This window comes from Candidatus Seongchinamella marina (assembly GCF_026262685.1).
Lineage (GTDB): Bacteria > Pseudomonadota > Gammaproteobacteria > Pseudomonadales > Halieaceae > Halioglobus > Halioglobus marinus.
Genome location: NZ_SHNP01000006.1, coordinates 57,672 through 115,342 on the forward strand (window position 1 = coordinate 57,672; position 57,671 = coordinate 115,342).

The window sequence follows — 57,671 nt, forward strand, 5'->3', positions numbered from 1 at the left end:
TACTGCTGATTAGCAAGACCGACTTGGTAGAGCAGTCCGAACTGGATCGACTGGTTGCGATACTCAAGACACTCAGCACACAAGCTCGGATCATTCCCATTGCCAACGGCAAGGTCAACGCTGACGACGTCCTCAACACGCGTCTGTTTGATTTCGAGCGAGCCCAAGAATCGCCTGGATGGCTGAAAGAGATACGCGGATAACACGTGCCTGAACTAAAAGAGCATGGCATTGGCAGTTTCAGCTACGTCGCGCGTCGGCCCTTTCATCCCCAAAAATTCAATACGTTTCTGCATAGTGAAAAAGACTACGGCAAAAAAACCATTACTCCGTGAACAGCAAATTCTTAAGGCGCCGGCGTCGGAATATATGAATGCTGCCCAACTGGCGTTTTTTAAAAATCGTCTACTGCAACTCCATCGCGTTTGACCTGTTGAAATAAATCAACCACCTCATCATCTTGATCGACGCCTCAGATTGAATCGAAGTACAGCAAGACCGCGAGTTAATAATGTCAGGAGAGAAACGGTGCCGCTTGCATGTTTTGAGCCATTTTTGGCAATGTTGACACGTTAACCCCACAGTACCACTTTTGACATAAGGTTTATCGGCGCTATTTTGTACACTTAATCTCACAAAATCCTTTGAAATCTTCTTACACTTTTGTCATCGTCATTGTCATTGTCATTAAAAGAGGTGCGCAGCTATTACCATTAATCGACTGCTATTTTTCATCGCGATCATCATTCTTGCTTCGTGCAAGATAGACATTGAATCCCCCGCCGAAGGGCGTGTATCTAGCGTCTCCACAGCCGTCGAATGTGCTGCCGGCCGTGAGTGTACGGTCGATGTCATGGACCTTTATTTCGATGAAACGTTTATTGCTGAGCCTGCCGATGGCTGGCATTTTGCCGGATGGAAGTATGGAAATAGTTATATTTGTGCAGGCAGTACTGCACCCTGCCGCTTCAACACCACTAACTGGGCAGGTACAGAAGCCCAATTAGAAGTTCTAGCCGACCCGGATGCCTATGTATATCTTGAACCAGAGTTCGTCGTTAAACGCACTACCAAAGGTATTAACCTCGCCGACGAAAAATCCCAGGCTTTCACTGGCATCAACTTTAACTTCGACTTCTATCGCAATAATGCCTACAGCTGCGGACTCAGCGGCAACTACACGTTCATGGTCGTAAACCCAGCGAACGGCGACGAAACCACCGAAGCGCCACTGTGGGTCTTTCTGCATGGCGGTGGCGCCGGTTTTTACGATGAGAACGGGGATTACCAAGCCGTCGGCGATCAAACCGAAGACACCTGGAACCGCGAGGAAACTTTCGATGACCTTTTGGTCAAACAACTTCAAGAACGCACCGTTGAGAACGGACAGCCCAAAGACATCACCCTCACAAGGCGGATTCAGGAGGGTTATCGCGTGGTCATGGTATCGATGTGCGACCACGACCAGTACTCCGGTCTTGGCACGCCTTACCCCAACAATCCCAACCCCGGTGCCGAGGTGAACGGTATGCAGGCGACTATGTCGGCGGTTGAATATACCGTAGCGAATTACCCGACCACCGAGGTATTTGCCCACGGTACCAGTGCCGGATCGGTTGGTGCTTACAATCTGGCTATGAGCTTCGCAGCGCAAGACATACATCTCACCGGTGTGGTGGCGGATTCTATTTTGAGCCCAAGGGCTTTCGACTTATTCGACGTTTACCCGGGACAGGCTCCGCGCCAACCGGGCTGGACCTACGAGGGCGTTGGAGAAAAACAAGGGTTTTACGGTGATACCAACCGCAGTGATATTATCGCCCCCGAGGGCCGAATCAATGCGGGCTTCGATGAGGTGCCCCTGCTATTCGTCGGCGGCACACAAGACCCCTTCTGTTTTTGGGACCTCCCACCCATATCCGAAGCTGCCACCGCGGGTCAGAACAATTGCGAATGGGCCGCACAGGGACTCATTGATACCATCGCCGCTCAACCTGCCAGTCCACATCAGGTCGCCAACATGGTGGGAGAAGGCCACATTCCAACAAATACGGTTTCGTCAGCAAACAATATCGTAGATACATTTATCAGTGACATCCTGGCAGACAACCCGGGAGCGCCGTTCAGAGTGATTCCCGGCGACAAGATGATGTTGATGGGGCACAGCTTCTTCCGTCCGCTGGCCGACCAGATCCCCTATCACACAGTACGCGCCGGCGTTGACGGCCACAGCCAGAACGTGGAAATGTCTGGTGGTGCGAGTGGTGCGCCGCTTGCGCTATGGAACGATGCGGGGCATCGCGTCAATATACAGGCGGTGCTTAACTCAGGGGGTGTCGACGTTTTCGGCATGACCTGTTGCGACTTTGAGCTAACCTCCGAGGGTGCCCCTGTTCTGAACCCCGAAGGAGAACCCATCCTGATCCTCGAGGGCTATGAACTGTGGTTCGACTACGCGCTGGCCCAAAACCCGGACACCGAGTTCTTCATCGGTATGCCCTGGGTCGACTACCCCACTGACTATGCTGACGCTGCTAGTTACGCAAATACTTGGAACCTCTTCTACAACACTATTATTCTTCCTACAGTGGACACACTGCGTGCACAGTATCCGGGGGTCACAATTTATTCCATCCCTTACGGTGCGGCGGCGCTGAAGCTACGCACCCTGTTTGAAGCGGGCAACTTGCCAGATGTAACTAACCTGCAGGGCCCGAGCGAGAGCTCCCTGTTCACAGACAACAAGGGTCATGGTGGCCAGATCCTTAAAGATCTGGGAGAGCTTATCTGGATTGACGCCATCTATGGTGTGGATCTGGACAAGTACGCCTATGATTCTGGCTACGAGACCGACCTGAAGGCTATCGCCAAGTCGATCATGGATGCGCACGATCCCAACTATAATGGCCCCAATAGATAATTCGCTCAGGTTGTTCAGTTAAAGGGGTACTTCTCCCATTCAACGTCAGCGCCAATTCAGTTGATGTGCCTTAATTCGGAAATTCCGTTCCAGAAACCGGTCAGGATTATTCCATTGACCGAATACGTTCATTCCTCTCCTACAGCTTACTTATCGGCAACTGTCCTACTGGGGCCAGGGAAAAAAATGTTTGTTGTTTCCTGATAGGCCCTGTACCCCGGCCGTTTTTGAACCGAATAGTACTCTGCTGGCACTGCCCCGGTAAAATATACCAGCGTGGTGTACATCATTCTTGAAGCCATTAACAAGCTGGCGCCTAGCAACACCCAAACAACCAGTGATTCCTGATCATACAGTGCAAGCCAGGAAGGAATGGCAGCGATAATCAGACCATTCCATACCATCCACTCAGCAAAGTAATTGGGGTGGCGGCTAAATTTCCACAGGCCCACGTTACAAACCATATTCTTCTGACCTGCCTTCTTCATCGTCTTCAGAAAGCCCAGTTTTTGCATATCAGCAACAGACTCCACAGCATAAGCGCCCGCCCAGATCAGCATACCAATAACTTCAAGCGCTGAAATACTCCCACTCGGGTTGGTCGCAATCAGGAGAGCAGGTACCGCCAGAAATGATGCATTCGCCAAGCCCTGATAGATCGCATCTATCTGCATGGCTAATGCAGTGTTGGTTTTACCTGCCGTTTTCCAGCGAATTTTCTGATATTCATAGCGCGGGAACTCTTTTTTCAGTAATCCCATTCTCCACATATTCAGAGCGCCTAGCGCCATGCGACTGCCTACGAGAATATAGACCATACTAACCAGAGCGACACGAACAGGGTCTCCACTACTATATAGCCAGGTTAAAACGCCGATAATTACCAAGCCAGATGGCCAGCCTATATCCACATAAGACATTCGTCCTGTGCGCCAAATGGGAAGGCATACCACCAGGACGAACAGCAGCAATTGTAGTGAACCATTAATCAAACTGATGGAAGTGAAGCTGTTGCTTAACAGCAATAACAGCCATCCAGCAGTGAAAAGAATGAGGGGCGCGAAGTATTTCATGGTTTTCCAGATAGTTTTAACAGTTACTGATAACTTAACTTAATTCTACTCACTCAGTGGGCATCATGAATGCGAAATTTTGACAAATAGAGGCCAATGCAGGTTGTGATGTCATACGACCTGCTAGCCAGCACCTAATTCTCTAACGCCAGCCTTAGGCATCGTCTTTCATTACAAGTGTCGCTTGGCCGATTTAACCTGGCACAAGCACCGATCTATTATTCTGGCAACATCGCCTGAGTCATTCTTCTACTGTCTCGAAGAGCGATACAATTTAAAAACTTAATTGCAATTTGCAAAATATTCCTATTTTGATCCGCATTATGCAATTTTTGCCTATAATTCGTATGGCTTTACGTGGTGCAGCACATCTCCGCGCCAATCCCTGCCCCAAACGTGAAGGATTCGAGACGATAACAGCATAATTTTGTGACGCCGCTCACAGATCGTATGATTTTTACCGTAGCCGGCTCAACTTGCTCCAATTATGGTACGCGCATTGCAATTCACCCTGCGACGCCGCAGCAGAGAGCTAAACCCCCGCTGCACGATTCAACATGGAACACAGAATTCGAAAATCATTTAACGGAGCAAGTAAGCTATGAATATTTTTCAACAATCAGGTCTCGCAATCGTATTAGGTATGCTGTCCATCAGCGCTTTTGGACAAACCGCGCAAGGGTCCCTGGGCGCGACAAGCAGTGGTGCCATGAAAGTTGAGGTGGAAGTTAAGGACCAGATCCAGGTTACAGCGATCGATTCCATTGACCTCACCTATAATGCGGCCGACACAGGCGGCCTGACCGGCTCTACTGAGTTTTGTGTCTACGTGAACGGCTCAGGCGAGTACACAATGAAGGTGGGCACCGCTGGTGGCGGAGCTTACAAGCTGGCTGGCGCCGCTTCAGGTAATACTGACGAGATTATCTACACAGTGAAGGTTGCAGGAGCAGCTTCAGGCAATGGAGCTGCCGGTTCTTTAGCAGCTGTAACCTGGGACACATCATCAACTACCTACAAAGGCTATAATACGCGTGATTGCAGCAGCAATGATAACGCAAAAATTGAAATTAGTATTACCGACCAAGAGTTACGCGAGGCAACGACTGACGACTACGCGCAGACAGTCGCTGTCGTTGTTACTCCCTCGTAGCAATCTGACTCGTTCATCTTTACTATCGAAGGGCAGCGCGGCCAACACCTGGTCTCGTTGCCCTTTTTTTATGTGAAAAACAGGAAAAGCGTGTGCCCGGACCCGGTGTAAATTACAAAGTATGTCACCGAATTTTGGCAGAAGATTGCCTGCGATCTGCCGGCGCTATGGCCGCAGCAGCGCTTGCTTATATGGTCATTCTTTTCGTCTTGACAGACTCCACCTACGTATCTGCAGGGGGCGGTGGCGGTGGCGGAGGTGGCGCTAAAATTGTGACCATCGAGATGCTTGCCGATGTCGATTTTGGCGACTGGGAAGACGCCGGCTCAATCACAAGCGACAGCAGTAGCTACTGCATTACCGCAAGAGATGGTAACAACACAAAGGACTTCAAAATTTCCATGTCTAATGCTGGATCATCAAGCAGCACTTTCGACCTATATGATCTGGGCGGGTCTGGCGAGTCGATAGCCATAGGGTTTGAGGCTTTTTTAGTTAAAAACGGAGTCACGTCCCAGGTGACCCTCTCCCCTGGTGCCTTAAACAGCCAAAAAGGTAAGGAACCTTGTGACAATATAACACTGCGCACAAATATTGCCGAGAGCGCACTGACGGCGGCAACTCCAGGTGACTACAGGGGAACGTTTACTCTATTCGCTCAAATTCATAACTCTTCAAGCCACAACGACGAGGAGAGTTTTGATGTTGAAGTCAGTGTGGTGGCAGCAACACAAGTGCAAATAAGCGGGTTGAATACTATTGTTTTCGAAACCGATCCTACCAGCTCTGGCGAGCTTACCGCGGATGAGACCTTCTGCATACACTCTACAGTTGGAGATTACAGTATTTCTACACAATCTAGTGTAACGAGTAATGGCGGCTTCGCCTTGCAGTCGGTAGTTGGGTCAGAAAAACTGCCGATAGACGTTTTCTTCGCCGATAACGTAACGGGCGCAAGTCTCCAGAACGCAGAGACCGGCAGTGTAACTGGCTCAGGTGATAGCGTCTCACCCAACTGCTCCGGAGTAGACAATTCGATGGTACGCATTGTGATAGCAGACACCGATATCCGTGCGTCTACAAGTGGTGACTATGCAGCGACTTTAACTTTAACGGTGACTCCACAATGATCAATATTTCATTATTCTCACCATCGGCAGGTAGACGATCCGCGCGCTACACCTTGCTATTGAGCTTGGCACTAGCAGGCTCCACTCTCTCCGCTACCTCCACTATCACCTTTGGGGCTGACGGCGCCCTTGGCAGTAGCAGCAGCGGCACTGCTACTATAAATCTACGCATAATCAGAACTGTCGAAGTGAGATTAGTGGAGGAACAAGCCGTGGAGATTACAGCCGTCGAAACCACCGCCACCCCTCCCGCCGGCTTTTTTAGTGGCAGTGCGGAATTAGGTGCGAGTGACGGCAGCAGCGGCAGCCAAGCAACAGGCACTGACAGCAACCTTATCGCGGAGAAACAATTTTTCGTTGATGACACTGAGACCCAAGAATGGTTTGCCGAGCAAATGGCTGACGACGGTGAAGCGAACTTTTCGGTTTGTGTTCCCGAAGGAAGTGGCGGATTGAGCTTTCTCGACTCCGCTGGCGGCACAACGGACTTTATCTCGATGGGCGATTCCGGTGGTGGATATGCGATGAGCATCAGCTCTGGAGCCTCTTCACCAGGTGGCGACAGCTGCAGCGGTGGTGGTACGCCTACCAGCTTACAAGTTACGATGATCACAGCAACTGCCGCTGGCGGTACCGACTTGGATGAGCCGCATGTCACCTCCAAAAAGCCCAGCGGGCAATATGCTAAGGTTAACCTTGTTATCATTCCGAATTAACGGAGCTTTGGAAGCTCATGCATTAATTAAAAGGATATCAACGTATGAATATCACTATTTTCCAAGGCAAACGCTTATGGCTCGGAACCCTGGTGCTCGCGCTTTCACCGATTACTCAAGCCGGACTGTTACTGGATCAATCCATTGTTATATTCGATGAGGCACAAGTCCGGGCGGATGTGCGGGTCATCAACGATAGCAATGAGAATAAACTATTTGCCTCAGTAGAACCGTTCCTGGTCACCAGCCCTGGAGAAGAGGACGAAGAGCTTGTGCCATTATCGTCTTTGGATGACCCTGAGTTCATCGTCACCCCCAACAAACTCATTATTGAGCCTGGCTCCAATGGGATTGTCCGAATGCTGAATATGGCTGAACCCGCTCAAACTGACGTCATTTACAGGGTAAATTTCACACCGATCGAAAAACCCCTAGAGTTGCAGAGAGCTGACGATGACGATGCTACCAGGACCGGGGTTCAGATCGTGCTGGCTTATCAGGCTTTGGTTATTATTCCGCCTCCGGAACCCAATGCAATACCTGAAGTCACTCGGTCTGGGAAATCGGTTATTTTCGCTAACTCAGGGAACAGCAACTACAAACTTACTAATGGTCTTCAATGCAACCCTCAGGATCCATCAGATTGCCGCGAGCTGATAGGGGCCAGAGTCTATGCAGGCAATAAACGCGAGGTACAGCTGCCATTCGACGGCCCACTGCAGTTCAATATGCAGAGTGTTGCCGGCAGACAGGTGCTCGCGGTGCCTTAGGCACTCGCCGAGCTATGCGCACCGGCAACGAAACTCTGCCTGTAATTAGGCAGAGGCTTAAAACCACACCAGCTGGTAACCCCATTGAACATTCGATCAATTACCAAGCATTGCTTGATGGCTGTTCTAGCTCTCGCATTTGGGTTGTCCGGCACCAGTAAGGCCCAAGAATGGATACCTGAAGGCTTTGAAGATCTTAGCGCACCTCAACAAACCGTGGTGGACGTATTTTATGGGGGCGTATACCTGGCATCGCCACAGGCTAAATTTAACGCCGACACGATCACAATACTTGACCCAGATTTGATTGTGGCGCGGATGAACGATCTGCTGGACCCTAAGGAATTCAAAACGCTACTTGAATTTCCACTAAACACTAATGCCTCACTGATCTGCCGCTCCAAATTTTCTACTGACTGTGGTCAACTTTCAACCAAGTCGGTGGGCGTAATTTTTACTGTTGCACAACTGCGCGTTGATCTTTTCGTCGGTCCTGACTTGCTCTCGCTGGTAACACTCGAGCAGTTAAAGTTCGTACCGCCCTCGGACGCCGGCTTTTCTATGTTCGACGACCTCTCGGTATATGCCAGCGGCAGCAGCGAAACAGACCTCACCTATAACATGTCCAACAACACTATGTTCGCGTATGCAGAGAACCGACTGCAAATAAACAGTAATGTAACCTCTGGCGGAGATGTTGCTATCGACACGCTGGCATTCAAACGAGAGCGCAATGGCTTTGATTATCAGGCGGGAATCTTTCGGGAGAACGCTGGCAGCTTTCAGTTTATGCAAAATCAACAGTTCCTGGGAGCAACCTTCGGTAGCTCCCTGGTTACGCGTAAAGATCTGGATTTGGCGCTAGGCACGACCTTTACCATTTTTTTAGAGTCCAGAAGTCTTGTGCAGATATATAAAGACAATCGACTGCTGGGCTCCAACTACTACGAAACGGGCAATCAGCAGATCGACACATCTACTTTGCCCCCGGGCGCCTATGATGTTGAGCTACGCATCATCGATTCATCGGGCAGAACCCGCACGGAGCGACGCTTTTACTCAAAAAATGGAAAAATTCCGCCAGAGGGCGAATCGCTGTTCTTTGTCCAGGCGGGACAATATGTGGAGACCCTGGAGGACAAGATTTTACCCGAAACTATCAATGATGGTTTTTTACGAGCAGGCATCGAAAAGCGACTAACGGCTTCTAGCGCAGCCAAAATCGGGTTCTCAACCAATAACCGATCTACGATGTTGGAAGCGGGTTTATTTCATCAAGGGTTAAAGTACGAGATATCCGCCGGCTTGGGTTATGACGACTATAATCGCTCAGCCTTTAATATTCAGTATCAATATCGATATTCGCGCGGTGCATTAGGACTTAGCGCACGAGAAATTTCCGGCGGCGACATTCCTGTCGATGAAATTTCGCAACTGGGAGAGGACACCACTCAATTGGGCCTCAACGGTAGTATAGGTACTGATTTTGGTGACATTGATCTGTTCGTAGACTACACCGAAGGCGAGGGAACGAATGGCAGCGAGAGCTTTGGTATCAAATGGAGGCCCAGAAGTTTTTTCGGGCTCCCGGATATGACCAGCAGTGTTGAGCTTTCTGAGAATGATGGCAGTAGGCTTTTTCTAGTACGACTCAACTACAATAGCTCACGGGGCGCATGGAGCAATAGAGGGTCAGTTCAATACAGCGGTCTTAAAAAGCAAGACGAGTCCTACTCAAATAGTATAACGGGCAGCGCGTCGTCTACCTGGGAAAAGGAAGATCCAGCAGGCAATAACTATTCCGTTGATGTCAGAGCAGATCATCAAGAAAACGACTCTGTTGAAGCAGGTTTGCAAGCGGAAACAGCTAGAGGCATGGCCAGCTTTACAACCAAGCACAACATCGATAATAACACTTGGGAATACAGTGGGTCTCTGCGCACCTCCTTCGCCGCAACCACAGACAGCATTGGATTCGGCGGCAAAAGCGGCGGTGCTTCAGGCTTTCTGGTTAATGTGCAGGGCCCTGCAGACAGTGACAGTCAGGTAGAGGTAAAAGTTGGTCGCCAAACTATAGGCAGCATTCCCGCTAACACATCGGTGTTCATACCTGCCGGCCCATATCGAACTCACACGCTGGAATTCTTGAGCGCTGGAAATTCGATCGAAAATATTGAGTATCGAGCGCGACCCTATACGCTTTACCCGGGCAATGTCATAGCCGTAAGGCCTAAAATCAAGGAAATTGTAATCGCCGTAGGAAAAATATACCTGAGCTCGGGCGAGCCATTGCAAGACGCACTTATTCAAGGCGTTGAAGGGTTGGCCATCACCAATGCATACGGATTTTTTCAAGCAGAAATGACGCCTGATGTGCGAGAACTCACCTTTATTAAAAGCGATACATCCTGTCTTGTGCGGCTACCAGCCTATGAGCTAAATAGAGGCGTGGCCAGACTAGGCAAGCTGATTTGCAATTCATCAAAGACACAATGACCGCCAAATTATTGCGACAATTATATTCAGCGTTAGATGGTTTTTTACGCTTGGCACATGATGGCGCCCTAACCAATCCGCAAAACGAGTAGCAACGGGGATCAGACTATGATGACACGTCTACTGATTTATACCATTGCCTTTTGGACTGGCTTTTCTGTCATGGTGGTAGAAATGCTGAGTGGTAAGTTATTAGCACCCTATTTCGGCAACGGTATTTATGTGTGGGGGGCCATCATCACAGTATTTATGATGGCGCTTTCACTAGGCTACCTGCTTGGCGGTCGCTGGTCATTGCATCATCCGAATATCCGCAAACTTGCAGCAATACTCTGCGTAGCAGCCGTATTGAATCTACCAATTGTGTTTTTTAGTGAGTCTGTCATGAATTGGCTATTCGATAACGTAACAGACCCTCGCTACGGTTCGCTGCTAGCATCGACACTACTCTTCTTTATGCCCACTGCTGTAGCAGGCATGGCGTCACCATACGCTTTACGATTGCTAACACATCAACATCAGATGAGCGGAAATACCGCAGGCGTACTGTATTTTGTGTCTACACTGGGAAGCGCCCTGGGAACCATACTAGCCTCTTTTCATCTGGTGCTTTGGTTCGAGCTGGATCAGCTTTTTCTTGGCCTGACCGCGATATCGCTGACGCTTGGTTTGCCAGTTGCGCTCAAAGGAGACCCCAATGACGCCAAATGACATCATCAAAACTCTTGCACTCGCACTGCTTTTTTTGTGCACGACTGCACAGGGTAATGCGCAAGAGTCTGACCAGGACGATGACCTAGCGACACTCTTGCATCACGAGAGGTCTCTCTATAGCAATATTTATGTCTTTGAAATCGGTATCGTACGCTGTATGCATTTCAATAAGCATTATCGAACGGACAACAGTCAGTCTTGTTTCTTTATGGACAGACCCGAACTCCTGTTTTACAACTATTCTCGCGTAGTGTTGTCGACGCTTTTACTCAAGCCTGACATCCAGAATATTCTTATCGTAGGACTAGGAGGCGGCACGCTTCCAACGGCCTTCTCGCAAGCGCAGACCGGTGCACAAATTGATGTGGTGGAAATTGATCCAGCAGTCACACGTGTAGCGCGCACCTATTTTCCCTTCGATACTAATGAGCAACTACGCACGCATGAGGCGGACGGCAGAGTGTTCGTAAAACGGGCAATAAAACGTGGTGAGACTTATGACCTGGTAGTGCTGGATGCTTTCAATAGTGAATATATACCCGAGCATATGCTCACTCGGGAATATCTTGAGGAGGTAAAGTCGGTTATCAGTCCTGGCGGCGTTTTAGTTGCCAATACTTTTTCTCACAGCGCTCTTTATGACAGTGAGTCGGTCACCTATAAAACCGTATTCGGTGATTTTATTAATGTGAGAGTGGGTAATCGGCTTATACTCTGGCGGGATGGGGGATTGCCCACTCGGAATGAGGTTCTTGAAAATGCCCCCCTCTTCAAAGCAGCTTTCAAGCGTTTCGGCTTCCGCGCTTCCTGGCTGGTAGATCGCCTGTCTTGGGAGGAAGACTGGAAAACCGACGCACCCCTACTGACAGATCAATATTCTCCTTCTAATCTACTACACTAAAACTATGCGCGTAGTACACGCCTACTAAAAACGACCGCCGGGCCGGTCAGAACATCAATTGAAGAATGATAAATGATGCGCAGGGCAGCATTATCATCAACCTCCGTTGCGCCAGGGCCCGCTTTTAAAAATTGTAACCGAGGCTAACACCGTAGGTACGCGGCTCTAATAGAAACTGGTTAGTAGCCAGGCCAACGTTCTGATCACCCAGGTATTGGCCAGTAATATGGTCGTCATCGAGAAGATTGCGTCCCCACAGTTCAGCAAACCAATTCCGTTGCGCACTATAGAGCGTCAGAGTGGCGTTCCAGACATCCCACTTCTCGACCGTATCGTTTCCTGTGTTAAAAATACGCGTATAGAACTCGTCCTGCCAATAATAGTTGGTTGCAGCAACCAGCTCCATGCCACTCTCAAGGTAGAAGCCATAAGACACGCCCAGATTGACTGAGAAGTTGGGTGCATTAGGCATCTCATTGCCATCGAGACTCTTCACCAGGCCGGAGCAGGGAAATACTCCCTCGGGGCAACCTGCGCCAACATACACATTCGAGTTTGGGCTAGAAATAATGTTCTCAGTAGTTCCCAGCGTGTTTATATCTGCTGTATCTAAACTGGATCCGCCGTCCATTGCGCTGTCTAACCAAGCCAGGTTCGAACTAAAGCGCCAATTGTCGGTAGGCACCCAGACAAACTCTGCCTCAATACCTTGTATCGTCGCATCGTAATTAAGATTCAGTGCGGTTTGGTTATTAATCGTCGATATCTGTAATCCCTCATAGTCATAATAGAAAAAAGAAATATTAGACTGCAACGTTTGGTCAAAGAAGCGAGACTTTAAGCCAATCTCAAAGGCGTTAATGTACTCAGGATCAAATTCGGCGAGCGAAGCGTCCTCCGCCAGTACAGGCGAAGACGCTGAAATGGGGTTAAAGCCACCCGATTTATAGCTGCGCGAGAGTGTCAGATACGTCATAACGTCATCGGCCACGTCCCAGGTTATATTGAACTTTCCTGTGGGCTCTTCCCACTCTCCACCGAAATCTTCATATCCACCGTTCGGCGCAGCAGGGTCGTCAAGAAACCCCAGGTAAATACTGCGCTGCTTTGAACTTTTTTCCTCCTCCGAATATCTCAACCCCAAGGTCAAAAGCAGGCTATCGCTCGCCTGCCAGTACACCTCGCCAAACATCGCCCATGTTTCAAGCGTGTAATCACTTGTGTCATTATCAAATAAACGCTGCTCCGCAGGGATACCTGTTGCTTGTCCGTAAACCTCTAGCGCAGCGCTGTAGACGTAATAGTGAACATCCGACTGATAATCTAGGTAAAACCCTCCCACTAAAAAATTCCAGTCGCCGCTAAAGTCAGTAGCCAAACGTAGTTCAGCGCTGTACTGCTCTGGCTCAGTGGTGGAGCGGTCAGTTGAGTATGCGCGGTCAACAGTAACGATACCGTCCGGACCAAGATTCACATCGACTTCAAGCGGCCATTGCTCGGAGGCAACCGTAAAGTCATAGTCGTTGCGCGCACTAAGGTCTGATGCGTGATAACCCAGCACCGTAGTCAAGGTATAGTCAGCAAAATCGAGGTTTGACTCAAAAGATATCATCAGATCCTCGACTTCATACTGAGGCGTAAAATCAAGAAACTGCTCGCGGGGATCTCTACTTTTGGGCGAGTTGGCAAAGTCATCTGCAGGGAAGCTAACGCCCAATACTCTGCCGCTTATCTGGGTTAAAAAGCCGGTCACGGTGGCGCCGCTATTAGTGACCTCGTCGGCTAGACCCGTGGGTAAGCAGCCCAAAATCGCTTCCGAGTCTCTGAGACACCGCTGATTACTACCGCGCATGCGGTCTGAGTCTTCCTTGAAATAGTTAACAACCAATGTGGCATCGGCGTTGTCGCCAGCCCAGCGCGTTGAAGAACGCAGCGACCACATATCCCTCCCATCAATCTTATTGCCGTCAAACTCATTATCAACGTATCCATCTCTCTCGTTATAGAACATCGAAAATCGTTGTGCCCACTGGTCACCCAGCGGAATATTGATCGCGCCCTTAGCCTTGATATGGTCGTAATTGCCGAGCTCGAGGGTAATGTCTCCACCAAACTCGTCGGTGGGTTTATTAGTGATCATGTTAACCACACCAGCCGTCGTATTTCGGCCATAAAGTGTGCCCTGCGGCCCCCTGAGAACCTCTACCCGCTCAGCATCGTAAAACTCAGTCTCGAAGATTCGCCCACCGTTGAGGTAGACGCCGTTAAAGTGAACTCCGGTCCCACTGTCTGTTGCTGAGCCTACGCCCAGATTGCCTATGCCCCTGATAGAAATTGCTGCAGTGGTGAAGTTGCCTTTGCTCATCAGCATGTTCGGAACATTAAACTGAAGGTCCATTGGTTTACTTATCAGCGCCCTATCGAGCTCGTCGCCACTAAATGCACTCACTGCAATGGGTGTATCTTGAACGGTGGTCGCTCGTTTTCCGGCGGTAACAATAACCTCTTCCAGCGCACCTACAGACTGGGCGAAGGCCTCAGCAGTCAGTGCCCCGCTCAAAAGGCCAAAGGAAAGGAGTACGTTTCTATGCGTGTTATTTTTCATCCGGCACACTCTTTATTATTTAGTCACTCAAACACCTCATTTAAACATAGCAGAGAATCTATCAGGCGTGCGAAATTAACCGGCTTTTAGGCGACGCCTCCGGGAGGCGTCATGAAAGCTAAGCGGTGATGCTCGTCGTCATAAGTAATAATGAATAAACTCATGATGGCAGTGGCGACAATCGTTTTTTTGCATGCAATTAAATCGTGCGAGAACAAATAGACGTGTCAACCGTTTGATAATCACCCTACAGTTAATTGAGTCAGCAAACACCAGTTGTGCATGCGTCGCTGCGCGCGCTGCTCTACTGACTCTGCGCCAAAAAATGCGGGCACAGGATCGCCAAAGCCACGTGGATTCGCAACACAACTGGCATTGATCACTGCATAGTCCTGCTCATCGACTGTAGCACTGGCAAAAACCGGCAATTGGCAGCGCATGCACTCATGAAATTCTGCAGTTTCTGACCCCTGGCGAACCACACTGTAATACAGCGGATTATGTATAACGGCCCTTACCCTCGTGCCAGATTTGCTCACCCAGTTGGCGCCGTAGCCACTGCAGTAATCACATGCGCATGCTCTGGGCACCAGGGATAAATCAACTAACTGCCAATGCAGCTCGATGTTGCCACAACCGCACGCTCCCTTCACAGCGCAACCCGCAGTTCAACAGTATTGCCATCAGGATCTTGAATATAAATCGAATTGCCCTGGCCCTGCGCACCATAGCGGGACGCAAACTCACCGAACTTAATACCATGTTCATTCAGGTGCCCCAGGATAGCCTTTTCGGAGAGAGGTTTGAGCTGCAGACAAAAGTGATCGAGATTATTCCCCGAAGCGGTAGGCGGCTCGCCACCGACACGGCCTAACTTGCTATCAACAGCTACAAGATCGATCAGTGCCGCACCAGCGCGCAACTGGGTCAAACCCAAGTCGAGCGAAGTCTCGCGTTCAATGACGCAGCCCAGGACGCCACAATAAAAATCCAGCATAGGTGCGAGGCGAGCAGTTCTCAGCACAATATGGTCAAGTCCGACAAGTTCGAGCATGCTGTATCACCTCGGTAAAACATGTTTTTCCATCGTGACAGGAATTCTGCGACAACTTAGCCAGAGCCATTGCAATTATCAGCGTTAATGAATGAATTAAGATTTAATAGTGCCAGTTGGGCGCGTCGAGTCCATTTTTAGTGCCCTCGTACTCGATGCGCGGGAGTGATTCCCGCACTGATAAACCGTTGCTATGTTTGAATGACAAGCTCGACCCGCCGATTTAGCGCACGACCGTCGACATTGTCACTCCCGTCGATATTTGAATTAGGCGCGACCGGTTCGCTTTCGCCTTTCCCCATAGTTTCAATGGTTACATCTGACCCTATATGGCCCGGTCCTAACAACCAGCGCTTGATGGATTCTGCGCGTTGCTCAGATAGCCGTTGATTGTAAGTTTCACTGCCTAGAGCATCTGTGTGCCCGACAATGCGCACCTGGGCACTGCCAGTCTCGAGTAACACTGTCGTCAGCGTTCGCAGTTCGGCATCAGCCTCGGGTTTAACCTGATACTGATCAAAATCAAACAGGAGGTCGGCCGACAGCGAAATTTGAATCTCTTGGTCCAAGACTTTAGCATTCAGCGTCGCAAGCGCTTGCTGAAGATCTTCAATGTTCTCCTGCAAAACCAATCCTGAATCTTTTAATCCCGGAAGCTCACGAACATCTCCATGAAAGCGACGAATATCTGTGAGTGCTTTCTGTGCTGCCAAATGAGCCTCGGGATCGTCCGGTCTTGCAGGATCCCAACCCAATGCAACTTGGGACAATCCCAATATAAGCGAGATGATTAATATGGCTCTCGGCAGAAAACCTTTCATCGGCTCAAGGCTATATTCTCGAAGGGCAAAGCGTCCGGTAGCACTAGATCAATGGTCTCACTACCCTCAGGGGGCGCGGGAAACTTAAACCACACCAGTTTTCTGGCCCCGGGCTTAAATTGTGACGAAGGTATACCAATGAACCTGTTGTTCAATGGCGTCGCTAATGGCTCGCCGGTTGAATCTACAAGTACATGATATTTTTTGCCCTCAGATTTCTCTAAAAAGTACACCTCCGATACGGTATACCTGATCGAGATTTTATCGCTGCCAGTGTTGCGATAGGCAAAAACGGCAGTGAGAATACCTCCGCTTTCACTAACGCTGAGCAAGTCGACTTCCATTTCACCGTTAATGCCGTATTGCGTTTGAATGGGATCAGCCGCTTGAGCAGGAATCAGCCAAAGACTTAAATAAAAAAATAACAGTGCAGGAATACGATTTGACTTGGTTTTCATTTTAGCGCTCTCCTTGTGAAGTGACATGCCTTCTCAATACCGTTAAAAGTGCTATCAATTGTAATTAGTGACCCAAACTCCGTAATTTAGCAGCTCCCGATTTCTAAACTGGTGTAACTGTACGGGAACCGCATAAAAAGTCTAATCAAGAGAAAATTGAGGATATCAAGCCTACGGCCAATCAAAAGCAACAGTGCGACAAGCAGTATCGGCTAACAAATCTTTGACATTCACGCCTAAAATTTTCTGTAGTGCCAGCAATGACAAGATGCCATAAGCAGCAAGTACTGTCACGCTATGGATGTTTGTGATAGTCAAAGCTTTGGCAAGCGCATTTACCCCAGTATTCAGCTAGTGCTCCGCTTACGGAGACAGCTTTCAAATTCAGGAGCACAGAAATAGGTTTAGCGATTAACGCGTTTGGCGCTGCGCCAGATAATCACTGCTTTTATCAGACAGAAAGATAGAAGCGAAACAATCACTAATTGCGCCATGGCTGCCGCTGGCCCTGTGAATACTTAAGGTACGGACTTATTATTTCGTCGACGCTTGCACATTCAGTCTTGGTAAAAGTCGAAAATTCTACTACGCTCTATGACTATCGATCGCCCACGCATGATGCGCTTAATGGATTATATGCCTGTGTATACCTCCCGAATGTTGAAAACTATTGCAGTTATGCTCTTGACCCTGGTCACTAGTTCTATGGCCCTGGCAGGGTGGGTAGCGGTGGGAGCCAAGGGTACTATTCTCAATAGTTCGGATGGCATCACTTGGTTGGAGGCGGATAGCGACACCACCGAGACTCTTCGTGGCGTAGACTTTGATGGCGTTGATACCTGGGCAGCATCTGGACAGTCCGGCACCGTTGTCAGAAGCAACGACGCTCAAAACTGGATGCAACAGATTAGCGGCAACGATGACGCGCTCTGGAGCACCGTTTTCGAGGGCGGACAGTGGATTGTATCCGGAGGACGAGGGCGTATTCTTACCAGCCCGGACGGGATCGCATGGACTTCGGTCAATAGCAACTTCTCATTCACGCTCTTCGATATCGCCTACAACCAAAACAACCTTTATGCGATTGCCGGTGACCTGGGAATCGCCACGACTGTTTTAACCAGCCCTGACGCCACTACCTGGACTCAGAAACCACCACAACCCAATAATGCAGAGGGCCTTTACGGCATAACCTACGACAACACGATCTGGATTGCAGTAGGCGACAAGGGAAAAATTCTCACCACCAGTGATCCCGATTCGAGGTCGTGGACAGAACAACCCAGTGGCACCGATACAGATCTGCGGGACATCGTCTACAACGGCACAGATCTTTACATTGTTGTTGGTCGTGAAGGCGCTATCCTGACTAGCCCCGACGCAGTGGCCTGGACGCCAACAAGTAGTGGAACCACATTCGATCTTTTTGGCGTCGCTTATGATGGTTCCGGTCAATACATCGCAGTAGGCGACGAGGGCACAATACTCACAAGCCCAGACGGATTTAGTTGGTCGATAAAAGAAAGCCCTACCTTCCGATTTCTTTACGATGTCGCATCGGGCAAGCTCCCGCAAACGATTAATTTTCCGGCGCAAAGCGCTCTTTTTCAGAACTTTTCCGCCTCAGGCTCTTACTCCCTGAGCCCTGAGGCAACTGCTTCTTCCGGCTTGCCAGTGACCTACACAACGCTAACGCCAGGCGTTTGCTCAATCATCGACACAACCGTCACAATGATTTCGTTGGGGGAATGCCAGATCGAAGCATCTCAGCCAGGAGACAGCACATATTTACCTGCTGAGCCCGTCACGCAGTCTATCTTGCATATTTCGACACCAAGCCCCGGCGTACCGACTAAGCCGGGATTACTATTCGATCCCCAGGATTCAGAGCTCTTTTCGGCGGGCACGGCCTTCGTGCTGTCACCCGCAGCAACCACCACTCAAACGCCGGTTGATCCTCAACCGGTGATCGTTTACGTATCGAGCACTCCATCGGTGTGTACGATTCCATTTCAGGGAAGTCTCGAGGTAACCATGCTCACCCTTGGAGACTGCACTATCATAGCGGCGTCCGCCCCGAACAGCCTTTACTCTATTGGTGGACCCGTGGCTGGCACGGTCAATATATACAAGCTTGCAATCCCTGCTGTACCGGTTCCGACGCTGCCGCAGCCGCTGCTGTGGTTGCTTGGCGCGCTCGCCGCCGCAGTCGCGGCATCGAAGCTTCGTAGAGGTACACAAAAATTAAGTGCTTGAGGAGTCAGGGTGAATCGCTGGTAAGACCAGACTGAGCAGGAGGTAATATCGGATCGAATTCTGTGTCGTTTTTAGGTATTCATTCGCCGATATTGCCACTATCAACGCGTTTGGTTGGCAGCTTCAATTTTTCAGTCCACTACAACAGGCTGCTAAACATCGCGTCTTCGCAAGGGCTGCCACCGAGCGCTTCAAATTCCTCAAGGTTCCAGTACCGGGTGTCTTTGAGCAGACAGTCATACATCTGACTGTGTAGCTCTTGACTGGGAAACCGGGTGTCGTTAAGCAAACGTTGATGAAGAACCGCAAGGGTAATTACCTTACTCGTCATGCGAATACCGCCGTCGTTCTCATCATCAAGAATAATGTATTTTTCACCAGCGGCTGATTCATTCGACCAGGCTCGCCATTCATGCAAGGTGCCGCTGCGACCGCGACCCGGTGAACTGGAGTAGGCAAATTCTGCCCAGTAAGAAGACATACTTTCAGACAGTAAATCGCGACCCGGAATATTGTTCTCATCGAACATCAGGTTGTTCATAAAGCTGTCGTCAAACATACCGAACACAAAGGGGATTTCAGAGGCATGAGCTGCACCCATTAACTCCTGCATATCGGAGCCCGCAATGGTGGGCAGTTCGTCCCAGTCGAAACGATAAGCGTAGACGGATTCGTTCTGTCTATTGCTCATAGCAATCGCTACTTCATCGACGCCCAGCGCTTTTATAGTGTCATTGATATAACTGGTGTAGGCCTGGTGGTGGTCCTTGTCTTTTATCCGGGGGAATAAACCAAACCTGGTTTCCACAAAGGTGTCATCCATCGCCGCCAGCATTTTAAATTCATCGCGAGTACTGCCCAATATGATGGGCACAGCATTATAGTCAGCGCTGTCGGAAAACAACTGAATCAGTTCTCGCGAAGGAATCACCGCACCATCGGCCAATAACTGCGGCACATTAGACAGCCCTAACTCGCCACTGAAATCATAAATGTTCAACAAATCATCGGCACTTTTGCCACGCAAGTAGTCACTTATTGCCGCGCTACTCATGGCTCCTTGATAGTCAGTTGCCTCCACCCGGTTAGCGACCAGACCATCGGCGACCAGAAAGCTGTTCACAACTTCTCGACTACTGTTTTTGTCGCCCGGTTGGGCACTTGCTGCATAATTCTGTGCGGCGCTCAGCGGCGTGGTCTTTGTGGTGATACCACTTTGCACAATGGCCTTGTGGAAAAGCCCCTCTGCCAGTGGTGAGGCCAGTAGCACAAAAGTATTCATGCCACCGGCGGACTCTCCAAACAAGGTCACATTATCCGGGTTACCGCCGAAAGCCTCGATGTTGCCCTGCACCCACTGTAGCGCTCGTATGCTGTCGAGGTTGCCGTAATTGCCAGATTGATCCTCAACAGAGCCACCTCTGTTTAGCGCAGGATGGGAAAACCAGCCAAAAGGGCCAAGACGATAATTAAAATTGACAACAATGACACGGTGGGTGTTCGCCAACTGTGTACCGGAATATTTAAACTGGTTGGCATAACCCACCATGTTACCGCCGCCATGCACATACACCATCACTGGTAGACGCTGATCGCCCTTGGGCACCGCTTCGGGTGCATAGGCCGGGGCGAAGATATTCAGTTTGAGGCAATCCTCTGAACCGATCGGCTTACCCCACTCGCTGGGAGGACGGCTCTCCATTTGCGAGCCAAACTGCTTGCAGAAGTCCCCTGCCTGGAGCGCCTGGTAAGTACCCTCCCAGGACTGCGGCGGCAGCGGCGCGCGCCAGCGCAACTCGTTAACAGGTGGCTGTGCATAGGGAATACCCATCCAGGTGTGAGCGCTATTTTGATCAACAAACCCGACCACTTCGCCATACGCCGTAATACGTTTGGTGGCGTTGTCGGCCACCTGCCGGCTTTGACCGTAGTCTTCTCCGGTGTGGTAGAGCTGATAGCCGAAGTACCCAATGGGCAGCGCGAGCAAGACGATGCCCACCAGTAATACTTTGATGATCTTGCCTAACATTGCAGGGCCCTGTAGGTGGAAAGCTTAATGTTAGCGCTGCGCGCTACCAGCTATAACCGGCGCGCACGCCGTAGGTTAGTGGGGCTGCAAACCCGGCAGTGGCGATGCCAATGTTAGAGAGGGACACCATCACCTCTTCGTCGGTGAGATTTTTGCCATAGGCAGAGACAAACCAGTTCCCCTGCGGTGAAGTGTACATCAGGTTGAGATCTACTTTTGTATAGGCTTCTTGTTCGCTGACATCTTCATTCCTGAACGTGAGGTAGTGGTCATCCACAAAATATACCAGGCCACCCGCTGCCACACTGCCCTTGTCTCCCAGATTCCACTCATGCCGATAGCCCACAGTTGCTGTCCAGCCGGGCGCTTTATTCAATTCGTTACCCGACCAATCGTTAGTTACGTCATTGATTGGGTCATACAATTCGAAGTCAGTGAATTCGGAATGAAGGTAGGAAAGTTGCAAGCTAAAGTGATCATAGGCGGTAGCTAGATACTGCGTTGAAAGCTCGGCGCCATAGATATCGGCAGCACCGGCATTACGGGTAACCGAGCCCTGAGCGCCTCCGGGAAGACCCGCCAGCGGCTCGGTCTGTGTAACCTGAAAATCTTCGTAATCATAGTAGAATGCTGCCACGTTCAGTTGTAGTCGGTTGTCCATAAACTCGTTTTTGGAACCCACCTCCCAGGACAGTACCGTTTCTTCGTCATAATCGTTGGGGGCTATGCCATCAAAATAACCGCCAGCTTTATAGCCGGTTCCAACGGAAACGTAGAGCATGGAATCTTGGGTCACAAACCAGTCCAGGCCCAGCTTCCAGTCAGTGGAATCCCAATCCTCATCGGCAATATTGGGAACCTCCTGGAGTATTAAATCGAACTCCGTGATACCAACTATACTGCGACCGGTACGTGCCTTCTCATCCTGGTTGTAGCGCAGGCCTGCAGAAAAGCGCAAGTTTTCGGCAAAGCTGTAATCTATCTGACCAAAAACAGCCGTCGATGTTGCTTCCACTTCCGGTTGATCAAAGGTCAAATCGCCTTTGGGTAAAGGGGCCGGGAAGATCTCCAATAGATCGGCCAATATGAAAAATATATCCTGCTCTTCTTTGAAGTAGTAAGCACCCCCTATCCACTGCAGCGCACCCCCACCGTTGGAAGCGAATCGTAATTCATGGGTAAGCTGCTCCATGGAATTGTCGACCGCAAGCGAAGCTCCCAACAGTGCGCTCTGTCCCGCCGCCGCGCCGCCTGCCGAATACTCGGTTTCGCGCGACGCCGCCATATAGGTCAGGGTCGCGAAATCCAGATCCCAGTTCAACTCGAATTTGATGCCTTTGTCTTCTATGTCACTGTAGCCAGAGGCAGTGGTCTCAACAGTGAATACGGCATCCGTCGGTACGTCACGCTGATAAGGCGGTGCGCCTTCTTTGCTGAGGGAATCAACGCTGAGCAGCATAGAGAGATTCTCTGTAGGCTGATAAAGCCCGTGCAGGCGGAAGCCCTGATCATCTGCCGAGTCTCCTTCGCTAAGAGACTCACCAGTTTCAAAGTGGACTGCGTCGTAGTAACCCTCTCTGTCATCGGTGAAAAAAGCCGCTCGCATCTGAAATTGTTCGGATATCGGCACATTGAGCATGCCCTGGGTATAGACGCGGTCATAATTACCTACGTTGAGTTCAAGGCTCGCAGAAAACTCTTCCTCTGGTTTGTTGGTAATGACGTTGATACTGCCGGCGGTGGCATTACGACCATAAAGCGTGCCTTGAGGTCCGTTCAGTACCTCCACACGCTCCAAGTCATAAAAAATGGCCCCGGCAGCTATCGGGCGCCCCAAATAAATGCCATCGACATGAAAGGCCACGGCCGGATCACCCGCTTCTACGTTATTGGTGCTGTTAATGCCGCGTATGGCAATTTCGACATTGGAGCCAGCTTTAGCAATATGCAGATTGGGCACTCTGCCATTGAGATCCGCGGCATCGGTTACTACGCCATTGGCGAGAATTTCTCCGGTAAACGCTGTAATGGCGATAGGTGTTTCCTGGACCGAGGTGCTGCGCTTTTGCGCCGTGACAATAATTTCTTCCAGTGCCAGTTCTGTGTCTGGCGGCAGTCTTACCTCTTGCGCTAATGATAAAGCCGGGGAGATTAAAACAAAGACGGTTGTGGCTATAGCGGCAGTCAGCAGGCGTGGTTGGGATACAGTCATTTAAGACACCTTAGTCATTATCAAACTTCTGGGCTAACTGTATACCGACAAACTGTTAAAGCATATGGATCAAAAACCCAATATATGGACTATCCTCTTATTTTATTTTATCTGCTGGGCGCTATTAATAAATCATTAAACGCCAGGCCAATATTGCGTGAAAAAACTGGAAAAATAGACTATTAAACAACTATAGTGCGGTTATACCAGCCGATAATTGTAGCAAAATAGTAATATCAAAATTAGAAAACATGGATATTTAATGACTAGCACTCCCATAATTCGGCACGCTAATATCGCCTGGAAGGTGTTTCGAGGGCAGCCCATCACACTCGCTGCACTTAAGGAATCGATGCTGAGGATGTCCGGCGATCATCACGGAAACCTTACTGAGCGCACTGGGCAGCTGTATTTTGAGCAGGTGGCCGCAGGTGGTTTTTCTTCACAGCCCGCGGTCCCAGCTTTAATCAAAAAATGGAAAAACCTGTTCGAGCCCGTCTTGCGCCTGTCAGAAAATGAAGCACTGCGCTTTTTGATCGATGCAGGCAAGTGCCTCGAACTAATGGACGACTTATTTACAGATCATTCACTGTCCGCTGTAACGAAAATGGTCCGGGGTGCCAGCAATGACATCGCTACCTAAAGACCTGCCGGAAAACTCCGCGGCTGGAGCCTGAACTTGTCAGTGAGTGGCACAGGCCATTACAACTGTATCCGTCGCGAACTGTTTGCAGAGCCCGGAGACATGGTATTGCTATCACCAGATGCCATGTACGACTACCGACGGGCGCAACACGCTTCCCACTGGACCCACGACTGGGTTTATTTTCAACCCGACTCGAGAATACTGGACTGGCTGAACTGGCCCGAGGTTGGCCCACATATCTATCACCTGAAAGCGCCAGACGCCGACTACCCCGCTATCAAGGCTCTGTTTGAAAGTACCCTGGACTTCGATCCCCTGGCAGACAGCCGTTCAGAGGCGCTGTTACTTAATATTATCGAACAAATTTTTATCCGTTGCGCACGCTTTTCTGCGCCCGCGGGCAACGACCCTACCGATAGCCGAATAACAAACGCTATGAACTACATAAATAGCAATTTGGAAAAGTCGCTCACCGTAGAAGACATTGCCCAGCATGTTCAACTTTCCAAAACCCGGCTCTCTTCCATGTTCAAGGCGAGAACGGGGAGCACGCTCATCAGTTGGCGCGAAGAGCGACGTATTGCCAAGGCATCGCGCCTGCTGACACGAACCACTCTACAGATACAGGAAATTTCAAAGCAAATCGGCTACGAAGACCCCCTTTACTTTTCTCGCACTTTTTCCCGATTGGTGGGCTGCAGCCCACGGATATACCGCCAGAGTCGACAGGCGACAGTTAATCAATTCGACAATGCAATACTAAAAAGTTAACTCGTCAGTACCGCCAGACACAAGATTCCGTCAATGAATCCTATTGGCGCACTGGCGATTATGCCACTGCGCCTTGTGGTGTTTATGCAAACTCTATTGCGTCTTCTGAAGCCCACTCCGTTAGTAAATGTCGTGTGTCTTGCTGCCAAGGGTGAAAGCCCTCTGTATAGAATTCTTTATAGGGCTGGAGGCCTCCACTGAAGGCGCCTTGTTTTCCGAAGAGCCCCGCCAGACCTTTAAACCAGAGCTTAAGATTGAATAGCTTGCCGTCTTTGCGCAATATATAAATCAGGGCGCGCGTCAATTCCAGGGCAATTAAAAATGTCGCGCGGCGCATTACGAATATGCGCAATTTCTCAGTGCCACCCACAGCAAGGAAAACATCAAACGCGACAGACTTGTGTTCCATCTCTTCCGCCGCATGCCAGCGCCACAATTCGCGCATTGATGAGTGCGCTTTGTCCATAACCGAGTCCGAGCTCAATAAAAGCTCAGAGAGAACAGCAGTGAAGTGCTCAATCGCCACGGTAATCGCCAGGTTCTGTATGGGGGAGAGATTTTTCTGGGCCCACGCTAGCCGACGTGTCAGCTTCCCTTCAAGTTTTTGAAGGTCATAACCGCGTGCCGCGCAAAGTGTCTCATTATAAATCTGGTGCTCACGACGGTGAAAACCCTCCTGACCGCAGAAACCTCGAACGTGTTCCTGCAGTACCGGGTCAGTAATGTCTTGTCGATAGTGACGCACGCTGTCGATGAAAAATTTCTCGCCTGCCGGAAAAGTAATCGACATACCGTTAAATACGGCAGTGAGAAATGCATTGTCATCCAACCAATCTTGTTGCAGCGCCGCAGCAATATCGTGAGACCGATTGCGCGGCTTGATCTCTACCCCGGACGGCGTGCTTGCCTGTTTTGTTGTCGACGTGGCACCGACAGTTTCAGGTATGGAGGCGTCCACCGCCGAATCGGTTTGGGTATTTAACGTTTGTAACGTAGCAGGCATTGCTCAACTCCTGTGGCATTTTCAAAAATGTGATGATGTAGCCGTGAATAAAGAGTGGCTATCCTAGTTGACAGATCGAGCTTAAAGGGAGTTATATACCGTCATTGTTTGGGTTAATTACCGTCAAATATAGGGTTATATACGGTCATTTGTCAGGTTAAATACCGTCATGGGGACAGCAAATGCATGCTTATTACATTTCGACCTTGCTACAGGTTCTGGATTCCCTGGGCGTATCACGCGAGCAGTTGATGCGCGGTACCGGCGTTGCAGATCAGGAACCGCTGACAGCGATGAGCCTGACCGCGCAGCAGCTGGATACGGCGTGTACTAAAGCGCTGACCTTGTCACAGGATCCAGAGTTAGGATTGAAGTTCGGCAGCCGAATCAGTATTGCCTCACAGGGAATATTTGGCTACGCCTTGATGACTAGTGAGACTATCGGTGATGCGCTCAAGCTGCTGGTGCGATACAACCGAGTCATACTGCCAAGCATTGGAATTGAAATACACCGAGGGGAGAGTGAACTGGAGCTTTGGGTCAAAGCGGCCCATTTGCCGCAGGCTCTGCAGCGCTTCTATACCGAGGTGCTATATGCTGCGATTATCAACAGCGGCAGTATTTTGCTGGGTCGTCAAACCGCGATAATTAATCTGCAGCTTAACTATGCTCCCCCATCAGATCTGCAGCTCTATCATACGATCTTTGGTCCTGATGTCCGTTTTAATGCAGTGCGTAGCGCAATGTTCTTCGATTACGCGAGCCTTGATTCTGCAATCTCCACCTCCAACCCTATAGCGCGGGATATTTTTCGGCGGGAGTGCGATCGACTCATATCGCGTGGGTCTGAGGGCGGCATGGTTAGCGAGCGTGTTCAGCAAATACTATTGCAGGCGGGTTCTGAGTTTCCAACCAGTGCGAAGGTCGCCGCATTACTTCATATGAGTGAAAGCACATTGCAGCGTCATCTGACGAGGGAAGGTCACCGCTATCAGCAGTTGCTAGATCAGGTTCGATATCGACTGGCACTGGAATATCTAAACGGCACTACCCTGCCCGTCGCAGAAATCGCTAGCCTCCTTGGCTTCAGCGATGCGACAAACTTTCGCCGTTCTTTTAAGCGCTGGTCAAATTCTACGCCTTCTGCCGTTCGCACCGCGGGCGCTTAAGCGCTGGCAGTCTCAAGGGTTACAGTGATGCCGCGCTGGACCAACATTTCACAAACTCCACTTGCACCATCAGCAGGATCAGGAGAGAGATTCACTCTTAACAGGCTGTTTGTGTATCCTATAATTAGAAATCCTACTAGCTTAAAAGTCGGTATGAGCAAAGGAGCAATGCAGTGCTTCCCGCCTAACAATTCATGGCTACGGACACCACTCTTTACCTGGAGTTAAAATTTGAGCCGTGAATCAAAAATTTATATTTAAAATAATAATCCTACAGCTATATTTGCGATATCCGATGGGTGATTCCAGCGGGTTTATTGCCGGCTATCTGGCTTAATATCTCCCTGGAAAGGGAACCATGCTAAAGTTGGTGATATCCCCAGATAAAATACATTTGGCCAGCAGTGGCATTTGCTTTGATAAACTTAGTAATTCGCGTCCGGTACTGCTCTTCTCCGGATACGCCTCATTTTACCCCAGAGGGCAACTTCTCGTCGTAAGGGGCAACGATCTCGTTTTGCAGCATGATCGCAGCTATCGACGGGGTATTGCCAAGTTAAGATCGCGCGGGCAGACAGCTACTGCTTGTTTTAAGCAGGCGCGCTGCCACTTTCAGCGAAAGTGTCGATCCTGCGATCACCCTATAAAACTCTAGAACGCTGCCCATCTGCCTTATGATCAGGCTTGAAGTCCAGTTTTTGACACAGTTTCTTGCCATGAGTGCGAGCCGTATCCCGGCAAAGGATAATTCAGCGACTGGAGTGTCCGTTCGCTGTACGCTACAGTCACCCTAATACAATAAAATAAAGCCTCAGAGGGAAAAGCCAGTGCCATCCATTCTTCGAGTCAACCAACATCTGCTCACGGCTGCCATGGTCCTGGTCGTTTCCTGCACTGTATTTGCCGGCGACAAGGGTCCTGCGGACGTCGATGCCCAGCGCCTGCTCAACGCTGACAACGAGCCCGGAGCCTGGATGTCCTATGGACGCGACTATAGCGAACAGCGCTTCAGCCAACTGGACGAAGTCAGTACCAAGACTGTGGACAAACTGGGGCTGGCCTGGAGCTTTGATCTCAATACTAAACGCGGGGTAGAGGCAACTTCCATCGTGGTCGATGGAGTGATGTATACCACTTCTGCCTGGAGCATTGTGCACGCTTTAGATGCTCGCAATGGCAAACTGCTTTGGACTTTTGATCCCGAGGTGGCCAAGGACAAGACCCGGCATGCCTGCTGTGACGCGGTAAACCGCGGCGTTGCCATCTGGAAAGGCCAGGTATTTCTAGGCGCACTGGATGGTCGCCTGATAGCCCTTGACGCTGCCACTGGAAAAACCAACTGGTCTGTCGCTACGGTAGACCCTGAACTCCCCTATACCATTACCGGTGCACCCAGAGTTATCGATGGCAAGGTCCTAATCGGTAACGGTGGTGCGGAATTCGGTGTCCGCGGTTTTCTTGGAGCCTACGATGTAGATAACGGGGAACAGCTCTGGCGCTTTTACACCGTACCGGGCAACCCCGAACTGGGCTTCGAAAACAAGGCGATGGAACTAGCCGCAAAGACCTGGAACGGCAAGTGGTGGGAACTGGGCGGTGGTGGTGGCACCGTCTGGGATGCCATGGCATACGATCCTGAGTTGAATCTACTGTACATCGGCGTAGGCAATGGCACCCCCTGGAACCGCGAAATCCGCTCGCCTGGTGGCGGTGATAATCTGTTTCTGTCATCGATTGTCGCGCTTAAGCCCGATACTGGTGAGTATGTTTGGCACTACCAGACAACACCTGGCGAGTCCTGGGACTACACCGCCACTCAACATATTATTCTCGCCGATATCCCGATCGAGGGGAAAGAGCGCAAAGTGCTGATGCAGGCGCCCAAGAATGGCTTCTTCTACGTGCTCGACCGCACCGATGGCAGCCTTATCAGCGCCAACAATTATATCGACGTGACCTGGGCTACTCACGTTGATATGAAAACCGGCCGACCCGTTGAAGTACCGGGCGCACGTTACGAAGAAAAACCATTCGTTATTACCCCTTCCTATCTCGGTGGGCACAACTGGCATCCCATGTCCTACAACCCCGACACGGGGCTGGTGTACATTCCAGTGTTAGACTTCCCCGCGGCTTATGGTCAACCCGAAGAATTTAAGTATCGCAGTGACAGTGCCAACCTGGGAATCGATGGCATTGTTGGCAGTCTTCCCGATGATGCCGCTGAGCGCGCAGCTTATGGAGCCGCGGTCAAAGGCCGCCTGCTGGCATGGGACCCGCGCACGAATAGCGAAGCCTGGCGAGTAGAACACAAGGGCACCTGGAACGGCGGCACGCTTAGCACCGCGGGGGGGCTCGTCTTCCAGGGAACCGCAGACGGTAACTTCGTCGCTTTTCGCGCCGACAATGGCGAACGCCTGTGGGAGTTTCCGGCACAAACTGGCATCGTTGCGCCAGCAATGACCTATGAAGTCGATGGCGAGCAATACGTCTCAGTGGCAGTCGGCTGGGGTGGCGCTTTTGCCCTGGTATTTGGCGAATTTGTGCAGGCTGAGAGCCTGCCGAATGTCAGCCGTGTACTCACGTTTAAACTGGGCGCAGACGGCAGTTTGCCCGCAGTTCCCTGGAAGCCCAGTGTGGACTTCAACCCACCAGAGCAAACAGCAGACGATGGCGAGATACGCCAAGGGTTTGCTCTGTACCAGGACATTTGCATGGGTTGTCATGGGCTAAATGCAGTATCGGGCCTACTAATTCCGGATCTGCGAGGGTCAGGCTATCTGCATCAAGCCTCGGCCTGGAACAAAGTTGTACGAGAGGGAATGTTGAGTGAGCAGGGCATGCCTGGACTAGGTGAAATCGTCAATCAAGAAGAAGCTGAAGCTATTCGCGCGTACGTAATCCAGCAAGCCTGGCGCGGAAAACAGCTGCAGGCAAGTAGCCCGTAATCGCGACGGTGCCTCTAGCGGCCTGCCTCTGACTGGTGAGTTCGACTGCCACTCTTGCCCGGCTGGACATCAGCTGCAATAGATTTCTGCAGCGAATCGATGCCGTTGGCAGGTATTTAGCCACGGGTTTAGCTTTTCAGATGGTTCATTATCACTACCCGGTTTCGCCCGTTGAGCTGACAGTATCCTGAGCGGGCTTAGAATTCGCGTGTTTCCCCTACGCTCAATACCCAAGCCCCCGTGACACCAAGCTCAGTGTCTGCGGCTGCATTCCTGAAGCGCCGCGGGGGCTCCGCCAGGGGTTCGTCGGAAAGGTCAAAGGTACCAAAATGTATGGCTAACGCGGTCTCGGCACGCAAGTCCTGTGCAGCAAGAACCGCCTCCTCCGGATTCATGTGCGACTCGCGCATCATCGCCCGCGGCTCGTAAGCGCCTATGGGAACCGCCGCCAGATCAAATGGCCCAAGCTTGCGTCCGATTTCCTCAAAACCGGAAAAATAGCCGGTATCGCCGGCGAAGTAGAAACGCCGTCGCTCTCCGGTCACCGCCCAAGAAGACCATAGTGCCTTGTGGTCATCGGTCAAACTGCGTTTACTCCAGTGCTGCGCAGGCAGGCAATGCACGGTAGCGCCCTTGTAGCGGGCAGTCTGTCCCCAGTCGAGTTCTTGTACGTTAGTGATCCCTTGGTTACGTAAAAGATCACCGTTGCCAAGAGGCACAAAAAATACGGTATCGGGACCGCGCCTGGCCAAAGAACGCAGTGTTGGTAGATCCAGATGGTCGTAGTGGTTGTGAGAAATCAACACAAAATCAATGGGCGGCAGATCCTCCAACGCAAGACCAGGCTTTACAAAACGCCCAGGACCTATTAGCGGTATAGGACTGGGGCGGTTTGACCAGATAGGGTCGGTTAAGAAGGTGACATGCTCGACCTGAACCAGCAATGTGGCATGCCCGACCCAGGTCACGGTGGGTTTGCTGTGACGAGCATTCTCCCTCAGGAAAGCCCCGTCATTAGGTATCCGCTGCGGCGCGTCCTTACCACTGCGAAAATAAGTTCCAAAACGGCGCAGCATGAAAGGAAAGCGCGTGCCGAGTGTTCCGTGACTCAGATCACCCGCCAGATTGGTAAAGCGTCCATCATCATCACGCGGCGCCCCACTGAACAGCTCGCCTGGCGCACCACCCAACAAACTGATCGGCAACAGCGTCAATGACAACAAAAAAACAATAATATAACGGCGCATATGGCAGTCTCGGTCAGTACGTTCGGCTATGGCTTAATGGGGTATAAAGCAGCACACACTGCACCACCAAGGTTTTTTGGGTGCGCGGGTATCGAAGCATCGGCCTGGCGCAAGGGTTACGCCTTAGCGCGTGCCCTCGAACACAAAGGCCGATAACGCCTCTACTTCCGACCCGCTAAGCTGGCCACCATAGGCTGGCATTGCCCCTACGCCTTGCACGACCGCCGCCTCTATCTGCGCTAAACCAGGCTTTAACTTGTCCAGGTTCGGTCCCACCAGACCTTTCGCCTGGGCAGCGTCAAGCGTATGACACACTGAACAGTTGGGCTGTGACTGGGCAGTAAAAATGGCTCTACCTCTCTGTGCCGTTTTAGACAGCGTGTAGGTCTTTTCTTTGCTCGCCTGCTCAATAATCACATTCATTGGAACATCACCAGAGTCTGCTGACGCTGTTTCCGGAAGCTCGTCGACTGCCAAAATATTCAGACCGTGGTCGGCCCAGCCATTATTGCCATAACCGCGCTCATTGGGTATCGCCAATTCAGGCTGTATATCGCCTGCGCTGTCGATCGCGCGAGTGACGTATCGATTTTCTCCCACACCCAGAGTCACGCCAATGCTGAATGTGCGCCAGGCATTAACACCCAGGTCGGGGCCTATCCATTGCGCATCCTGCCAGCTTTTGCCGTTGTCACCAGAGACCTCTACCTTATCGACACCACGCTCGCCAGAAAAAGCGACCCCGTAGAGCATTGCTGCCCCTGCTTTGACTGGTCGGCCATTGGCACCGGGGCCATTAAGCCAGGACTTTACAGGCATACGCCACATGGAGGGGTGCTGCAACCCACCGCTCTCACCTATTGCACGGAGTCGATAGCCGGACTGTTGAATTTTTGCAGTAGACTCTTGCGCTGTCGCGGCCAGTCTGGTCAACCACTTCACATTGTTGACGCCGAAATAGCCGGGAACCAACAGCCGCAGTGGCCCACCGTGCGCCAATGGCAAAGGCGCGCCATTCATTTCCCAAACAAGCATGCAGTCCTCGAGACCTTTTTGAATCGGTACCGAGCGCTCAACAGCGACCATTGATGCATCGATACCCTCTGGCAAGGATTCGCCACCTGTGCCTGTTAGAAATGCCGCCTCATTACTAACACCGCCAAATTTTTCAAAAATATCGGCAACGGCGACACCCGTCCACAGTGCGCATCCAGCGGCACCCACACTCCATTGAGAGCCTGAAGGGTTGTGCGAAGAATAGGCTCGCCCATTGCCTGAACACTGCAGTACTGAAGCTACCGTCTGAACGCGCATGCTTTTAAGATCCCTCAAACTAAGGCTACCCGATCCAACACATCCTTCGACCTTGAAAGACCACTCATCGGCTCTGTCCAGAATGGACGCCGGGGGCATCGGGAGATTATTACGTACAAAGAAGCGCGACAGGGGGGTGATAGGACCAAAGCCGAAACTACCTCGCATAGTTTCTAGTGCCCATGGCAAATCGTTGTGGATCACGAAATCTGCTGCTTGCTTGTTAACAGGCAAGGTTCGGGCTGAACTGGCAAAACTGATGGGAGTCAACGCCAGTCCCACCGACGCTGCCAAAGACTTGAGAATAAAACGACGATTTACCGCATACATACCAATCACTATCTCCTAATGCGTTATCACTGTTGCCATGCGAAGTCCTTAATTGTCTTACCGCCCAGGGCCCAGATAGTCACTGCAACAGTGCATTGCCTATACAGTGCAATGGTGACTCGCTGGCTCCACTTCTAAATTATAGATCATGCGTTCAGCGAGCAAGCATTGGATATCCACTGACCGATCATAACGCTCGGGGGTACTCGTCGGCTTATTTCTACTGATGTGCAACGATAAGATTACAGGTAAAGTAATTACGACCCCGACTATCGAGAAATCTACCGTGCATGTTCCGCTTATCATTGAGGCATCCTTAAACGGTGCGACCAGCAAAGCGACTAACCCTAACGTACCCTACACGGACCAGGAAATCGTCGCCGATGCATTGTCCTGCATGAACGCTGGTGCGGCGCTCATCCACAATCACACCGATGAACCTGTCTTCGGAGGCTGCGGTGCAATGGATTACGAACGATACGCCAGACCATGGCGAGAGTTACTAAAAGAGCGCCCCGATGCGATTCTTACACCTACAATGCCGGTTGGCCAGGAGGGTGTTCCAGTAGCAACACGCTATAGTCACGTGGAACGCATGGCCGAGGAAGGTTTGTTAGCACAAGGCTTGTGTGACCCGGGCACTTTCAATCTGTCGATGCTGGATCAAGAAGGTCTGTTCGCGCCAACCGACATGCTGTACCGAAACGACATGCACGATTCTCGTTATTACGTTGAGGCCTGTGGTCGATTGAATATAGGCCTTAGCATTTCAATTTTTGAACCGAGCTTCCTCAAATTTGTGCTGGCCTACCACAGGGCTGGAAAGCTTCCCCCGGGCGGCCTTATCAAGTTTTATTTTGCATCTGATGAACTGCCTTTTGGAATGCCGCCCAGTATCGCCAGCTTGGAGGCTTACCTTGGCATGTTAGGAGACTGTGATCTGCCCTGGCTCGTATCGAGCTTTGGTGATGATTGTGTCCGCTGTGGAATCGCTGAAGAAGCCATAATCAGGGGCGGCCATGTACAGGTTGGTTTAGAGCCTTACGCAGGCCCCCGCCAGCCATCCAATGTAGAACTGGTCGAGGAAGTAGTGGCACTGGCAAAGCAATTTGGCCGACCCATCGCTACACCTGCCCAAGCCGCAGCTATACTTGAGTTACCCACTTATCCGGTACCTTTCGCCGCTTAGTGGCTACACCGCCGTCCATAACGCCATCTCAACCGTTACTTTCGTTAACGAGGTGGTGCTTGGAGCGCCAAGACCACCCCGAACTGCCCCATATTGCGTCTTATATTGACTCGCATAATGAAAAATTATTCAAAAGCTGAGCCTGAACAACCATCAAATTACAAGGCCTCATACGGCATATTTTTTGCATGATTTATGGGTGAGCATTAAGAAAGAACAACAGCTATACTGTTGCCAAGGGAGCGACTCTCAAATAAAAAAAACGCGCCCTGACTGATACGAGAGCTCGCTCACTTCACTATAACTATAAATAGAAGTCAAAGAGGAAGTTCTATGAAACATATGTCAAAGGTTGCGCCCCTGACGGCGGCTGTCGCACTGGCCTGGATACCCACGATAGCGTCTGCGCAAATACTCGAAGAAATCATTGTTACTGCACAGAAACGTGCCCAAAGCCTGCAGGATGTGCCCATCTCAGTGTCCGCTATGCAGGGTGAGAAGATACAGGAAGCCGGCATCGCCAACATGGCTGCCCTTGCAGATTACGTGCCTAATCTCCATATCGCTAATGCAGCGGTAAACACCAACATCTACATGAGAGGCGTGGGGTCAGGCAACAACCAGGGCTTCGAGCAATCTGTGGGTATGTATATAGACGGCATCTACATGGGCCGCGGCAGACAGTATCGCAATGCATTTCTGGATCTCGAGCGAGTCGAGGTTTTGCGCGGCCCCCAGGGCACACTGTTCGGTCGCAACACGATTGCTGGCGCAATTAATATTACGTCTGCCTCACCAACACCCGGCGACCCTGCCAATGGTGATATTGCCCTAGCCGCGGAAACCAATGGCGGCCTGGTCGTGGAGGGCGGTATTTCTGGCTCTTTGAGCGATAATTTAGCCGGGCGATTCGCCTTTAAATATCGCGAAACAGACGGCTTCATCGACAATACTTATTTGGATCAAGATGAGCCAGAGATTGAAGAGACGGCCATGCGCGTAACATTGGTATGGCAGCCTACTGACGATCTCGACATCAATCTCAAGTACAGTAACTCAAACGAAGAACGCGTCGGCGCGCCTTCAGGCGTCTGGCTCTGGCCGACACCCGCAGAGCGAGACGAATTTGTTCCTAATCGATCCGCAACTGCAGATCTGGTTTACGGCCTGATTGACACCAACTTCCCTGATTATGCCGCCGCGGCTGGTGAGGATTTTGAAACCTACAAAGATGGCGGCTACGGGTCTGGTACAGAGGTTGGCGTCGGTCGCTACCCTGACGGCGACGATGCCGAAGTTAACAACTTTGCAATGAATATCAATTGGCAAGTTGGCGACTACACCTTAACGTCGGTCACAGGCTGGTCTGATTATGAAGTGCAATCCGGCTCAGATGTCGACTGGACGCCACTACGCTTGATCGGGCGAGACGATGACCAAGACTTTGAGCAGGTCAGCCAAGAGTTCCGTTTTGCCTCACCAGGGGGTGATTTTATTGACTGGATGGCTGGAGTCTACTACGACTCGAGTGAGTTGGTGACCGATCGCCTTGTTGCCATCGACCTATCGGCGGATGATACCGTTGGAGATCTCATCGGAAGTAGCCTTAGCCCGGCGCTGCCTTCAATACCGCTACGAGACCTTGGAGACCTTGGCGCTCCATTCACCCCAGTCACCTCCTTAATCCCTCTGATTACAGACCCGCTATTGTTTTCTGGGTATTCATCGGATCAAATAGGGCGGAATCACCTGTATGAACTGGACTCTGAGTCCTGGGCGATATTTGCCCAAGGCACAGTTAATGTTACCGATAACTTCCGTGTCACCTTAGGTTTGCGTTATACCAGGGAAGAAAAAGACGTCTATAGTCGCCAATACCTGGTAGACGACACGTCAATCGCTGACGGTTCCAATTACAATACTCGGAGCGACGCATTTTATCTGGGCCAAGTACAAGCACAGAACTACAACACCTACGCCTACGAATACAAGGATGATCGCAGCACTGATGAATTGATTCCATCTGTTGTTCTGCAATACGACGTTGGTGATTACGGCATGGTTTATGCGAGCTTCTCTCAAGGTTTCAAGAGCGGCGGTTTTACCGCAGCAGATGACGGCGAGCCGGGCGAAGTTTCTTTTCGGGAATGGCCATGCACGCCAGAGGCTGACGGCTCTGTAGATGTTAGTGCGTGCTACGACCCCACCATACCCAACGACGACTTCGAATTTGAAGATGAAACGGTGGACGCGTTCGAGATTGGCGGTAAGCATACGCTGCTTGAGGGCTCAATGACCGTTAACTGGGCACTGTTTTATACCGAGTACGAGAACCTGCAGACCGCTATCTTTAAGGGCGTGGGATTCACCGTCAAAAACGCTGGCTCTTCAGAGATCAAGGGTTTGGAAGTTGATACTCGCTGGGCGGCTACCGATAACCTGCAACTCGGTTTGAGTTTCGCCTGGCTTGATGCAACTTATGCAGAGTTTGGCGATGCGCCTTGTACTGCTATTCAGCTTGACGCCAATCGCGAGTGCGGGATAGCGGGCAATGCGGGAAACAGTTACAACGACCTCAGCGGTGAACCCACTCTCTATGCTTCCGACACAGAGTGGTCGCTGTTCGCAGACTATAGCTACCCGCTTGGAGAGCTAGACTTGTTTGTCAGTGGTGAAGTTAACTATCGGGACGAGTACAGTCCTGCCGGTGACAACGATCCGATTGATATGGTTGACGACTATACTCGTTTAAATCTTCGAATCGGGCTGCGAGCGGAAGCTTGGGAAATCATGGCCTATGGTCGTAACCTTACCGACGAGGCAGTGATTATCCAGAGCTTCGACACGCCAACGGTTGCCGGTTCGCATTCACGCTTTATGGGTGAGGGTCAGGTAATAGGATTACGCGCTAAGTACATGTTCTAACTCAAGCGTAAGCTGAAAATAAGACCCGCACCGCAAGGCGCGGGTTTTTTTTGGCCCGAAAAGCAGGGCTACATAAATGCACCCGAAGTGAAAAACTAAGAAAAGCACGAATATCGCCAGAATCATTTAGCGAATAAGTCTCACCGATATCAATTCCCTCCCGACGACAGTCAATAAGCGCAAACTTTACTTAGCCAGTTCTCGCAATGACGATTCGTCTCTAAATTGCACCTACTGGACTTCACTAACAACCTACAGTAGGATTGGCCTTACCACTTGACCGAACTCACGCACCTCCAGCATAAAAAAATAAAAAGCTTCATAAAAACAGACACTTAAACAGGACAATGACATGAAAGGTTTGTTGAGATCAGCGCTATTACACACGACTATAACCGGGTTCGCTCTATTCTCGCTACTGGCGACGGGTATTGCATCAGCTCAAACCAGGACACTTGAGGAAGTTGTTGTCACTGCACAGAAGCGAGCCCAGAGCGTGCAGGATATTCCATTAGCGGTATCTGCCATCAGTGCAGAAACCATCGCCAAGCTTGGCATCGTGGATACAACCGAGTTAGTGAGACTAACCCCCTCGCTCACTGTTGCCCAAGGTGACAACAAACAAAACAGCAGCTTTCGGTTACGTGGTATCGGTACCGATGTGTTCAGCATCGGTGTCGAGCAAAGCGTCGCCTTTATTGTCGATGATGTTGCGGCGGTGCAGGCTGGACAGGCTATTTCGAACCTGGTGGACATAGAACGAATTGAAATATTGCGTGGTCCCCAAAGCACCTTATTCGGCAAAAGTGCTTCAGCGGGTGTCGTCAACATCGTAACCAAGGCACCCACCGAAACATTCGAAGGCTCGGTAGAACTCACCGCAACAGATGATGATGAATATAAAGTCCTGGCTGCAATATCGGGACCGATCAGTGACAACCTGGGTTACCGATTAACAGGCCATTGGAGCGATCGTGAGGGATATATCAACAACCTCAGCATTGGCGAAGATGTCAATGATAGTGAAAGCAAGGGTCTACGCGGTAAATTACAGTGGTCGGCCAGCGAAACCGTCGAAGCTGACTTTTCGGCCTATTGGTCTAAAGAGGAGACTACCTGCTGCGCGCTTACTTGGCTTGACCTAGACCCAGATGCAAAAGTGTTTGGCATAGTGCCAGGTGAAATTGCAGAGGGCATTACCCCATCAGATGAGAATTACGACTTCCGCTCGGAAGATGGGCCGGTTGATAGCAGCGAAAATTCGGGCGCTAACGTGAGAGTAAATATTGATTTGAATGACTTTATTCTTACCTCAATCACGGCCTACGATAATTGGGAGTACGCCAACGACGGCGACGTTGATTTTTCAAATGTGGATGTCTTTGGCTTTTTTACTGGCGGAGCGGTCCAGGGCGGCTTTTTCTCTGAATCCAACACAGAGACCGATTTCATATCGCAGGAATTTCGATTGCAGTCGCCTTCCTTTGATAACTACGACTATCTGATCGGCGCCTACTACGCGAAGGCCGAGACAGACCGTTCGTTCTTGCGTAACCCGGGCTTGCCCATTATTCCTTCAGATTGGTCAGGCGTCTCTGAAACTGAAAGTTATGCCTTGTTTGGACAGTTTACCTGGCGTTTTACAGAGGCCACCAGCGTCACTGGCGGACTGCGCTTTAATAATGAAGACATCTCGGTCGACTATCTCGATCAAATCAACTCTCTCGACCAAACAGTATCTGGCGATGATAGCGATTCCGAGGTTTTGGGCAGCCTTTCCTTACAGCATTTTTCGTCTGATGAAGTGATGTTTTACGCCAGATACGCACAAGGTTATAAGGGACAGGCCTACGACATCACTTCCGGATTTACGCAAGTTAAAGCTGACAATCCGGTGGCACCAGAAACATCGGACTCTTATGAAATTGGGGTCAAAAGCACGTTGTGGGATCAACGACTCTTGCTTAATGCGACCGCGTTTTACACCAAGTACGAGGACTATCAGGCTCAGAGTACTGCTGTAACCTCTGATGGCGAGCTTGTAATAAACATCAATAATGTGGGTGAGCTTGAGACTCAGGGAATAGAGCTGGAAAGTAAGGTATTACTTGGAGACAGTCTTACGCTGGCATTCAATACGTCTTACATCGATGCCGTCGTAAAATCTTTTGAGGGTGCTAACTGTTTCCCTGGCCAGACAGAGGCAGAAGGCTGCTCTGGCGGTACGCAAGATATTGTCGATGGAGAACTACCTAATGCGCCGGAGTGGAAGTACAGCATTATTGCCGATTACAGTAATGACTTGGGCGATATGTCTTTTTACGGCTTCATCAATTTTTCCTACACCTGGCAGGATGATCTCAACTTTTCACTTAACCAAAACCCGTTAACAAAGCACGACAGCTACGGAGTAGCAAACCTGAACCTGGGTATTAACGAGAAAGCCAGTGACCGCTATCGCGTGACACTCTTCGTCAACAACCTGACCGATGAAAATTATCGCTCTGGTATCGGCGACCTGCGGCAGCTTTATGGCGGAGCCACTTCACTGACGAACATCTTCGGAAGAGGCTCGCAACGGTATGCTGGCGTGCGTTTAAAATTCAACTTTTAACAACGCTCCATCAGTCTGCGGTCGGCTATTGAGTTTAGCGCGTTAAATCAGCCGAACCGCAGACCTGGCCCAGATAAGGGGCAGCTGCAAGCAATAATTCATCGGGCCAACGATGGCATTCCACAAGCGGATGCTGGCTATCGCAACTACCCCTGAGTGGGGTTTCCCCTGTTATTCCTCCCGAGACGAGTGCCAGTCAAACACTGCGCACTCGGGTGGCCATATCAATGATTTGCTCACTACCGATGTTTCATTTGTCCTATACTGGCGGTAAAAATTCGATCGAGGTGCCCTAATGAGTAGACTTGCCAACCGAATCAGTGCCGGACACTTTGTTGTCACCGGCGAACTGACACCACCAAAAGGTACAGATATATCCGGCCTTAAAGCACGCTCCGAACTACTAGCCGACCATATCGACGCTTTTAACGTCACCGACTCTCACGCCTCGAAGATGAGCCTTTCACCCATGGCTGCTGCCCACGAGCTGACGGTGCTGGGAGTTGAACCGATCCTGCAGATGACCATCCGAGACCGCAACCGCATTGCCCTGCAGAGCGATATGCTCGGCGCCTGGCTGCTAGGTGTGAAAAATCTGGTGTGCATGGGGGGCGACCCCCCACACCTGGGAGATCACCCAGAGGCCAAGCCGGTGTTTGATATATCGACAGAGGACCTCATCCAGGCCGCGGGCAATCTGAACAACGGCAAGGACATGATGGATAACTTGCTCAGCGGCAGCACCGGGTTTCATATCGGCGCAGTGGTAAACCCCGGAGCGGATGACATCGACAAAGAGATTGCTCGACTGGAGTCCAAGGTGGCCGCGGGCGCAAAGTTCTTTCAAACTCAGGCAATTTTTGATGCTGATCGGTTCGCCGGCTTCATGGAGCGAGTCAGTCACCTGGATATCGCAATTTTAGCGGGTATCATGCCGATCAAGTCGGTCAAGATGGCCGCCTTCATGAATGAAAAAATCCCTGGCATCGATGTTCCTGATCATGTGATCGATCGTATCGATGGCGCCGCAGATACTGTCAAGGAAAGCACTGCCGTTGCCGCTGAAATCATCAAAGCGATAAAGCCAATCTGCCAGGGGATTCATGTGATGGCACTGGGTTGGGAGGAACACATTCCCGGAGTACTTCAACTTGCCGGTGTCACACACGAAGAATAAACGGCCAATACGCAGCAGATATCTTGCAATTTTTCTGCCCAATGCTGCGACCGTACCCTCGCCGTTTCATGGGACTCCCTGCCGCCAGTCGCCGCATAGCCCATCCCACCCCCGTCATAAAAAGTAAGCATAACGCCCGTATCAACCGTGGTTGATGGCGGTTCTAGAGCCACTAACCGGGTTCTCAGGCAATCGCTCTATTGCGCATGGGCTTTATTAGGGGGCGGCAGTCGGGGCTGAATACACTAACTTGCCCTTCTTATACGTTGCCATTATTTGAATGTTCTTGATCGCCACAGGATCGATGGTCAGGGGGTTTCCATCAAGGATCACCAGGTCTGCCAGTTTACCGGGGGATATTGAGCCTTTACTGTTTTCTTCGCCGTATTGCCATGCGGCATCAAGCGTAATGGCCTTGAGAGCCTGACGTGGACTTATGCGCTCGTCCGGCCCAATCACCCGGCCTGTACGAGATAGCCTGTTAACTGCTGTCCAGACCGTGAACAGCGGGTCAAGAGGCGTCACCATGTAGTCGCTGTGATTAGTGAAATGAATACCGAGCTTAGCAGCGCTTTTCATCGGGCTCAGAAAAAAAGCTCTTTCTTCGCCAAGATTTTCTACATGAACATCGCCCCAATAATACGCATGGTTGCTAAAAAACGCCGGCACCATTCCATAGCGAGCGAAGTCCTCCAGCTGATCCTGGCGTATGAATTGAGAGTGGATGATTACCGTACGCGAGTCTTCCCCCGCCAGGGCTGCATACTTTTTATGTGAGTTCAGCAGTATATCTACTTCTGCATCAGCATTGGCGTGCACAAATGCGCGCAGGCCAGCGCCATAAACTGACGCTATTAAGGCATCCATTTCAGCGGGTCCAACGATCGGCTCGCCGCGCCAATCTGACTCACCTGAAGGGCTTTGAGTTAAGTACGGCTTTGTAAAAAAGGCAGTTTTGCCCTGTGGCGATCCGTCGCCGACAATTTTAATGCCTGCGAGCTTCAGGCCACCGTTGTAGTGCGCATAGCTTGCTTTTTCTTGGGCAAATTGCGGAATTTCTGCGTAAGAACCCAGCACTGCCAGGTCCAGATAAAAATCACCGCGTTTGGCTGCCGCCTTGTAGTCTAAAAATTCACGGTAGTGAGTAATCCCATCCTGCGCTGTGGTTATGCCATTGGACGCATAAAAGGCTTGTGCAAGCTTTATGTTGTCGGCCCGCTGTTTCGGGCTGACACTCGGAATCGCAGCGACTGCCGGAAACCATGCAGTTTCCATTATCAATCCCAGAGGCTCACTGCCCCCCTCGCGGCGCACAATAAGTCCGCCATCTGGCGTGGGCGTGTCCGCATCATAGTCAATAGCTTCAAAGGCTTTGCTATTGAGTACCGCGCCATGAAAAGACACGTGAATAATGATCACAGGGTTATTGGGAAATATTGTGTCAATGTCGTCGCGGGTGACATGACGACCTTCGTCCAGAGTGTCCTGATCATACCCATAACCAATCAGCCAATCTCCGGGTGCCAGTTTATTTGTCTGAGCCTGGGCTTGAAGCTCACCAATAATATCGGCAATGTCCTTCACATTGCCCACGGGTACGGCAGACAGGTTAGCCCAGCCCATGGCATTGACCGCCATTGAAAAGTGGCTGTGAGCATCGATAAATCCGGGCAGAATTGTGCGGCCTTGTAGCTCAAGACTCTCGGTGTGATCTCCGCGCAGCGCTTCAATTTCTTCAGTAGAGCCGACTGCCAAAATCTCTCCATCACGCACGGCGATAGCGTCTGGGCTTTCTAGCATGGTATCCATTGTAATGATTGCGCCACCGGTGATAATCAAATCTGCCGCAGCGGTACTTGAGTTGCTGTCACCTTGGATCAGCTGCGCGCTATCCGTCACCTGGGCACAACCAAGCACAATAACCGCACAAGTGATGAAAATAGAGAGATGTACTCGCCGTCGATTTTTTTTCACTTTCGCTAGTTCCTTATCCGTTGAGTCTGCACCGTGCTAATGCTTTCGCTTTAAGCCACTCTTTGCTTCGGGCAAGCTCAGAGAAAGCCTTAATATCTACTGGTTCGAGTAAAGATAAAGTAGCTCATCATCAGTTTTGATGAGTTTCCTGATCTGAGCGCCTCTGCTGTTCTAAATTCAACGTCAACTCCTCGAGTTCGGCTGTAAGTTGCTGATGAGCCGTAGTTTTTTTCAACACCTGCAACTGCTCGTGAGCAAGAGTGATATACATCAACGCATCGTCAAAACGCCCCGCCAATAGCTGCAATTCGGCCATTTCCGCCTGCCAGCCTGGCGTGGCTCTGAGTTTTGGGTCAAGGGTGGATAAGCGCTCGATAGCCGCCGAATAGTCACCTTGCTCCACCTCGAGACTTATGGCGTAACGTTGCAAACTCGATACCGGGCCTATTTCAACAATCCGCTCATCAATTGCTAATAGCGCTGCCTCTGGGCCGTACGCTGGCATAGCAGCCAGAATACGCGCCATCGAAAGGTAATATCCAGGTGCGAGTTGGTTGTCTATCGACATGAGTCGACGATAATCCTGCAACGCAGCGTCGTATTCCCCGGCGTCCCTCAGCAAACGAGCGCGGTAATCTAGCGAAGAACGGTGCTCAGGATGCAATTTCAGGTAACAATTGAACTGGCTTCTGGCGGCAGAATAGTCTCCCTGACGGTACAGCAGTAAGCCATAGACATAGCAGACTGCTGAAGGGTCGCCTAATGTCTCCGCCGTTGAAATATCTCTCCGGGCCATTGTTGGCTGATTGTTGTCAATGTACACACGTGCGCGGCGCAACAGCAGTTGCTGCTCTGGCTGGCGTTCAATTTGCGCAGTCAGAACTTCAAGTTTGTGCGCCGCAGAGGCATCTGCCTGGCAAAAGGCAGCCACAACTGAAAGGCTGCAACAAAAGATGAAAAAAGCAACTCTTGGGCCCCGGTTGATTGCCCCAAACTCTGGCAATAAACCGGTCAGTATCGGTCTGATAATTTCAGCGGGTCATGGTGAAGTAATCCAACACCGCTCCTTCAGCATTGATGAAGCTGGCCGTAAGTTGAGCGTCATTTACATCGATAACGACAGACCCTACTGTCAGATCACTGAAGAAATGTGCCGGATGAGGATAACCCTCGGATAGGGTCGTTACCTTGCCCCCATTACCAGCAACGGTGTAAACCACTTTGTCATCTGCACCACTGCGAGTCACCTGAGTGTATTGCTGATCGTCCTGACCACTGGCTGGCTCGCCATCATCATTGAGTTCAGCGTTTGTGGCTGGATCGTAAGTTGATGAAAGCCCGGTGTGGTCGCTCAGGTAAACGGAGCGTTCATAAATATGACTGTGTCCTGAATACGCCAAATCGACGCCATAGTCTTCAAATACAGGCGTAAACTCTTCGCGAATGGCAAAAATAGGTTGGTCTATATCAAACAGCTCATCGTCAGAATCGTGGCTCCCTTTGGTATATGGCGGATGGTGGAAAATAACAATTGTCCAATCAAGGCTGTTGGCAGATAGATCATCAATAAGCCACTGCAGCATTGCTGCGCGTTGGTCGTCATCGCGAATGGATAACTGGGAGTCCAGGCTGACTACATGCACATTAGCGTAATCAAAGGAATAATACTGTTCTGTTCCACTGGCCAGGCCACCGGCCTCTCCGTTAGCTGGCAGCGTGAATATATTCAGGTAGGGCATGGTGCTTGGCTCTGGATCTGGTCCGCCATTGTCCTCCTCCCCTAGCAGCTCATAACTTGAAATATCTGCTGACCGGGATATACCAAGAGAGCCCATTTCATGATTGCCGATGGTTGGCCATAGTGATGTGGTTTGAAGTAGCTCTGGATATACCTCAAAAATAGCGCGCTGGTGCTCCAGATCTGTTCCCTGATTGTAGGCATTGTCGCCAAGCATTAGAAACAAGTCTGCTGGCTCGCCATTATCGGCCTCTACCCAAGACAGAAACCCCTCTTTGACCATGGCTGCTTCCGGCTTTCCATAACCCGCTACGCCTGAGTCTCCCACAATCCAGATCCTGGTATTGCCATCGGCAGGTAAGGCGCCCCCCGCAGGTGACGTCCGAAATTGGCGTGACGCTGCAGCACTGGCGGCACCGCCCACTGAATAATAATAGGTGGTATCCGGTGAAAGTCCGGTCAACTCGGCCTCTAAATGTCCTGTTTCCGTTTCCGTGGCTGCGGTCAGGGACTCTTCTGGCATAAAGTCTATATCAGTGCCAAAACAGACATTATCGGCACCACCATCGCCCTCCAGGTCGCCTCGCCATTTAATAATGACTCGGTCTGTACCCAACTGCTGCAAAAAAAGCCGTTCGGGATTAATTTCTGCGCCACTGCACGCGACGGGGGCCGGTTCTGGTTCTGGCGCCGGCTCTGGAATAGTGTCGTTACGATCGTTATCGTCGCTGCAGCTTGCCAAAAGAATGGCTGCAAAAATGACTATCATTTTTATTGCTTTCATTATGAAGACTCCGCGGTAGCGTTAGCGTTAGCGTTAGCGTTAGCACACCCTGGTCGTTATTAAACTTTTTAGTTAACTGTATACCAACAAACTATAAAAGCATATGGATCAAAAACTTAAAACATGGAATATCCTCAGAGGGCAAACAAAATTAAAATCATCTTTCGCTGTGAGCCACGCTGTTATGACCTGGCCTTAGGCCTGTTGCTTGATCGAAGTATGCCCACCAATAAACCGACGCCCTGAGCAGGTATCTGCTGAAAACCCGGTAATTCCCTATCAGCCATTAATGATCGCTGAATCCCCAGCGCTGTGACACATCAAGATGTCGATATTGCGTTTTTTTGGTCTTCGGTTTCATAGGCCTGAATCAGTTCGTACCAACCAGACCCGTTAATATTCATTGGAATGTCACCAAGTCTCTCCATAGTTTCGACGTGATGCTGCCGGCCTTCCCAGGCATCTGGATCGGCCTGCCAAGCATTCAACACACGTTCCGCCTCTTCATAACTCTCGGCTTGGACCTCATACAAGGAGAGGTAAGCCGCCTTGGTGTCAAAATTTAAATGCGGGCCGCTCAGTTTGTAAACACTGCCCTTTTTAACCTGCGGGCATTTTGCCGTGTCTTCAATGTGTTGCTCTACAAACCATTCATCGAAAGCTACCTGATGTTTATCAGACACGGGTTCACACAAACCAATAAGTATGAAACTGGGCATAATATTTTCCTCACTTTTCTTTTTGTAAAAACGCTTAACACTTTTATCAATTTATTTGCATGTTTGGATCAATAATATATTACGCCGCTAATCAGTGTCGGCAAACTAACTTTCTGAGGCTGCTATCGACATCAAGATTGCTGAAATGGACACAGCAATAGGGCCAGACTGCGGAAGGTATGTTAGCAAGTGTCAATGGGCACGCTTATCAGTATTCATCGTTGAGCTTTAGTAAGCCCAGCGATTTAACTTGGCATTGCGCTGTAATATCATCGCCATTTCACGTCATCGATTTATATTCATGAGAGCATTAATTCCCCGAGAGCCCTTTTCATACCGACAAGACACGAAAGTGCCTGATTTCAACGATAGCGGTCCGATCACTGTGGTGGACGGAGATTGCGCACTGTGTACGGTTGCCGCTCGATTGATCGCCCGTTTTGACCGCGCTTTAGAGTTTCGTATCTGCCCATTGCAAACTGAACTAGGATCTGCCTTGTTAGGTCACTACGGTCTGGAGATTTCAGACCCGGAAAGCTGGCTGTATATTGTTGATGGCAGCGCATATACATCGCTTGATGGAATGATTCGTGCCGGGGCTCGCGTCGGCGGCGCAGGGTGGCTTCTGCAGCCACTCAGGTTAATGCCAGCATCAATGCAGGATTGGATCTACCAAAAAATCGCACGCAACCGTTACAGACTATTCGGGCGTAAAGACATGTGTGCAGTGCCAGATCCGGCTCTTTGTGCACGACTTATAGAATGAAGATTGTTCTTGTTGGAGGTTACGGCGTTTTCGGTTCACGTCTTGCCGAGCTTCTACTGCGTGACGGGCACAGTGTATGGGTGGCCGGCAGAAGCCTGGAAAAGGCGCAAGAACTTACCAATGTGATCGGGGGACATCCGCTTGAGGTTGATGTTCGCGCTACACCGGATAAGGTCCTGCAGCCTGGCCCAGACGTGGTCATTGATGCAACAGGGCCCTTTAAAGGCAATCAAGACAGCGCGTATCACCTACCGCGCTTGTGTCTTGCAGCCGCGGTAGATTACTTAGACCTGTCAGATAATGCAGACTTCACCTCCGGAATCTCCACCCTTGACGAGGCTGCACGCAAACAGGGTCGCCGACTACTTTCGGGGGCATCAAGCGTTCCTGGTTTGTCGTCGATTGTCGCCGCCGAACTTTGTCGCGGATATGACGAAATTCTGCTGATCGATATCGCCATCCTGCCAGGCAATCGAGCACCGCGGGGTGCAGCAGTGATAGCGAGTATCGTAGGTCAAATGGGAACACTATCGCCCGTGTGGAGAGGCGGTGTCTGGCGCAAGCAGCGCATCTGGACTGACGCAAAGCGGGTCAGTCTCGACCAAGGCCTGACTAGAACCGGTTACCTCATTGAGGTGCCAGATATTCGTCTGTTTCCAAGGTTTTTCCAAGCCCGGTCTGTTGTTTTTCGTGCCGGTATGGAACTTGGCTTGCTGAATATGGCGCTGCGCAGCCTGGGCTGGGTAAGACGCACCTGGCCGTTCGATGTCAGTCCGCAGCGCGTTCGTTTAATGCAATGGTGCGCCAATTGCCTCCTGCGCTTTGGCACCGACCGGGGCGGCATGAGCGTTACCGTGGTCGGGCGCAAGGGAGCTGCTTTCAGTCAGCGTGATTGGCGATTGATTGCTGCGGCCGGGGACGGCCCCTACATACCCGGCATTACTGCGCGCGCTTTACTGCGCAGCCTGAAGCAGGTGACCCCGGGTGCACGACCATGCCTGGCAGAACTAACACTGGATGAAGTAAATCAAGCGATGTCCGATCTTTGTGTAACGACTGAACTGAGCGAAACGGCTCAAAAAAGCTTGTTCCAAACTTGCCTTGGCGATCGCTGGGCTGAACTGCCCCCGCAAGTGCAAGACTTGCATAGCGTTCAAGACATTGAAAGCTTCTCAGGCACTGCACAGGTGCTTCGCGGTAAGTCTCTCTTCACACGTTTGCTGGCAAATATTTTCCGCTTTCCCGCAGCCGGTGAAAACGTGTCGGTGTCAGTGACGATGACACGAACAAAGCGCGGCGAAATTTGGGAAAGAAATTTTGGCGGTCGTATTTTTCGATCTCACTGTACTTCGGCGAAGGCTCCATATCTCTACAAGGAGCATTTCGGACTGTTTACCTGCGAGCTGGCGCTGCTCGTTGAAAACGAATGCATTAGCTTGCCGGTGACGCGCGGGTGGTTTGCAGGCATACCCCTACCGCGGTTTTTTTTACCCCGAAGCGACAGCCGCGAATATGTCCAATGCGGTTCATTTTGTTTTGACATCGCTCTCAGAGCGCCCTTTGGTGGTGGCTTGATTGTCCAATATCGCGGTTATCTCCAACCGGATAGGAGCGAGCTACTGCAAAATAAAAACTGACGTCGGCTTTCAGTAGACTACGACTGCTTGCAAACGGGAGGCCCTCAACATCGCGCTACTGCCCAGTTTTGCCCATTGCACGCACTTAAGCTGAGACTCCGATAAAGTAAGCACCCACAAAGCGCCTTCACGAGCGGAATGATTCTCGGACAGCAGCAGGGAAAGCCCCGGGACCAAGTTTTCTCATTATAAATTGCATATTGCAACGCGTATTGCAGCTCAAAAAACACTAGAAAGTTATCTATAAACCAAAGCGAAATTAACGCATCGTCCTTGGCTGATGACTTTGTGAACTCGGTCACAGAACTGAATTTAAAATGTAAAAAGTAGACACGATATAGCGCTATTTTGGTGGCTGGCCTCGTTATTGCGTAGCTCTGGACACATACGTTGGGAGCCGTGAACATGGCTGCGGAACTACTAAATACTCAGACAACAGTCACCGCTTACGACTTTAGTCCGTCTTCGCATGGGGGCCAATCTGAATTTGAACACGTGTTCGCCAACTTCCCTGACCTGGTGCACTCGGTCGACGAGGATGGCTTCATCGTGTACGCAAACCCGGTAGTCACAAAATTGCTCGGCTATGAGTTGGAAGAGTATATCGGGATGCGAATTGTCGACATTTATGCACCGCCTTATCATGCAGAATTGGCAGCTGGCTTCAAAGCACTAATTGCGAGGGGGGAGCTGGACACCGTTGAAAGCTGCCTAATATCGAAAAGCGGCGAAAAGATCCCTGTAGAGATAAGGTCACTCGCCAAATATTCTGATACCGGGGCGTTCTCCAAGTCTTTTTCTATCACCAGAGATATGCGGCCGATAATAGCGATGAAAGAGCAGCTCAGATCTGCCAGCAGAAAGGCTGCACAAGGTCAGCTGGCGCAATACGTGGTACACGATCTACGGTCTCCATTAACCACACTCAAGCTTCAAGCTGAATCGCTGCAAACTCTGGAAGTAGACCAGGGAGTTAGCAGAGGAAAATTAGACAAGATTTCCAGAATCACATCGTCTGCTGTAGAACAAATCGAGGAGCTGTTAAAGGTTCTCAACCGAAGCGGTAACGCTCCGATAGAAAAAAAACCATGCGATGTTGCCGAAGCGCTTCACCAGGCAGTGAACAGAGTTTATGGCGCCTCGCTTGCGGCCAACATTGCGCTGGAGACAAATATACAGATAAATAAACACACGATATTACGAGGCGACGATCTAGGGCTTCGACAGCTCTTCGGTAACCTGCTCAACAATGCTATTGCAGCTGTCAAAAAACAATATGTAGGCGAAACAGGCGGAGTGGTCAAAGCCTCACTCGTTGCAAATAAGAATTATATTGCCGTCAGAATTGAAGACAACGGAGTTGGTATTGATGACGCTGTGGCTACCAAAATTTTCGACCGCGGGTATTCAACTCTACTCGATCCAGAGGGAACTGGCTTGGGCTTGAGTATTTGCAAGAAAATAGTTGGAGAACACGATGGCCAGATCTCGCTTTTAACGTCCAAAAGTACGGTGTTCGAAGTCAATCTGCCCAAGGTTCCTAAAAGATAACTACCAAAAGCAATTCCAAATTACTGCCTCAACCAACAGTCCTGTACCAATCATTGAACGCACTCATTCAGGGCCCGCCATGGATAACGCGGGTTGCCATTAATATGAATGGTTTAGCGACTTAGTCCGACAGTGCCGTTTTCTTGGCTTTGACGGGCAAACCTCACAGGGCATCAGTGACGGGAAAGTTGTAGGCAAAAAAAAAGCCCTCAGTCGAGGGCTTCATTCTTTGGTGGGCCAGAGTGTCACGCCTTTGCAGAGGTGTCCTCATTGGCGGCATACCAGATGAATAAGCCAAAGGCGATCTTGTTCAGCACATCAGCCAGGTTGTAAACGATGTTTAACACGCCAACATCGGTTCCACCCGCCATGTAGCCGAAGAAGTAGCCGAGGGGATAAATCGACCAACCAATTGTGACCGTCCACTTCATTAGCGTATAGGACTTTTGCACTGCTGCAGGCGCTTCGTTGGCGGCCACTTTGCTGGCCTCTCCGAAGAAGATTTCGTAGAGAATGAAAGCCCAACCCAGCATACCGATGCCAAATCCTACTGTGACATTGAGATATCCTGCTTCGCCCATGTAACCCGGCACCAGCATTACCAATGTTCCGATAAGCAGTCGCCAGAAAACTCCGCCAGCCACCTTGGTGATAGCTGCTAAGATTAGATAAAACTCAATCATTAGGAGCGGTACCGTCAACAGCCAATCAATATACCGAAAGTCGGTTGGAGTATCCCCGGACATAACCCATACCTCTCTCATGTAGAAGTAGTGAAATGCCGCTATGAAGGTGACCAGCGCAGATACTGTTAGCGAGGTCGCCCATTTTCCGCCTATTCTGAGCGATTCCATCAGGAAAAACACGGTTGCGGCCGCGAGCGCCATCGAAATCAGCCAGAACGAGTATCCTACAAAGTCCCCTGACTGCAACATTAGCCCGCCCTCTGCAGCAAGCGCAGTCCCGCTGGTAGCGAGAAGACATATAGGTAAAGCGATGTACTTTATGAATTTGAACGCATCTATACGCATCATTATCTCCGAGTATGTTATTTGAAAATATCTCGGCGATCCATTAGCCCGACACTCTGCGCTTGAAACGCACAAAGATTTGCAGCTCCGTCTGTAAGCGAGTCGAAAGCTATATTCAATCGCATCGCTCAATCTAATCATGTTTTTCACGTCACGACAATGGCGAAAGAGCGAATTTATTGAAGCCAGTTCAAAAGACCGTGCCGACGTCAGAGGCCCCTGATACGCTGGTTTCGTGTCGCTTTGGCGACCCCCTGGAGCTCAAAACTGAAGTCAATCTCACTGGCAATCGGGGCGCCCTAGCTCCCGATCATTTTTGACGAAAGACGTTTACATGAGCCACAGCATCCCTCATATCCTTTAAAGCTTGCTCAGTAATCGATTTATAACCTCGCTAATCTGCTATTGATTTGCGTAATTTGGTTTAATAATTTTAAAAAATTCAATGAATCTCTATAGATACAGCACCTGTACCTTGTCTGCATTGTGAGTCGTTACAGAGTTTATTGAAATGAAACCGAACAACCTTATGACCAGTAATAGCCGTCGTCTTTTAATAGGGCTTTTTTTTGCTTCTGCATGTATCCTATCGGGGTGCTCTTCTATCAGTTATCCAGTATGGCTTGGCGACAACGGAGTAGAGCAAATGTGCGAATCGGATGGGCTGTATGCCTATTCTCACCTCGGGGTCACTAAGCAATTCGAGGTTCATCTGGTTGACGCACAAGGTATCAGCGAACACTGTGGGCAGGGCATGCATCAGGGAAAGCAAATAGAAGCATGCATTCTGGGTAACAAGAAGATTTTTGTGAAACCAGGTAACAAGTGCGCGTCGCACATGGCGCATGAGCTTAGCCACGGTTTTGGCTTGCACTTTGTTGACCGACCTACCGTTCATCGTGGTTAAGGACTGAAGCGCAGTGAGCGCTGAATTTGATCTTAAAAGATCTTGTTTTGGTGATTTTATGAAAATATTAGTGGTCGACGATGAGCCTATAATAGGATCAGAAACCAGCGAATATCTCTCTCTCCATGGATATGTTAGCGACCACTGTCATAGCTGCGATGCGGCAATGGAGATCTTGAGTTCAGACCCAGATATACGCTTAGTCATTACTGACTTACGCATGCCTGAAAAAGATGGATTTACATTAATTGAAGCAACTCAGCCGTTGCAGCGCCATATTGAGTTTATCGTGGTAACAGGCCACGGTGGGAAAGACGAGGCGATAAATGCTGTACGCACCGGTGTTTCTGAATTCCTAGCCAAGCCAGTAAATCATTTTGAATTATTGAAGGCAGTTAAAAATGCGGCTCAAAAGATTGCTGACCACGACCATGAGTTGAGTGTCAAATCTTCATTACAGGGTAAGGTTTTTGCTGGGGAAAAGAAGATTGATCGCTTACTTGGTAATCTCGATACTTCCTACGCAGAGCTAACCTACTGTCTTGCAACAGCATCTGAGTACAAAGACCCTGAGACAGGACAACATATATCGCGAATTGGAAGCTATGCCGCTCTAATCGCTGGCTTAATGGGATGGACAGAACGCAAGGTAGAAATGATTCGTTTAGCAGCCCCCCTGCACGATATTGGAAAAATTGGCACTCCAGACTCAATATTGTTAAAGCCGGGAAAATTAGGTGACGTCGAGCTCAGAGTTATGCGAACTCACTCCTCTATCGGCCATTCAATTTTGTCACAGAGCACCAGTCCTGTGTTAAAGATGGCTGCTAACATCGCTCTTGCTCATCACGAACGTTGGGACGGCAGTGGCTATCCAAATGGTCTAAGTGCCGAGGAGATTCCAGTGGAAGCTGCTATTACCGCTCTTGCGGACGTCTATGATGCGCTGCGTTCGAAACGGCCTTACAAGCCCGCTTTGGACCACAGAACAACATGCGATATTTTACTCTATGGCGATGGCAGAACTGAAGCTAAGCATTTTTCGCCCGAGCTACTGCAAATATTCAAAGAGAATCACGATAAGTTTGACGAGATCTACGAGTCTATGCGCGACCAGGCAGTAAGTTGTTAGTCGCCATGGAAAGGCGCGATTACTAATCTGAAAATACCGTGCTCGAGGCAACAATAAAATGCAAAATCAAGGTGAAGTAACGTCTTTACAAAGAGCACTGATTCTTGTCTTGTCTTTCTTTAATTCGAAATGCCCGGTGTGTGCTTCGCGTTTGAAAATCTTTTTCAAAACACCCAGAGTGTCATCAGGAACAAGCAATTGTGCTGTTTGCGGTCACCAGCAAAGCTTTGGCATCCGCAAGTGTCGAGGGGACCATTACTTTTCACCTTTAGGCTCTGAAAAACAATAAGTCGGCAAGGCCATGCAGAGGAAAGGTGGGTTGAGATTTTCAGCCACTCCGCTAATTTTGGTGCGACTGAGTGAACAATAATACGTTATTCTAAATTTACGGTTCCTGTGAAAACGTAACCTACACCACGAACGGTTTTTACAAGATTAGTGTCCGTGTAAGCTGACAGCTTTGCTCGTATACGACTGATCAAGTTATCTATAGTTCGCTCGGAACCATAGGAATTTTCGGCATAGACAAAGTCAACCAGAGAAGCACGTGACAGAACGATACTTGGACGCTCTACTAGCGACCTGAGCACAAGAAACTCGTAAGTTGTAAGTGCAATATCTTTACCGGTTGGAGAGGTCAACGACATAGCCTGAGTGTCTAGGGCGAAACCAGAAAACAGGTACTCTGCACTGCCTGCCAGTCGGCTAATACGCCCCGAAAACTGCGACCCTCGAGAGCGAGATAGTAAGCGCGTGATTTTAGCTATTATTTCGCGACTGTTATAGGGCTTACCTAAAAAGTCATCGGCACCTAACTCAATCCCTGCTACTCGCTCTTCTACCGCCGAATTTCCCGATGTAATAATTATCGGGACTTCACTGCTAGCACGCACCTCGCGAATAACATCGAGGCCATACCCATCTGGCAAGCCGAGATCAACGATCATGACATCTACCTCCCGATGACTGACATATTGCCAAAAGCTCTTAATTGAGTGACATATCGCGACTTCAAAGCCAGCATTGCTCACAGCAAAATTAATTTCATCCGCCAGATCTTTATCATCCTCAAGAATCAGCACAGCTGGTTTTTCTTTCATTGACTTATTTCTGCTCCTTGGCCGCTATGAGCGATAACAAAACGTTCACATCAATAGGTTTGGGTACCAGGGTGTAATCAATATTGTGAAGATGCGAGAGATCATCCGAGGCGCCTAAATGACCCGACACAACAATAAACCCAGGTTTCTCCCTGTCATCGCAACTATCATGGATTCGTCGAATCAGCTCAGCTCCATCTATGTCTGGCATCCGCATATCAGTAATGACCAGATCTAAACTCTGATTTTTGGCTACCTTCAACGCAGATAACGCACTGGTCTCATAAATCACATCCCTACCTGTCGATTCTATTAGGTCAGCGAGTTCCTCGGCTATATCTGGCTCATCATCTACTATCAATATCACATTAAATATCCGTTTTAATTAACCGGATTAGTTTATCTATAAGTGCACTCAGTAGTGTGTTTAAATTTATTTAAATATAGACGAGACTTCATTTTTTTGCCAATACTTTCGTTAAAATTAGACTCCAATAAGGTGTATAGAGCGCAGTGGAAAATATCATACAGCCGGACTTAGCTTCGTCATCGACCACGGACGGCGCGATCATTAGATTTTTACTGACATGCGGAGTGCTGCTTTTATGCAGCGCGAGCATTACCGTGTTTGTTGAAAACAATCACCCGGCTTTCGCCCTATCAAATCAATTTCTTGTGTTTTTGGGCGGGCTATTTTTTCTCGTCTTTTACAGTTTTCGATTTGCACTGAGTTTTATTTGCATTCAATTCGCACTCATTGCTTTTCTGGTTAGTCAACTGCACGCATCAGCTACCTTTGGGGAGAATGTCCTCGATTATTGTGTAATAGCTATGATGCTTGCATTCATTGAATGGGCGATGAGAACAGAATTTCGTATTTCATGGCCCGAGGCAGCCACTATTGCTGTCACAGCAGCGGCGCTAGCAAGGCTACTGTTTTTGCCTTTGATAGCGCCAACCGAGGGGAGTCAAGAGCGATTAATCATCTTGTTCTATTTTCCATTAAAGGCACTCGCAGTATTCATTGTTTATTTACTTTACAGTTCATTTCCGCATAGCAAAATACTGGGGAATCATCGCGAACGAATTGATATCACTATATTTTCTTTGGTGACGACGACCATGTATACAGTCGCGGCGTTCATTTTTTTCATAATGGCTTGTCTAACCGTGAATGAGCAGGTAACCAACTTATTTGACTCGACTAGAAAGCACTTGAAACAAGAAGGTATTACCCTTGCTGAAATAACGGCACGAAGTTTGCGTACTACGGAACGGCTCGCTATTCAGCTTGCAAGCACTTATAAATCGCAAGGAAATGATGATTATTTTAACGAGCAAAGTGAGTTGATTAGGCAGGTCGCTCCCTTCATCTCTGAGGTAAAAATTAGTGCAAGCGGTGAAACGGCTAAGTCGCTATACACGCACCACACAGTCAAATATCCGTTTGACACAGCAACGCGGGGATTTCTTCCCTGCCTCACTACGACGTCGATACCATGTGAAAAAGCTATAGGAAGGCACGGCAATGGCATTTACAGACTCTCTCTCGGAGCATCAAAATATCTGCTTTTTTACGTCAACTATAATTACATGCACGCCTATAACAGACCAATTATTGCAAGACATGAGAGCGGTGAGATTGTTTTTCAGTCGAAACAGGCTCAATCAACAGATTTAACTCACTATTACACGGCGAAACAACTCAAGAACAAAAACATCATGGATGAAGGTTTTCACCGTCGTGCCTGGATAGTCTTCTCGGCAGATTTTCCAGAGTTTGGAATGAAATGGAGCGCGCAAACGAAGAATAGCGCAGAGTACAACCTCGAATTATACCAATCCTTAAAACGCGAATTCGGTATTATAGCGGCGCAGTCAATGACCATAGGTGAAATATTTTTGGCCGTAGTGCTAGTTATTCAAATTGCGAGTGTTTACTACGTAGCGATCGCGTCTCGACAAATGGCAGAGCAGTTGCTGGAAATTGAGCAATGGTTCCTGCAGTCTGACTACGATTTGGATGTGAAGCTTTCCAGGCTGCCCGAAATGAATCAGATTGTCAGAAGAATACAAAACGCGGCCTATGCTCAAAGAAGAGACATTACCGAAAAGATGGAATTGGGACGGCTAATGCTTCTTGAGCATAACGAACTAACAGAAATGGTTAATGCTGCCGGAGCGTTTAAGATTTTGCTCCTTTCTGACGACGGTGAAATTATTATTGCGAATGCTTCTGCCCGCGAGCTCTTGAGTGTAGACATAGGTACAAAATTGTTTTCTTCTGACTCAAACAATATTCCTCACTATGCAAACCCCTTGCTAAAAAAAGTAGCCGAGCAATGTGAGGAATTGAAAAGCAACAGCTCGTTACGCTCTATCGAAGATGAGATTGTCATACGCGACGCCAGTAAAAATAACGAATATTGGCTGATTGCTGTATCGCGCTATAGAAGTCATGAAGCAACAACGGGCTCGTACAGAGACAGAAGTCTGATTTTTATCAGTAATATTGATGAACTCGTGGCGGCGCGGTCACAGTCAGAACACGCAGATCGCCTGAGCTTACTGGGCGAGACAGTAGCGGGGATGGCGCACGAAATGAACCAACCACTCAATGTTATAACGCTGGCAGCGGAAAACTGCGAATTACTGATACAACAAGAAACGCCTGACAAGGAAAAAATAATTGGAAAGATTCACAGAATTAAAAAACAGGTTGAGCGAGCAGCAACACTGATTACAAGAATAAAAGGACACGGAAAGGCTCAGGAAGAGGATCGCCTCGTCTTTGACGTGTCTGAGGCAGTGCATTCTGTTCATCAGATGCTTGCCCCACAGCTTGACTTAGATAATATTTCGCTTAATGTAATAACAAGCAAAGATTATTTTAAAGTAAAAGGGGCACAGACAAAGCTGGAGCAGGTGATCTCTAATATTGTTATTAATGCCAGAGATGCAATTGTTGCCAACAAACAGCGATCGAATGACGAATCTATCATCGTCAAGGTGGACGGTGTACATAAAACCGTGATTTCTATTAGTAACTATGGCCCAGAAATATCTGCAAATGAAATAGACAAAATATTTAATCCATTTTTCACAACGAAGATGCGCTCTGATGATTCGGGTTTGGGTCTGGGCTTAGCGATTTGTGCACGACTCGTTAGTGAATTAAGCGGAACAATTAGTGTTGAATCGCGTGAGGAACGAACAACATTCATTATCGATCTCCCTAATTATGAAGGCGATACGTCAAGTGAAAGCGCATAGCACGACATACGGAATGAGGCTTTCTGCATTAATAGATAAATTCGATGTTGTCGAATTCATTCTAATATTGATTATTACGGGCCTTGCTGTTGGAGCCTTGCTCGAACCGATAGTTATTAGCGGCGTACCAATATTTGCTACAGAAGCATTCCTGTTTCTACTTTTCGCCCATACGTCTTTTAAGAAAATGTGTTTCGTCTTATTGCTTTTTGCTATCGGATGCAGCCTTGCTGTGCCCTTTCATTTTTCGCCGATCGTGTTAATACTGATAGCTACTATACAAGCGTTTTCGATCCGCTTTGTAACGCAAAAATTGGCATTCGGCACAGTAACGGAAGGCATTATCTTCGCGTACTTTGCTGTTATACCCCTCATGTTCGGCACATTTTATCTCTCTCATAACGATGTTCAACTCGCT

General features: G+C 49.8%; 41 protein-coding genes and 2 pseudogenes (2 of these 43 cut by a window edge). 25 read left to right on the forward strand and 18 right to left on the reverse strand.

From position 1 onward, the window contains the following. Positions 1 to 317, forward strand: a pseudogene (locus tag EYC87_RS16165) (GTP-binding protein); its annotated part reaches 532 nt to the left of the window's first position; the annotation flags it as partial. A gap of 536 nt (positions 318 to 853) precedes the next feature. Further along, positions 854 to 2,920 (forward strand): hypothetical protein, encoded by a 2,067-nt coding sequence (locus EYC87_RS16170; protein ID WP_279253779.1) that lies wholly within the window; start codon positions 854 to 856, stop codon positions 2,918 to 2,920. A gap of 146 nt (positions 2,921 to 3,066) precedes the next feature. Here the strand turns inward: EYC87_RS16170 and EYC87_RS16175 are convergent, their stop codons facing one another. Further along, the gene (locus EYC87_RS16175; protein ID WP_279253780.1) at positions 3,067 to 3,993 is read right to left on the reverse strand and encodes a DUF1295 domain-containing protein; all 927 of its coding nucleotides are present in this window, start codon (positions 3,991 to 3,993) and stop codon (positions 3,067 to 3,069) included. A 601-nt stretch (positions 3,994 to 4,594) separates the two neighbouring features. On the opposite strand from EYC87_RS16175, the gene EYC87_RS16180 reads away from it, so the two are divergent. The 7 genes from EYC87_RS16180 to EYC87_RS16210 all read left to right on the forward strand — a co-directional run bounded on the left by EYC87_RS16180 (position 4,595) and on the right by EYC87_RS16210 (position 11,873). Next, positions 4,595 to 5,146 carry a hypothetical protein gene (locus EYC87_RS16180; protein WP_279253781.1) on the forward strand — a complete coding sequence of 184 codons (552 nt, stop codon included), beginning with the start codon at positions 4,595 to 4,597 and terminating at the stop codon, positions 5,144 to 5,146. 92 nt (positions 5,147 to 5,238) lie between these two features. Then, complete coding sequence (locus tag EYC87_RS16185; protein WP_279253782.1) at positions 5,239 to 6,276, forward strand: hypothetical protein; 1,038 nt, start codon at positions 5,239 to 5,241, stop codon at positions 6,274 to 6,276. Beyond that, the gene (locus EYC87_RS16190; protein WP_279253783.1) at positions 6,273 to 6,992 is read left to right on the forward strand and encodes a hypothetical protein; all 720 of its coding nucleotides are present in this window, start codon (positions 6,273 to 6,275) and stop codon (positions 6,990 to 6,992) included. The genes EYC87_RS16185 and EYC87_RS16190 overlap by 4 nt, the downstream gene beginning before the upstream one ends. Before the next feature lie 44 nt (positions 6,993 to 7,036). Continuing rightward, positions 7,037 to 7,762 (forward strand): fimbrial biogenesis chaperone, encoded by a 726-nt coding sequence (locus tag EYC87_RS16195; protein WP_279253784.1) that lies wholly within the window; start codon positions 7,037 to 7,039, stop codon positions 7,760 to 7,762. Positions 7,763 to 7,879: 117 nt separating this feature from the next. Beyond that, on the forward strand, positions 7,880 to 10,258 hold the full coding sequence (locus EYC87_RS16200) for a TcfC E-set like domain-containing protein (RefSeq protein ID WP_279253785.1): 2,379 nt from the start codon (positions 7,880 to 7,882) through the stop codon (positions 10,256 to 10,258). Positions 10,259 to 10,366: 108 nt separating this feature from the next. Continuing rightward, complete coding sequence (locus EYC87_RS16205) at positions 10,367 to 10,969, forward strand: fused MFS/spermidine synthase (RefSeq protein ID WP_279253786.1); 603 nt, start codon at positions 10,367 to 10,369, stop codon at positions 10,967 to 10,969. Next, positions 10,956 to 11,873 (forward strand): spermidine synthase, encoded by a 918-nt coding sequence (locus tag EYC87_RS16210; protein ID WP_279253787.1) that lies wholly within the window; start codon positions 10,956 to 10,958, stop codon positions 11,871 to 11,873. Before EYC87_RS16205 ends, EYC87_RS16210 begins: the two co-directional genes overlap by 14 nt. Positions 11,874 to 11,997: 124 nt before the next feature. Here EYC87_RS16210 and EYC87_RS16215 read toward each other — a convergent pair whose 3' ends face one another. The 5 genes from EYC87_RS16215 to EYC87_RS16235 form a co-directional block, all read right to left on the reverse strand. Next, entirely contained in the window at positions 11,998 to 14,478 is a 2,481-nt protein-coding gene (locus tag EYC87_RS16215; protein ID WP_279253788.1) for a TonB-dependent receptor, read from the reverse strand. Positions 14,479 to 14,720: 242 nt separating this feature from the next. Beyond that, positions 14,721 to 15,131: a GFA family protein gene (locus EYC87_RS16220; RefSeq protein ID WP_040540435.1), complete on the reverse strand. Its 411-nt coding sequence runs from the start codon at positions 15,129 to 15,131 to the stop codon at positions 14,721 to 14,723. Next, complete coding sequence (locus EYC87_RS16225; RefSeq protein WP_007228162.1) at positions 15,128 to 15,532, reverse strand: VOC family protein; 405 nt, start codon at positions 15,530 to 15,532, stop codon at positions 15,128 to 15,130. Before EYC87_RS16225 ends, EYC87_RS16220 begins: the two co-directional genes overlap by 4 nt. Before the next feature lie 191 nt (positions 15,533 to 15,723). Continuing rightward, the gene (locus EYC87_RS16230) at positions 15,724 to 16,353 is read right to left on the reverse strand and encodes an OmpA family protein (protein WP_007228392.1); all 630 of its coding nucleotides are present in this window, start codon (positions 16,351 to 16,353) and stop codon (positions 15,724 to 15,726) included. After that, positions 16,350 to 16,811, reverse strand: a complete 462-nt coding sequence (locus EYC87_RS16235) for a hypothetical protein (RefSeq protein WP_007228330.1) — start codon at positions 16,809 to 16,811, stop codon at positions 16,350 to 16,352. Before EYC87_RS16235 ends, EYC87_RS16230 begins: the two co-directional genes overlap by 4 nt. Before the next feature lie 594 nt (positions 16,812 to 17,405). Here EYC87_RS16235 and EYC87_RS16240 point away from each other — a divergent pair. Beyond that, positions 17,406 to 19,067, forward strand: coding sequence for a WD40/YVTN/BNR-like repeat-containing protein (locus tag EYC87_RS16240; RefSeq protein WP_279253790.1), 1,662 nt, complete (start codon positions 17,406 to 17,408; stop codon positions 19,065 to 19,067). A 139-nt stretch (positions 19,068 to 19,206) separates the two neighbouring features. Here EYC87_RS16240 and EYC87_RS16245 read toward each other — a convergent pair whose 3' ends face one another. Together EYC87_RS16245 and EYC87_RS16250 are read right to left on the reverse strand one after the other, a co-directional pair. Continuing rightward, the gene (locus tag EYC87_RS16245) at positions 19,207 to 21,096 is read right to left on the reverse strand and encodes a carboxylesterase/lipase family protein (protein ID WP_279253791.1); all 1,890 of its coding nucleotides are present in this window, start codon (positions 21,094 to 21,096) and stop codon (positions 19,207 to 19,209) included. A gap of 43 nt (positions 21,097 to 21,139) precedes the next feature. Then, positions 21,140 to 23,308 carry a TonB-dependent receptor gene (locus tag EYC87_RS16250; protein WP_279253792.1) on the reverse strand — a complete coding sequence of 723 codons (2,169 nt, stop codon included), beginning with the start codon at positions 23,306 to 23,308 and terminating at the stop codon, positions 21,140 to 21,142. Between the two features lie 262 nt (positions 23,309 to 23,570). Between EYC87_RS16250 and EYC87_RS16255 the strand changes: the two genes are divergently transcribed. Together EYC87_RS16255 and araC are read left to right on the forward strand one after the other, a co-directional pair. Then, positions 23,571 to 23,951 carry a hypothetical protein gene (locus tag EYC87_RS16255; RefSeq protein ID WP_279253793.1) on the forward strand — a complete coding sequence of 127 codons (381 nt, stop codon included), beginning with the start codon at positions 23,571 to 23,573 and terminating at the stop codon, positions 23,949 to 23,951. A 12-nt stretch (positions 23,952 to 23,963) separates the two neighbouring features. Beyond that, a pseudogene (gene araC, locus EYC87_RS16260) lies at positions 23,964 to 24,725 on the forward strand (arabinose operon transcriptional regulator AraC); the annotation flags it as partial. Between the two features lie 82 nt (positions 24,726 to 24,807). Here the strand turns inward: araC and EYC87_RS16265 are convergent. Beyond that, positions 24,808 to 25,728 (reverse strand): metal-dependent hydrolase, encoded by a 921-nt coding sequence (locus EYC87_RS16265; protein ID WP_279253794.1) that lies wholly within the window; start codon positions 25,726 to 25,728, stop codon positions 24,808 to 24,810. A 182-nt stretch (positions 25,729 to 25,910) separates the two neighbouring features. On the opposite strand from EYC87_RS16265, the gene EYC87_RS16270 reads away from it, so the two are divergent. Both EYC87_RS16270 and EYC87_RS16275 read left to right on the forward strand, forming a co-directional pair. Beyond that, complete coding sequence (locus tag EYC87_RS16270) at positions 25,911 to 26,897, forward strand: AraC family transcriptional regulator (protein ID WP_279253795.1); 987 nt, start codon at positions 25,911 to 25,913, stop codon at positions 26,895 to 26,897. A gap of 827 nt (positions 26,898 to 27,724) precedes the next feature. Further along, positions 27,725 to 29,845, forward strand: a complete 2,121-nt coding sequence (locus EYC87_RS16275; protein WP_279253796.1) for a PQQ-dependent dehydrogenase, methanol/ethanol family — start codon at positions 27,725 to 27,727, stop codon at positions 29,843 to 29,845. Between the two features lie 197 nt (positions 29,846 to 30,042). Here EYC87_RS16275 and EYC87_RS16280 read toward each other — a convergent pair whose 3' ends face one another. Then, on the reverse strand, positions 30,043 to 31,092 hold the full coding sequence (locus EYC87_RS16280) for an MBL fold metallo-hydrolase (protein WP_279253797.1): 1,050 nt from the start codon (positions 31,090 to 31,092) through the stop codon (positions 30,043 to 30,045). Between the two features lie 123 nt (positions 31,093 to 31,215). Then, the gene (locus EYC87_RS16285; protein ID WP_279253798.1) at positions 31,216 to 32,736 is read right to left on the reverse strand and encodes a molybdopterin-dependent oxidoreductase; all 1,521 of its coding nucleotides are present in this window, start codon (positions 32,734 to 32,736) and stop codon (positions 31,216 to 31,218) included. Between the two features lie 286 nt (positions 32,737 to 33,022). On the opposite strand from EYC87_RS16285, the gene EYC87_RS16290 reads away from it, so the two are divergent. The 4 genes from EYC87_RS16290 to EYC87_RS16305 all read left to right on the forward strand — a co-directional run bounded on the left by EYC87_RS16290 (position 33,023) and on the right by EYC87_RS16305 (position 40,641). Continuing rightward, positions 33,023 to 33,925, forward strand: a complete 903-nt coding sequence (locus EYC87_RS16290; RefSeq protein ID WP_279253799.1) for a beta-keto acid cleavage family enzyme — start codon at positions 33,023 to 33,025, stop codon at positions 33,923 to 33,925. A 333-nt stretch (positions 33,926 to 34,258) separates the two neighbouring features. Continuing rightward, a complete protein-coding gene (locus EYC87_RS16295) occupies positions 34,259 to 36,850 on the forward strand; it encodes a TonB-dependent receptor (protein ID WP_279253800.1) in 2,592 nt (863 codons plus the stop codon). Positions 36,851 to 37,202: 352 nt separating this feature from the next. After that, positions 37,203 to 39,464: a TonB-dependent receptor gene (locus tag EYC87_RS16300; protein WP_279253801.1), complete on the forward strand. Its 2,262-nt coding sequence runs from the start codon at positions 37,203 to 37,205 to the stop codon at positions 39,462 to 39,464. A gap of 295 nt (positions 39,465 to 39,759) precedes the next feature. Then, positions 39,760 to 40,641, forward strand: coding sequence for a methylenetetrahydrofolate reductase (locus EYC87_RS16305; protein WP_279253802.1), 882 nt, complete (start codon positions 39,760 to 39,762; stop codon positions 40,639 to 40,641). A 216-nt stretch (positions 40,642 to 40,857) separates the two neighbouring features. Here EYC87_RS16305 and EYC87_RS16310 read toward each other — a convergent pair whose 3' ends face one another. The 4 genes from EYC87_RS16310 to EYC87_RS16325 all read right to left on the reverse strand — a co-directional run bounded on the left by EYC87_RS16310 (position 40,858) and on the right by EYC87_RS16325 (position 45,856). Beyond that, positions 40,858 to 42,615 carry an amidohydrolase gene (locus tag EYC87_RS16310; protein WP_279253803.1) on the reverse strand — a complete coding sequence of 586 codons (1,758 nt, stop codon included), beginning with the start codon at positions 42,613 to 42,615 and terminating at the stop codon, positions 40,858 to 40,860. Positions 42,616 to 42,745: 130 nt separating this feature from the next. After that, the gene (locus tag EYC87_RS16315) at positions 42,746 to 43,546 is read right to left on the reverse strand and encodes a tetratricopeptide repeat protein (protein WP_279253804.1); all 801 of its coding nucleotides are present in this window, start codon (positions 43,544 to 43,546) and stop codon (positions 42,746 to 42,748) included. A gap of 100 nt (positions 43,547 to 43,646) precedes the next feature. Continuing rightward, the gene (locus tag EYC87_RS16320) at positions 43,647 to 45,137 is read right to left on the reverse strand and encodes a metallophosphoesterase (protein ID WP_279253805.1); all 1,491 of its coding nucleotides are present in this window, start codon (positions 45,135 to 45,137) and stop codon (positions 43,647 to 43,649) included. A 320-nt stretch (positions 45,138 to 45,457) separates the two neighbouring features. Continuing rightward, positions 45,458 to 45,856, reverse strand: a complete 399-nt coding sequence (locus EYC87_RS16325) for a hypothetical protein (RefSeq protein WP_279253806.1) — start codon at positions 45,854 to 45,856, stop codon at positions 45,458 to 45,460. 352 nt (positions 45,857 to 46,208) lie between these two features. On the opposite strand from EYC87_RS16325, the gene EYC87_RS16330 reads away from it, so the two are divergent. The 3 genes from EYC87_RS16330 (at position 46,209) to EYC87_RS16340 (ending at position 49,810) form a co-directional block, all read left to right on the forward strand. Further along, entirely contained in the window at positions 46,209 to 46,622 is a 414-nt protein-coding gene (locus EYC87_RS16330; protein ID WP_279253807.1) for a thiol-disulfide oxidoreductase DCC family protein, read from the forward strand. Next, entirely contained in the window at positions 46,619 to 48,259 is a 1,641-nt protein-coding gene (locus tag EYC87_RS16335; protein ID WP_279253808.1) for a saccharopine dehydrogenase family protein, read from the forward strand. The genes EYC87_RS16330 and EYC87_RS16335 overlap by 4 nt, the downstream gene beginning before the upstream one ends. Positions 48,260 to 48,664: 405 nt before the next feature. Further along, on the forward strand, positions 48,665 to 49,810 hold the full coding sequence (locus tag EYC87_RS16340) for a sensor histidine kinase (protein WP_279253809.1): 1,146 nt from the start codon (positions 48,665 to 48,667) through the stop codon (positions 49,808 to 49,810). A gap of 245 nt (positions 49,811 to 50,055) precedes the next feature. Here the strand turns inward: EYC87_RS16340 and EYC87_RS16345 are convergent, their stop codons facing one another. Next, on the reverse strand, positions 50,056 to 50,841 hold the full coding sequence (locus tag EYC87_RS16345) for a bacteriorhodopsin (protein ID WP_279253810.1): 786 nt from the start codon (positions 50,839 to 50,841) through the stop codon (positions 50,056 to 50,058). Between the two features lie 646 nt (positions 50,842 to 51,487). On the opposite strand from EYC87_RS16345, the gene EYC87_RS16350 reads away from it, so the two are divergent. Together EYC87_RS16350 and EYC87_RS16355 are read left to right on the forward strand one after the other, a co-directional pair. After that, positions 51,488 to 51,748 (forward strand): hypothetical protein, encoded by a 261-nt coding sequence (locus EYC87_RS16350; RefSeq protein WP_279253811.1) that lies wholly within the window; start codon positions 51,488 to 51,490, stop codon positions 51,746 to 51,748. A 13-nt stretch (positions 51,749 to 51,761) separates the two neighbouring features. Beyond that, positions 51,762 to 52,880 carry an HD domain-containing phosphohydrolase gene (locus EYC87_RS16355; RefSeq protein ID WP_279253812.1) on the forward strand — a complete coding sequence of 373 codons (1,119 nt, stop codon included), beginning with the start codon at positions 51,762 to 51,764 and terminating at the stop codon, positions 52,878 to 52,880. Positions 52,881 to 53,254: 374 nt separating this feature from the next. Here EYC87_RS16355 and EYC87_RS16360 read toward each other — a convergent pair whose 3' ends face one another. Together EYC87_RS16360 and EYC87_RS16365 are read right to left on the reverse strand one after the other, a co-directional pair. After that, entirely contained in the window at positions 53,255 to 53,980 is a 726-nt protein-coding gene (locus EYC87_RS16360; RefSeq protein ID WP_279253813.1) for a response regulator transcription factor, read from the reverse strand. 4 nt (positions 53,981 to 53,984) lie between these two features. Then, complete coding sequence (locus EYC87_RS16365; RefSeq protein ID WP_279253814.1) at positions 53,985 to 54,347, reverse strand: response regulator; 363 nt, start codon at positions 54,345 to 54,347, stop codon at positions 53,985 to 53,987. Positions 54,348 to 54,493: 146 nt separating this feature from the next. Between EYC87_RS16365 and EYC87_RS16370 the strand changes: the two genes are divergently transcribed. Beyond that, on the forward strand, positions 54,494 to 57,253 hold the full coding sequence (locus EYC87_RS16370; protein WP_279253815.1) for a sensor histidine kinase: 2,760 nt from the start codon (positions 54,494 to 54,496) through the stop codon (positions 57,251 to 57,253). Then, positions 57,240 to 57,671, forward strand: partial view of a sensor histidine kinase gene (locus tag EYC87_RS16375; RefSeq protein ID WP_279253816.1) — the 5' end (the start) only. Its footprint extends 2,247 nt past the window's final position; only the first 432 of its 2,679 coding nucleotides appear in the window; its start codon is at positions 57,240 to 57,242; its stop codon lies beyond the right edge, outside the window. The genes EYC87_RS16370 and EYC87_RS16375 overlap by 14 nt, the downstream gene beginning before the upstream one ends.

Excerpts from the sequence above, each read along its gene's own strand:
- EYC87_RS16170 (WP_279253779.1), top strand. The coding sequence starts at position 854 with ATGGACCTTTATTTCGATGAAACGTTTATTGCTGAGCCTGCCGATGGC.
- EYC87_RS16175 (WP_279253780.1), bottom strand. The coding sequence starts at position 3,993 with ATGAAATACTTCGCGCCCCTCATTCTTTTCACTGCTGGATGGCTGTTA.
- EYC87_RS16180 (WP_279253781.1), top strand. The coding sequence starts at position 4,595 with ATGAATATTTTTCAACAATCAGGTCTCGCAATCGTATTAGGTATGCTG.
- EYC87_RS16190 (WP_279253783.1), top strand. The coding sequence starts at position 6,273 with ATGATCAATATTTCATTATTCTCACCATCGGCAGGTAGACGATCCGCG.
- EYC87_RS16195 (WP_279253784.1), top strand. The coding sequence starts at position 7,037 with ATGAATATCACTATTTTCCAAGGCAAACGCTTATGGCTCGGAACCCTG.
- EYC87_RS16200 (WP_279253785.1), top strand. The coding sequence starts at position 7,880 with ATGGCTGTTCTAGCTCTCGCATTTGGGTTGTCCGGCACCAGTAAGGCC.
- EYC87_RS16205 (WP_279253786.1), top strand. The coding sequence starts at position 10,367 with ATGATGACACGTCTACTGATTTATACCATTGCCTTTTGGACTGGCTTT.
- EYC87_RS16210 (WP_279253787.1), top strand. The coding sequence starts at position 10,956 with ATGACGCCAAATGACATCATCAAAACTCTTGCACTCGCACTGCTTTTT.
- EYC87_RS16215 (WP_279253788.1), bottom strand. The coding sequence starts at position 14,478 with ATGAAAAATAACACGCATAGAAACGTACTCCTTTCCTTTGGCCTTTTG.
- EYC87_RS16225 (WP_007228162.1), bottom strand. The coding sequence starts at position 15,532 with ATGCTCGAACTTGTCGGACTTGACCATATTGTGCTGAGAACTGCTCGC.
- EYC87_RS16230 (WP_007228392.1), bottom strand. The coding sequence starts at position 16,353 with ATGAAAGGTTTTCTGCCGAGAGCCATATTAATCATCTCGCTTATATTG.
- EYC87_RS16235 (WP_007228330.1), bottom strand. The coding sequence starts at position 16,811 with ATGAAAACCAAGTCAAATCGTATTCCTGCACTGTTATTTTTTTATTTA.
- EYC87_RS16240 (WP_279253790.1), top strand. The coding sequence starts at position 17,406 with ATGACTATCGATCGCCCACGCATGATGCGCTTAATGGATTATATGCCT.
- EYC87_RS16245 (WP_279253791.1), bottom strand. The coding sequence starts at position 21,096 with ATGTTAGGCAAGATCATCAAAGTATTACTGGTGGGCATCGTCTTGCTC.
- EYC87_RS16250 (WP_279253792.1), bottom strand. The coding sequence starts at position 23,308 with ATGACTGTATCCCAACCACGCCTGCTGACTGCCGCTATAGCCACAACC.
- EYC87_RS16255 (WP_279253793.1), top strand. The coding sequence starts at position 23,571 with ATGACTAGCACTCCCATAATTCGGCACGCTAATATCGCCTGGAAGGTG.
- EYC87_RS16265 (WP_279253794.1), bottom strand. The coding sequence starts at position 25,728 with ATGCCTGCTACGTTACAAACGTTAAATACCCAAACCGATTCGGCGGTG.
- EYC87_RS16270 (WP_279253795.1), top strand. The coding sequence starts at position 25,911 with ATGCATGCTTATTACATTTCGACCTTGCTACAGGTTCTGGATTCCCTG.
- EYC87_RS16280 (WP_279253797.1), bottom strand. The coding sequence starts at position 31,092 with ATGCGCCGTTATATTATTGTTTTTTTGTTGTCATTGACGCTGTTGCCG.
- EYC87_RS16285 (WP_279253798.1), bottom strand. The coding sequence starts at position 32,736 with ATGTATGCGGTAAATCGTCGTTTTATTCTCAAGTCTTTGGCAGCGTCG.
- EYC87_RS16295 (WP_279253800.1), top strand. The coding sequence starts at position 34,259 with ATGAAACATATGTCAAAGGTTGCGCCCCTGACGGCGGCTGTCGCACTG.
- EYC87_RS16300 (WP_279253801.1), top strand. The coding sequence starts at position 37,203 with ATGAAAGGTTTGTTGAGATCAGCGCTATTACACACGACTATAACCGGG.
- EYC87_RS16305 (WP_279253802.1), top strand. The coding sequence starts at position 39,760 with ATGAGTAGACTTGCCAACCGAATCAGTGCCGGACACTTTGTTGTCACC.
- EYC87_RS16320 (WP_279253805.1), bottom strand. The coding sequence starts at position 45,137 with ATGAAAGCAATAAAAATGATAGTCATTTTTGCAGCCATTCTTTTGGCA.
- EYC87_RS16325 (WP_279253806.1), bottom strand. The coding sequence starts at position 45,856 with ATGCCCAGTTTCATACTTATTGGTTTGTGTGAACCCGTGTCTGATAAA.
- EYC87_RS16335 (WP_279253808.1), top strand. The coding sequence starts at position 46,619 with ATGAAGATTGTTCTTGTTGGAGGTTACGGCGTTTTCGGTTCACGTCTT.
- EYC87_RS16340 (WP_279253809.1), top strand. The coding sequence starts at position 48,665 with ATGGCTGCGGAACTACTAAATACTCAGACAACAGTCACCGCTTACGAC.
- EYC87_RS16345 (WP_279253810.1), bottom strand. The coding sequence starts at position 50,841 with ATGCGTATAGATGCGTTCAAATTCATAAAGTACATCGCTTTACCTATA.
- EYC87_RS16350 (WP_279253811.1), top strand. The coding sequence starts at position 51,488 with ATGTGCGAATCGGATGGGCTGTATGCCTATTCTCACCTCGGGGTCACT.
- EYC87_RS16360 (WP_279253813.1), bottom strand. The coding sequence starts at position 53,980 with ATGAAAGAAAAACCAGCTGTGCTGATTCTTGAGGATGATAAAGATCTG.